53 protein-coding genes (2 of these 53 cut by a window edge) are annotated in these 57,450 nt (G+C 57.1%); 19 read left to right on the top strand and 34 right to left on the bottom strand.

Annotated elements, in window-relative coordinates; genetic code table 11:
• Positions 1-871 carry the 3' portion of a toll/interleukin-1 receptor domain-containing protein gene (locus AABO57_17000; protein ID MEK6287442.1) on the top strand. It extends 704 nt beyond the left edge of the window, so the window shows 871 of its 1,575 coding nt (coding positions 705-1,575); the start codon falls outside the window, past its left edge; the stop codon is at positions 869-871.
• A gap of 167 nt (positions 872-1,038) precedes the next feature.
• Here AABO57_17000 and AABO57_16995 read toward each other — a convergent pair whose 3' ends face one another.
• The 4 genes from AABO57_16995 to AABO57_16980 are packed head-to-tail and all read right to left on the bottom strand — an operon-like array spanning position 1,039 to position 5,721.
• A complete protein-coding gene (locus AABO57_16995; protein ID MEK6287441.1) occupies positions 1,039-2,004 on the bottom strand; it encodes a RelA/SpoT domain-containing protein in 966 nt (321 codons plus the stop codon).
• A gap of 14 nt (positions 2,005-2,018) precedes the next feature.
• Positions 2,019-3,104, bottom strand: a complete 1,086-nt coding sequence (locus AABO57_16990) for an asparaginase (GenBank protein ID MEK6287440.1) — start codon at positions 3,102-3,104, stop codon at positions 2,019-2,021.
• A 13-nt stretch (positions 3,105-3,117) separates the two neighbouring features.
• Positions 3,118-4,596, bottom strand: a complete 1,479-nt coding sequence (locus AABO57_16985) for an asparaginase (GenBank protein MEK6287439.1) — start codon at positions 4,594-4,596, stop codon at positions 3,118-3,120.
• Between the two features lie 45 nt (positions 4,597-4,641).
• Positions 4,642-5,721, bottom strand: a complete 1,080-nt coding sequence (locus tag AABO57_16980) for a hypothetical protein (protein MEK6287438.1) — start codon at positions 5,719-5,721, stop codon at positions 4,642-4,644.
• Between the two features lie 645 nt (positions 5,722-6,366).
• Between AABO57_16980 and tmk the strand changes: the two genes are divergently transcribed.
• The 3 genes from tmk to AABO57_16965 all read left to right on the top strand — a co-directional run bounded on the left by tmk (position 6,367) and on the right by AABO57_16965 (position 8,264).
• Entirely contained in the window at positions 6,367-7,077 is a 711-nt protein-coding gene (tmk, locus tag AABO57_16975) for a dTMP kinase (protein MEK6287437.1), read from the top strand.
• A gap of 7 nt (positions 7,078-7,084) precedes the next feature.
• Positions 7,085-7,795: a thymidylate kinase gene (locus tag AABO57_16970; GenBank protein ID MEK6287436.1), complete on the top strand. Its 711-nt coding sequence runs from the start codon at positions 7,085-7,087 to the stop codon at positions 7,793-7,795.
• 319 nt (positions 7,796-8,114) lie between these two features.
• Complete coding sequence (locus tag AABO57_16965; GenBank protein ID MEK6287435.1) at positions 8,115-8,264, top strand: lmo0937 family membrane protein; 150 nt, start codon at positions 8,115-8,117, stop codon at positions 8,262-8,264.
• 129 nt (positions 8,265-8,393) lie between these two features.
• Here the strand turns inward: AABO57_16965 and AABO57_16960 are convergent, their stop codons facing one another.
• The 10 genes from AABO57_16960 to AABO57_16915 all read right to left on the bottom strand — a co-directional run bounded on the left by AABO57_16960 (position 8,394) and on the right by AABO57_16915 (position 20,491).
• A complete protein-coding gene (locus AABO57_16960; protein ID MEK6287434.1) occupies positions 8,394-9,350 on the bottom strand; it encodes an Hsp33 family molecular chaperone HslO in 957 nt (318 codons plus the stop codon).
• Positions 9,351-9,485: 135 nt separating this feature from the next.
• Positions 9,486-9,986 (bottom strand): MogA/MoaB family molybdenum cofactor biosynthesis protein, encoded by a 501-nt coding sequence (locus tag AABO57_16955; protein MEK6287433.1) that lies wholly within the window; start codon positions 9,984-9,986, stop codon positions 9,486-9,488.
• Between the two features lie 137 nt (positions 9,987-10,123).
• Positions 10,124-10,702, bottom strand: a complete 579-nt coding sequence (gene thpR, locus AABO57_16950; GenBank protein MEK6287432.1) for an RNA 2',3'-cyclic phosphodiesterase — start codon at positions 10,700-10,702, stop codon at positions 10,124-10,126.
• 60 nt (positions 10,703-10,762) lie between these two features.
• The gene (locus AABO57_16945) at positions 10,763-12,571 is read right to left on the bottom strand and encodes a serine hydrolase (protein MEK6287431.1); all 1,809 of its coding nucleotides are present in this window, start codon (positions 12,569-12,571) and stop codon (positions 10,763-10,765) included.
• Positions 12,572-12,974: 403 nt separating this feature from the next.
• Positions 12,975-14,135 (bottom strand): membrane dipeptidase, encoded by a 1,161-nt coding sequence (locus AABO57_16940; GenBank protein MEK6287430.1) that lies wholly within the window; start codon positions 14,133-14,135, stop codon positions 12,975-12,977.
• Positions 14,136-14,156: 21 nt separating this feature from the next.
• Positions 14,157-14,651: a hypothetical protein gene (locus tag AABO57_16935; protein MEK6287429.1), complete on the bottom strand. Its 495-nt coding sequence runs from the start codon at positions 14,649-14,651 to the stop codon at positions 14,157-14,159.
• 52 nt (positions 14,652-14,703) lie between these two features.
• On the bottom strand, positions 14,704-16,842 hold the full coding sequence (ppk1, locus tag AABO57_16930; protein ID MEK6287428.1) for a polyphosphate kinase 1: 2,139 nt from the start codon (positions 16,840-16,842) through the stop codon (positions 14,704-14,706).
• Entirely contained in the window at positions 16,839-18,167 is a 1,329-nt protein-coding gene (locus AABO57_16925; protein MEK6287427.1) for a trypsin-like peptidase domain-containing protein, read from the bottom strand. The genes ppk1 and AABO57_16925 overlap by 4 nt, the downstream gene beginning before the upstream one ends.
• A 270-nt stretch (positions 18,168-18,437) precedes the next feature.
• On the bottom strand, positions 18,438-19,235 hold the full coding sequence (locus tag AABO57_16920; GenBank protein ID MEK6287426.1) for a TlyA family RNA methyltransferase: 798 nt from the start codon (positions 19,233-19,235) through the stop codon (positions 18,438-18,440).
• A 14-nt stretch (positions 19,236-19,249) separates the two neighbouring features.
• Positions 19,250-20,491, bottom strand: a complete 1,242-nt coding sequence (locus tag AABO57_16915) for a DUF5715 family protein (protein MEK6287425.1) — start codon at positions 20,489-20,491, stop codon at positions 19,250-19,252.
• 176 nt (positions 20,492-20,667) lie between these two features.
• Here AABO57_16915 and AABO57_16910 point away from each other — a divergent pair, with 176 nt between their 5' ends.
• Positions 20,668-21,441, top strand: a complete 774-nt coding sequence (locus AABO57_16910; protein ID MEK6287424.1) for a zinc ribbon domain-containing protein — start codon at positions 20,668-20,670, stop codon at positions 21,439-21,441.
• A 22-nt stretch (positions 21,442-21,463) separates the two neighbouring features.
• Here AABO57_16910 and AABO57_16905 read toward each other — a convergent pair whose 3' ends face one another.
• The 7 genes from AABO57_16905 to AABO57_16875 form a co-directional block, all read right to left on the bottom strand.
• Entirely contained in the window at positions 21,464-21,820 is a 357-nt protein-coding gene (locus tag AABO57_16905) for a hypothetical protein (protein ID MEK6287423.1), read from the bottom strand.
• 88 nt (positions 21,821-21,908) lie between these two features.
• Positions 21,909-23,813: a 1-deoxy-D-xylulose-5-phosphate synthase gene (gene dxs / locus AABO57_16900; protein ID MEK6287422.1), complete on the bottom strand. Its 1,905-nt coding sequence runs from the start codon at positions 23,811-23,813 to the stop codon at positions 21,909-21,911.
• A gap of 63 nt (positions 23,814-23,876) precedes the next feature.
• Complete coding sequence (locus AABO57_16895) at positions 23,877-24,776, bottom strand: polyprenyl synthetase family protein (GenBank protein MEK6287421.1); 900 nt, start codon at positions 24,774-24,776, stop codon at positions 23,877-23,879.
• 169 nt (positions 24,777-24,945) lie between these two features.
• Positions 24,946-25,182 (bottom strand): exodeoxyribonuclease VII small subunit, encoded by a 237-nt coding sequence (xseB, locus tag AABO57_16890; protein MEK6287420.1) that lies wholly within the window; start codon positions 25,180-25,182, stop codon positions 24,946-24,948.
• Between the two features lie 3 nt (positions 25,183-25,185).
• Positions 25,186-25,851 (bottom strand): DUF1287 domain-containing protein, encoded by a 666-nt coding sequence (locus tag AABO57_16885; protein MEK6287419.1) that lies wholly within the window; start codon positions 25,849-25,851, stop codon positions 25,186-25,188.
• A gap of 143 nt (positions 25,852-25,994) precedes the next feature.
• Positions 25,995-27,347 (bottom strand): exodeoxyribonuclease VII large subunit, encoded by a 1,353-nt coding sequence (gene xseA / locus AABO57_16880; protein ID MEK6287418.1) that lies wholly within the window; start codon positions 27,345-27,347, stop codon positions 25,995-25,997.
• 35 nt (positions 27,348-27,382) lie between these two features.
• On the bottom strand, positions 27,383-27,643 hold the full coding sequence (locus tag AABO57_16875) for a glutaredoxin family protein (protein MEK6287417.1): 261 nt from the start codon (positions 27,641-27,643) through the stop codon (positions 27,383-27,385).
• A gap of 146 nt (positions 27,644-27,789) precedes the next feature.
• Here AABO57_16875 and AABO57_16870 point away from each other — a divergent pair, with 146 nt between their 5' ends.
• The 3 genes from AABO57_16870 (at position 27,790) to AABO57_16860 (ending at position 30,937) form a co-directional block, all read left to right on the top strand.
• On the top strand, positions 27,790-29,121 hold the full coding sequence (locus tag AABO57_16870) for a tetratricopeptide repeat protein (protein MEK6287416.1): 1,332 nt from the start codon (positions 27,790-27,792) through the stop codon (positions 29,119-29,121).
• Between the two features lie 158 nt (positions 29,122-29,279).
• Positions 29,280-30,419: a DUF262 domain-containing protein gene (locus tag AABO57_16865; GenBank protein ID MEK6287415.1), complete on the top strand. Its 1,140-nt coding sequence runs from the start codon at positions 29,280-29,282 to the stop codon at positions 30,417-30,419.
• Between the two features lie 5 nt (positions 30,420-30,424).
• Positions 30,425-30,937, top strand: coding sequence for a HEPN domain-containing protein (locus AABO57_16860; GenBank protein MEK6287414.1), 513 nt, complete (start codon positions 30,425-30,427; stop codon positions 30,935-30,937).
• Between the two features lie 227 nt (positions 30,938-31,164).
• Here AABO57_16860 and AABO57_16855 read toward each other — a convergent pair whose 3' ends face one another.
• Positions 31,165-31,389, bottom strand: a complete 225-nt coding sequence (locus AABO57_16855) for an addiction module protein (GenBank protein MEK6287413.1) — start codon at positions 31,387-31,389, stop codon at positions 31,165-31,167.
• Between the two features lie 84 nt (positions 31,390-31,473).
• Positions 31,474-31,713, bottom strand: a complete 240-nt coding sequence (locus AABO57_16850; protein MEK6287412.1) for a type II toxin-antitoxin system MqsA family antitoxin — start codon at positions 31,711-31,713, stop codon at positions 31,474-31,476.
• Between the two features lie 134 nt (positions 31,714-31,847).
• Here AABO57_16850 and AABO57_16845 point away from each other — a divergent pair, with 134 nt between their 5' ends.
• A complete protein-coding gene (locus AABO57_16845; protein MEK6287411.1) occupies positions 31,848-32,072 on the top strand; it encodes a hypothetical protein in 225 nt (74 codons plus the stop codon).
• A gap of 29 nt (positions 32,073-32,101) precedes the next feature.
• On the opposite strand, the gene AABO57_16840 is transcribed toward AABO57_16845, so the two are convergent.
• The 4 genes from AABO57_16840 to AABO57_16825 are packed head-to-tail and all read right to left on the bottom strand — an operon-like array spanning position 32,102 to position 34,934.
• Positions 32,102-32,344 carry a hypothetical protein gene (locus tag AABO57_16840; protein MEK6287410.1) on the bottom strand — a complete coding sequence of 81 codons (243 nt, stop codon included), beginning with the start codon at positions 32,342-32,344 and terminating at the stop codon, positions 32,102-32,104.
• Positions 32,341-32,634, bottom strand: coding sequence for a type II toxin-antitoxin system RelE/ParE family toxin (locus AABO57_16835; protein ID MEK6287409.1), 294 nt, complete (start codon positions 32,632-32,634; stop codon positions 32,341-32,343). The genes AABO57_16840 and AABO57_16835 overlap by 4 nt, the downstream gene beginning before the upstream one ends.
• 45 nt (positions 32,635-32,679) lie before the next feature.
• The gene (locus AABO57_16830; protein MEK6287408.1) at positions 32,680-33,672 is read right to left on the bottom strand and encodes an alpha/beta fold hydrolase; all 993 of its coding nucleotides are present in this window, start codon (positions 33,670-33,672) and stop codon (positions 32,680-32,682) included.
• A gap of 17 nt (positions 33,673-33,689) precedes the next feature.
• Positions 33,690-34,934, bottom strand: a complete 1,245-nt coding sequence (locus AABO57_16825; GenBank protein MEK6287407.1) for an MFS transporter — start codon at positions 34,932-34,934, stop codon at positions 33,690-33,692.
• A 426-nt stretch (positions 34,935-35,360) separates the two neighbouring features.
• Between AABO57_16825 and AABO57_16820 the strand changes: the two genes are divergently transcribed.
• The 5 genes from AABO57_16820 to AABO57_16800 all read left to right on the top strand — a co-directional run bounded on the left by AABO57_16820 (position 35,361) and on the right by AABO57_16800 (position 42,580).
• Positions 35,361-36,128: a ribonuclease Z gene (locus AABO57_16820; GenBank protein MEK6287406.1), complete on the top strand. Its 768-nt coding sequence runs from the start codon at positions 35,361-35,363 to the stop codon at positions 36,126-36,128.
• Between the two features lie 197 nt (positions 36,129-36,325).
• The gene (locus AABO57_16815; GenBank protein ID MEK6287405.1) at positions 36,326-37,777 is read left to right on the top strand and encodes an alkaline phosphatase family protein; all 1,452 of its coding nucleotides are present in this window, start codon (positions 36,326-36,328) and stop codon (positions 37,775-37,777) included.
• A gap of 98 nt (positions 37,778-37,875) precedes the next feature.
• Positions 37,876-39,714, top strand: a complete 1,839-nt coding sequence (locus AABO57_16810) for an FAD-binding protein (protein MEK6287404.1) — start codon at positions 37,876-37,878, stop codon at positions 39,712-39,714.
• Positions 39,715-39,938: 224 nt separating this feature from the next.
• Positions 39,939-41,366, top strand: a complete 1,428-nt coding sequence (locus AABO57_16805; GenBank protein MEK6287403.1) for a tetratricopeptide repeat protein — start codon at positions 39,939-39,941, stop codon at positions 41,364-41,366.
• On the top strand, positions 41,333-42,580 hold the full coding sequence (locus AABO57_16800) for a hypothetical protein (GenBank protein MEK6287402.1): 1,248 nt from the start codon (positions 41,333-41,335) through the stop codon (positions 42,578-42,580). Before AABO57_16805 ends, AABO57_16800 begins: the two co-directional genes overlap by 34 nt.
• Positions 42,581-42,688: 108 nt before the next feature.
• On the opposite strand, the gene AABO57_16795 is transcribed toward AABO57_16800, so the two are convergent.
• Both AABO57_16795 and AABO57_16790 read right to left on the bottom strand, forming a co-directional pair.
• Positions 42,689-43,102, bottom strand: coding sequence for a GIY-YIG nuclease family protein (locus tag AABO57_16795; GenBank protein MEK6287401.1), 414 nt, complete (start codon positions 43,100-43,102; stop codon positions 42,689-42,691).
• A gap of 11 nt (positions 43,103-43,113) precedes the next feature.
• Complete coding sequence (locus AABO57_16790) at positions 43,114-45,810, bottom strand: amino acid adenylation domain-containing protein (GenBank protein ID MEK6287400.1); 2,697 nt, start codon at positions 45,808-45,810, stop codon at positions 43,114-43,116.
• Between the two features lie 582 nt (positions 45,811-46,392).
• On the opposite strand from AABO57_16790, the gene AABO57_16785 reads away from it, so the two are divergent.
• Both AABO57_16785 and AABO57_16780 read left to right on the top strand, forming a co-directional pair.
• The gene (locus AABO57_16785; protein ID MEK6287399.1) at positions 46,393-47,250 is read left to right on the top strand and encodes a hypothetical protein; all 858 of its coding nucleotides are present in this window, start codon (positions 46,393-46,395) and stop codon (positions 47,248-47,250) included.
• 254 nt (positions 47,251-47,504) lie between these two features.
• Positions 47,505-48,680 (top strand): M23 family metallopeptidase, encoded by a 1,176-nt coding sequence (locus tag AABO57_16780; protein ID MEK6287398.1) that lies wholly within the window; start codon positions 47,505-47,507, stop codon positions 48,678-48,680.
• Positions 48,681-48,780: 100 nt separating this feature from the next.
• Here AABO57_16780 and AABO57_16775 read toward each other — a convergent pair whose 3' ends face one another.
• From AABO57_16775 to AABO57_16755, 5 genes are all read right to left on the bottom strand, one after another.
• Positions 48,781-49,026, bottom strand: coding sequence for an AbrB/MazE/SpoVT family DNA-binding domain-containing protein (locus AABO57_16775; GenBank protein ID MEK6287397.1), 246 nt, complete (start codon positions 49,024-49,026; stop codon positions 48,781-48,783).
• 213 nt (positions 49,027-49,239) lie between these two features.
• Positions 49,240-50,811, bottom strand: coding sequence for a R3H domain-containing nucleic acid-binding protein (locus tag AABO57_16770; protein MEK6287396.1), 1,572 nt, complete (start codon positions 50,809-50,811; stop codon positions 49,240-49,242).
• Between the two features lie 204 nt (positions 50,812-51,015).
• Positions 51,016-52,347 (bottom strand): amidohydrolase family protein, encoded by a 1,332-nt coding sequence (locus AABO57_16765; GenBank protein MEK6287395.1) that lies wholly within the window; start codon positions 52,345-52,347, stop codon positions 51,016-51,018.
• Positions 52,348-52,448: 101 nt separating this feature from the next.
• Positions 52,449-54,017: an amidohydrolase gene (locus tag AABO57_16760; protein ID MEK6287394.1), complete on the bottom strand. Its 1,569-nt coding sequence runs from the start codon at positions 54,015-54,017 to the stop codon at positions 52,449-52,451.
• On the bottom strand, positions 54,014-55,774 hold the full coding sequence (locus AABO57_16755; protein ID MEK6287393.1) for an amidohydrolase family protein: 1,761 nt from the start codon (positions 55,772-55,774) through the stop codon (positions 54,014-54,016). The genes AABO57_16760 and AABO57_16755 overlap by 4 nt, the downstream gene beginning before the upstream one ends.
• A 214-nt stretch (positions 55,775-55,988) precedes the next feature.
• Here AABO57_16755 and AABO57_16750 point away from each other — a divergent pair, with 214 nt between their 5' ends.
• From AABO57_16750 to AABO57_16740, 3 genes are all read left to right on the top strand, one after another.
• Entirely contained in the window at positions 55,989-56,942 is a 954-nt protein-coding gene (locus AABO57_16750; protein MEK6287392.1) for a DUF1259 domain-containing protein, read from the top strand.
• 99 nt (positions 56,943-57,041) lie between these two features.
• On the top strand, positions 57,042-57,428 hold the full coding sequence (locus AABO57_16745; protein ID MEK6287391.1) for a DUF6364 family protein: 387 nt from the start codon (positions 57,042-57,044) through the stop codon (positions 57,426-57,428).
• On the top strand, positions 57,425-57,450 hold the 5' portion of the coding sequence (locus AABO57_16740) for an HNH endonuclease signature motif containing protein (GenBank protein MEK6287390.1). It continues 403 nt past the right edge of the window; only the first 26 of its 429 coding nucleotides appear in the window; it begins with the start codon at positions 57,425-57,427; the stop codon falls past the right edge of the window. The genes AABO57_16745 and AABO57_16740 overlap by 4 nt, the downstream gene beginning before the upstream one ends.

Raw genomic sequence — 57,450 nt, 5'->3', positions numbered from 1 at the left:
AGCTGCAGGATATCGTGCCGGTGTATCGTTCGGTCTTGGTGTCGTGAAGTGGCTCATGGAGAAAAGTAAGAGCGTTAGGGGTGTCTTAGGGCTGCCTAAGTCGGGACGAGATTTAATCGTTGCGGCAACCAAGATTGATGAGGCGTCTGGGTGGGGGCGAATTACCGTAAGCAAGACGGCGAAGGGACGCGGATCAGAACTTTGGTCTGTCGATATCAGGATTGAACGCGACTTCCTTTCTGCTTGCCACGTGCGTTCCGAGTACGACGACCTACCATTGCTCGCCAAACATGAAGCATTCTGGTCGGCTTACTTGGAAGGAACCTTCTCAGCAGCACTTGCCGCCTCTCACGGCCTGCGAACCAAGGTCAACGACAGTCACGAGGCACAGCCAGTGCTAACTCGCGTGACGCAGAGTTCTGACGGCTCGAAGACTCCGGCTCTTTTGTTTAGAGTGTCGTGTGTGCTCGTGCGCTATCCAGTTACAGTGGAAAGTTTGTGCCGAGAGGTACTCTGCCCCTACGTTTTGGCCGACTACACCAGAGTTGTCTCCCGGGCGAGAACCGTTTTGGAGGGCTTCGTACGAGAGATTGCCGGTGCGGAGGAATCAGAGAGTGAGGACATAAAGGGGGCTTTGCAATGGATCGCGCAGAATGGGCCCGTTGGCGCGCGGGATGCGGCATCCCGTCTGCAAAAGGCTCGCAATGAACTGAACAAAGGTGTGCATGTCGGTGGCGCGGATGCTAGCGAAGCCCAAGCCTACGCGGCGATGCAGGCGGCAGCTCCGGCGCTTTTGAAGGGAGTGCACGATATTGAATTGACTGACAGCCAGACAACCGAACTGCATCACGTACTCATCGGGAGAGGGTGAAAGACCGCTAGTGCTTTCGGCAGTCTAGGACTCGCTTGACTCAGTCAGAGCCGCAAGACACGGTTCCGCCCTGTCGGATTCCGATCTCCATGTCTCGAGTTCCTCCGCTCCCTGTCAACGACACACGCAGATTGCAAGGGTTCATCCACAGACATCTGGTTGCGTGGCTAGTCCTTGCTGTCATCAACCCTGCCAAAGAAAACCTCTTTGATCATCTGACTGTGGCGGGAGGGCGGGTTTGCTTGACTAAATTTTCCCGCCGATTCTTTAGGGAGAGATTCCTCACGCGCAGATTTATCGAGATCCTCAAGGCCCTGCTTGATATAACTCTTCTCTTTCTTCTCTATGTTCATTCTATCAACCCTCTCGTTCCTCTGTTTTGCTAGCATCTGTGTTGCTCGACCCGAGCGGGGCACCTGCCGATCTCCAAGGTATTCTTCTTGGATATCCCTAATAAATGAACCCAGGTCATCTGCACTTCCTGCATGCTTGTTGAGAATGCCTAACAATCCTTCATTCCGTTCGGTGGTAAGATTGTCTGGGTAGCGAATTAGGTGATCGATTTCGCTCCATCCTTCTTCAAAAATCGTCCGAACTTGGATTTCCGCTACCTGCGTCTCTTTGTCCAGTTGCGTCCGGATCAAGTAGTGAACCGAGCGGTATCCAGCCTTATGCTCCCTTATTTTACAACCAGCCTTCTTGAAATCCTCTATTAGCTCCTCGCGATCCCCCTTGCGTACGCTGGCAGTGGGGTTTTCCGCCAGCCTCCATTTAGCCCTGATATACTCATCAATGTAAACCCAATCCTCCTTAAATAGGTGCAACGCGCGGAGTCCAATTAGATCCTTGATTCTGACTCTGTAATTGCTCCTGTCAATAGGAACACGATCTTCTTTTCTGATGATCTTCACGATCAGATGCTCTGGATCCTTCAATCGAAATCTAATTGAGTGGACTTTGTCGCCTCCTTGTCTCAAGACGTCGGCAAGATAGCTGGCGAGTGGATGAAGTTTCTCCCGAAAACCTTCGTAGTCTTCGCAGATCGCATTCAGCTCGTTGAGATGGTGCGTAGCCCAGTCGAAGCGCTCCCGGTCTAGGTTGTGTTTCTCAAATAGCGTCTCTAGATCGATCATTCCAAGCCTGCCAGCTAGCGATCTTGGACCGAAGGAGGTCCGTCGATAGAATCAACTCCAACACTCATTTCACCGATGAACACATGCGACATCATTTTACGTACGTATTTGATTTTCTCGTGTCCGTCCAACTTCAGCCTATTTGCCAACGCTAGCACCCACCTGAACTTGGTGGCCGCCGCCGCACTTGTCATGTTTCCTGTCGGTATTGCGCCTGCGTCTTTGGCCTTCACTCCAGGTTCATATGCAGTGTTCATCGTTGAGTTTGCTGGAAACTGGCTCGTAATTATCACCGGTATACCTTTTTCATGCACAGCTTCCTCTATTAATGGAATGAACGAATAGAGAGGTTCATCGGGGACGTTGCCCGCACCGAAGGACTTCAGAATGATCCCTTTGCACAGGGTTGCCTCTAACATTGGCGACACAAGCTCGGGTTCGAGACCGGGAATAAGTTCAATCTGTAGTATTCCAGACTCGTAGAAGGGCTGGAAGTCTGATGGCTGAATTCCTTTTGAAGACTTCTTGGATTTCGTGAAGGCTATGGGCTGCACGTCGATGGTCTCTGTAATATACGCAATCGGAAAGTATGCCGGGGATTCGAAAGCATCAAACCTCTTCTCGTCTTTCTTCTGGGCGCGGCATGCGCGAAAGACGTAATCCCCAAAGCTAATCACTACTTCCGCGAGATCGGTCAATGCCACTCGACACGCGTTAACGAGATTCCGGCGCGCATCTCCTCCAGGCACGGATGGGATTGTCTGAGATCCAGTAAACACAACTGGAAAATCCAGGCCGAGACCGAGTGCGAACGCCACCGCAGACGACGAGAAGTGCATAGTATCTGTGCCGTGGGCCACTACTATCCCGTTGAAGGCATTCCGCCGCTCGTAAATGGCATTAGCCATTGCGACCCAATCACCAGGCGTTATGTTTGTGCTGTCCTTATGAAGGAGTTGGACAAGCTCGACTTCAACGAATGACTGCAGTTCCGGTGCCATCTCGAGGAATTCATCAGCCGAATCTGGAGGCCGTAGGACACCATTTACCTCTTTCATCCCTATGGTGCCGCCTGTATAAATCACGCATACTCGATCCATGGCGACCAGCCTATCAAGCCTTCACGTATAATGCCAGATTGAGTTTTTCCCACTCCGCCCCCGACGAGCCATTCGTTACTAGGCCGATCCTGCCCGGCTTGCCCTTTGTGAAGAACTTTCTAACGGAACTCGTCACGTCAAGAAAAAGGCTGGCCTTTTGTCCTGTTGTCTCGATTGTCTTTTCGCATGTACCTGCATATTGAATTATCTCCGTGCCGCTGCTCTCTTGAAGATTCTGGTAGTTGACATACACCCTCAGGCTGAGTCTCCGATCTCCCTTGTCCTCGGTCAGTAAGCTCGTTCCCTGCAGACGTAATATCGCGACTTCAAGCTTCTCAAACTCGACCTCTCCAGGGATAACCTGTTGGCTAGAAAACACAGGGCTGGCACTTCCCGGGCCGTAGTCTATTTCAAAGATATTTAGGCTTTGCTCCCCACGCTGATCCAACTGCATCTGCTTTCGAACCTGGTCGAGGTCCCAGCCCATTCCAAGAAGCCACATGAGCTTGCACAGAGCAGACTCCGGAGTCATGTCCAGACCGCTAATGACGCCCCTTTCCAAGAGCGGAACGCTAGCTTCGTATTGTCCGATTTCAACCATTCCTTGAGGGCATTGAGTGACGTCAACAACGAGAAGACCCGCGTTCACTATCTGTTCGATCGCACGGAGAAAGTCTTCGTTGCTTGGCGCATTTCCGGTCCCGTAGGTCTTCAGAATGAGGGCCCTAATTTTCTTGCCGCTCGCCGATTCAGTGGCAACTCTTACGACGATTTCCGGATCCAGACTCGGGAAAATGTCGAGCGCCATTACCTGAGTGACGAATTCAGTATTGGCAAATAACTGCTCTGGCCCAGGTGTCCGGATCAGCCTCGTATCAAGTTCGATGTGCTCGCCAACGGTTCCAAGAGGGGGATAGTTCGGAGACTCAAAACCGCTATAGGCACTTGAGCTAAGCTTCCGTGCGCGGTTGCCGCGCAATAGCTTTCCGCGGAAGTATATGCATACCTCGGGAACGAGTGGGATTGTTGAGCCATCGTTTACATCGACTCCAGCAGCGATGCTGAGAGCGGTGACAAAGTTCTCCAAAGCGTCGCTTCTGGGGACGGCGAGCGGGAGCTGCGAGCCAGTCAGAATAACTGGCTTACTTAAGTGCTCTAGCATGAACGAAAGTGCTGAGGCTGTGTAGCACATCGTGTCGGTGCCGTGCAGTATCACGAACCCAGTGAATTGATCGTAGTTGCTGCTGATCACTTCCGCCATCTGCTTCCAGTTCTCGTGTGATATGTTCGAGGAGTCCAACAGAGGGTCGAATGTATGAATGTCTGTCTCAATGTTTTTTTCTTTCAACTGTTTCAGCACTGGATAGTTCTTGGTGATTTCGTCCCACTTACCCGGCTTAAGCGGGTTCAAGGGGTTATTGTCCTCATGCACCATCGCTATCGTCCCGCCCGTGTTTATGATCAGTACTCGGTTTTCCTTGCTTGCGCTCATAGCCTTGTCTCCTCCGGCGTCGTACAGATTTCTCGTCACGCATTGTCAGAGAGCGACGAAATCGCATGACTGCTTCTCAGGGTTGAACTGGGCGCAATCGCTACGATACTTGTCGTGTCTAATCTCTATCGCGAACCCAGCTAACTGCTTCAGCACTCCCGCAACATATCCCTTCATCAAGCCGCAGATGTTGAAATCGTTGTAGTCCTTTTCAGCAATAAGAAAATTCGATTTCAGCACTATTTTCCCCGTTGCCTTTTGCGCAATCTCGTTGATCGTTAGATGGTTCTCGAACTTCCCCCAACCAACGCTGGTGTCGAAGGAACACCACTTGTCTATTCTCTCACTGAGCGGCATTTCAGGCGTCTTGTTTGAGAGTGCCTCTGACAACTCCGTTCCGAAGTTCGCACCTGCATTGAATCCAGACCTGAAGAGAATCGCATCCATCTCTTGTTTCATCCTTTCCCTTATCTGGTGAATATCCTCCGTTGGATTGGGAGTGATAAGATCGGGACGAAAGTTGTTCGCCACTTGAGAGCAGATGTGGCCCAGCATCGCTCCAAAGGTTGCTGCTTTGAACGAGACGTTCCTGGATAGATCGGCGGGGTTCTTCATTATGCCGGTGCTTAGGTCTATAGTAAATCTCTTCTGATCTAAGCTTGTGTCATCTAGACTAGTGTTATAGGGCATCCCGGGTTCAAAATCGAGAAGTGCCGACAAAAACTCGCTGAGCGTGCCGATGTCTTTTCGGCGGAGTACATCTTCAGTGTCTGAAGCCAGTGTACCCGCAGCTAGGACCGACAATCGGGAGAGTTCATAAACCCTTAGACGTTTCCGCACGGATTCATGGCCAGCCGCAATGTCGAACACCTGTAACTCGTTGAACAATATTGCGAGCCTTGCTAGATCTATCAGAGATACAGGCGTGCCTCCCAGAATTCGCGACGCTCGGTCGTCAAAACCCTGTCGACTGGGATCCTGCAGTTGATCTCTTGTTCTTTCAAAAAGGGAAACCATTGTATGAACGATCAAGTCGTTGACTATACGGGCGGCTCGATCAAGGTCGTTGCCGATGAAGGCCCACCAGAATTCCTCAATTTGTTGATTCAAGTTGTCGTCTGTCACTTTGGTTTCTCCGAATGTCCTTAGTTAGGAGGTTCCGCATCTTGGTAGGACACTAACCGTGGGATGCCTGCCCGCGACCGCCTCCTTAGCGACCAGACTGGCGACTAAGTCCTTTTAACTCATTACCTCGATCAGCCATTCGTTAGCCGAACTCCAGCGCCGCTCCAACTAAGCAACCGAGCGCCTGGTAACTCGTTCTTTTGATCGAGACGACGACTCGCCTGAAGGTCTTAGCCTCAAGGGTCGGAACGGGAAGCACCTGAGCCCACCCAGCAATGTCATCTTGCACTCAGTGGTTGAGCCGCGCAAATGTAGTCCCAACCGCCGTTCTTTGTCAATCAAAATCCGAGGTGCTTGAGATTCCAGGCCAAGTAGCCTTAGCCTTGTAGCGAGCGGCCTCATACCACCGAGAGAAAGAATGAGTTGAGGGGACTTCTAGATTAGGCCCCCTTAACCCTCGGTTGTGAGATCCGAAGTTGTGAACAAGGAGGTTTTATGGCCGTGACACAATCAATATGAGAGAACTAACTCCTCAGCAGACTTATCCCCGTTCAATGCCATAGGAGACTTCCCCTTCGGAGCAACACCCTTCGGAGCAGCAGTGGCGTCGCTGCAGCCATTTGTTTATACTCTTACCCGATGCAAATGTACGGCGACCACCAGTTTCCCGGCAAGCTATTCATCGTCGAGGGAATTGACGGTTCAGGAAAATCCACCCAGTTAAGCTTGCTCCAACAATGGCTCAAGCGCGAAGGATACATGGTGTTCTTCAGCGAGTGGAACTCCTCTCCGCTGGTCAAGGAGACGACCCGCCGCGGCAAGAAAAAGCAGATGCTGACGCCTTCAACCTTCTCGCTTCTTCACGCGACCGACCTTGCGGATCGCATTGAGCGCCACATCATTCCGCCCCTCAAGGCCGGAGCCATAGTACTGGCGGACCGCTACATCTATACCGCATTCGCGCGCGACACCGCCCGCGGCGTCAGTCCGCGTTGGGTGCTCGAGCTTTATAAGTTCGCCGTCAAGCCTACGATCGCTTTCTATTTCCGCGTGCCGCTCGACGTTTCGCTCAAACGAATACTGAGCGCGCGTGCCGGGCTCAAGTACTACGAAGCCGGAATGGACCTGGGGTTGAGCGACGACCTGGAGGAGAGCTTCGAGCTGTTCCAGGGGCTGATCAGCCGCAAGTATGAAGGGATGGTGGACGAATTCGGGCTGCGGGTCATAGACGCTACCCGGTCGATCGAAGAACAGCAAAACGAGGTGCGCGCTATCGTCGAGCGCGAGCTTATCGACGTGCCCAAGCGCCCAATGCACGCGCTCTCGGCGTCAAATCTTGATTCCTGGGAGAACTAAACCGAGCTTGGAGAATCGATCTAACAACCACGCGTTCGAATTCTACGGTGAGGGCCTGCCGGGCGTCGAGCTGGAGGAACTTCGCGGCAGGTTGATCGTGATCGAAGGCCCGGACGGAGTTGGGCGTTCGACTCAGGTGTCCATGCTCAAGCCATGGTTAGAATCCAACGGCCATGCGGTGCTTGACACCGGTATGACCCGATCGGCTCTCGCGGGCAAAGGAATCAAACAGGCCAAGGCTGGGATCACGCTCGGTCCAATATCGCTGACGCTTTTCTATGCAACCGATTTTGCCGATCGGCTCGAGAACGAGATGATTCCGGCGCTGCGGGCCGGCTTCATAGTCCTGACGGATCGCTACATCTATTCATTGATCGCGCGCTCAATCGTCCGGGGTCTGGAGGCGAGCTGGATCAAAGCGTGTTACGGGCTGGCGCTAAAGCCTGACGCAGTTTTCTATCTGCGCTCGAACGTCGGCGGCTTGATCCCGCGGGTATTGAGCAGTCCGGGCGGGTTCGACTATTGGGAATCCGGAATGGACATCCATCTTGGGGATGATTTGTTCGATAGCTTTGCCGAGTATCAGACCAGGATGCTTTCGGTGTTCGACTCGATGATCGATGAGTACGGTTTCGAGGTCATCGACGCGACTGAACCGATAGACCTGATCTATCGAAACCTTCAACGCCGAATCGGCCGCCTACTAAGAGAATTCTGAGACTACCCCCTCAGCGCGTCAAGCGCCCTCCGTCTCATTCATCGCAAGCTCGATCCAGATAACTGTTCGACGTTCTTCAGTCTGACTGCGGGGGAGCGCCTTCTCTTTAGCTGTAGTATTGCGGTACGGGGCTGTACTAAACCCTTAGCTGTTCGATCGCTCCAACGCCCGTTTCGGTTCAAATTAAGGCTCCCAAGCGTGGAATGACAGTTGCCAACCCTGTATATCGAGTTCGGATTTGGGCGCCCGTGGAAGCGCGAAAGCATAAAACGCGGGCAATCGGAACGATGCTTTTGACATAACACGGGAGGAAATGATCATGCTTTGGACAATCTTAGTAGTGCTGATGATTCTGTGGCTGCTGGGTCTGCTCGGTGGCATAGGCGGAGGGCTTATTCACTTGCTGTTAGTCGTCGCCGTCATTGTGCTGCTTTTCCAACTGCTGAGCGGCCGTCGAAGTGTAGTTTGACGCCTCGGCTTAACGGGAGTCTCGAAGGACGAATAAACGGTTCTCTAACGGCAGGGTAAATCGCAAGGCGGATGCTTGACCGGTCGCATCCGCCTTGCATTTTGTTTCAGGTGACTGATCGGTCGCTGCTCAGGCCAACAACCTCGTTAGCTCGTCGGCGCTCAATTGATAAGCCTCGTTGCAGAAGTGGCATATTAATTCGGCGCCGTTGTCTTTCTCGAGCATGTCCTCGACCTCTTCGCGGCCGAGCGCCGAGATGATTAGAAGCGCGCGCTCGCGTGAGCATTGGCAATAGAAGTGCGGCTCATGCTCTTCGAGCACCATCAGGTCGAGGTCTCCAAGCACTGCTTCAAGCATTTCGACGGGCGACAAACCGGCTCGTACCAGTTCGGTCGCATAAGGTGCTCGCGCAATGTTCCGCTCTAAATGAGCAGCAAGTCCCTCGTGTCCGCTGGGCATCATCTGAATAATGAACCCGCCCGCCGCTGCAACTCGCAAGCTGTGGAGTGAAAACTCAGTCGTCGCGGATATGGTTGATCCGTGGCCGGGTTGTTTGAATTCGGCGCCATCGATTGTCATCAACACGCCCAGGCTGACAGCGGAATTTACCTGTTCAGATTTCGCCAGATAGTAGGCGATGTCCTCGCCGATCTCGCCCGATACGATCGGCACCATCCCTCGATAGGGTTCCTTCATCAATCCGATCTCAAATCCGGCGTCGCGGGTGATGTAGAGCTTTCCGCCGCCAACCACTGCCCGAACGTCAAGCTTGCCGTGTTCGTTCATCGCGGTCGCGTCAGCTTCGGGATTCGAGACGTAGCCGCGCACATTGCCGAGGGGGTCTGCCTGGGCGACTATGCTGCTTATTGGACCGTCGCAATCGAAATGCACCGTGAGCTTTTCTAGATCTTTTACGCCGCTTCCCAACAACAACGCGCCGGTCAGCGTGCGGCCGAGCGCAGCAGATGCAGTGGGGGAAGTGCGATGCCGGCGGCAGGCTTCGGCTACCAGGTGGGTGGTCACCGCCGCCACACATCTGAGCTGATTGTCGGCTGCCGTCGCGTGAATGAGTTTGTCGGTGGTCATTGGTTTGGTGGTTTCTGGTTTCTGGTTTGTGGTTTCTAGCTGTTAAGAGTTTGTCCTCGCTTGCATTCGGCCGCGGGCTAAGGTCACGGACCGATCCGCAACCACAACCAGAAACCAGAAACCGATAACGGATGACTAAGAAGCACATTTCTTGGATTGCTCCGTCATTAAGCCAATCGCATGCGGAAGCGAGCTGCGGATCGCGTTGAAGTTCTGAACTGCGCCGCGCGTGCTTCCCGGCAAGTTGACTATCAGCGTTCGGCCTCGAATGCCGCACACTGCCCGGGAGAGCGGCGCAAGCGGGGTCTCATCGAGGCTTCGGAGCCGCATCAGCTCAGCAAGCCCCGGGGCTTCGCGCTCGATCACACTTCGAGTAGCCTCCGGAGTGTTGTCTCGCGGAGCAAATCCAGTCCCGCCGGTTGTCAGGATCAAATTGACGTCGCCGCGGTCGGCGTATTCTCGCAGCCTGGCTGAAATCTGATCACGATCGTCGGATATGATTTCAGTAGCGGCAACGCGGCAGCCGAGCTTCTCCAGCTCGGCTACAACTGCAGGTCCTGACTTATCCACGCGTTCGCCCCTTGAAGCCGAGTCGCTGATAGTCAGCACTGCCGCCGCGATTTCTACTCTTGCCATTGACGCTCCGTCGCTTTGAGGGTGTTTACCGAACCCGACCGGTTTAATTGATAGTATTGCAGCGGCTCGAGCCGATTGTAAACCGGCTGAGATTTCAAAGCCGCAAACTCCTCGCCGGCGTTCGTGCAGCTCCAACCTCACGCCAGCTTGATGACCGCCTGCGGAGTGTAGATCGAGCCCGTCGGTCTTAGGTCGCTACGCATAGCGATCACTTCGGTAGCCTTGAACGTCTCAGACTTGAAGCCCACAGCAATCAGCTCTTCTGCAACGCGAGCGGCGTTGTGAGGTGTGCGTATGCGGCCGATCGTCAGGTGAGGCGAGAACTTTCGCTTCTCGCCAGGAAAGCCTTCTCGCGCGAGTTCGTCTTCGATGTTTGCATAAAGTTGCTTGAGGGGTTCGGGTACAACAGAAAAGCCAACCCATAAGACCCGAGGGCTTCGAGGCGAAGGGAAGCAGCCTGTGCCGCCGGCCTCGACTTCAAACGGACTGATCCCGCCGGCAGCTCTCTGGACAGCTTTGCAAACTGCGTCGATTCGGGTTGCCTCGACATCTCCGAGGAACTTCAAGGTCAGATGAATGTTTGACGGCTTGGTCCAACTAACCTGGCCTTCGATTTCACGCAGTGTTTTTTGAAGCTGGCCGATTCGCTCTTTGATCGATTCAGAGATCTCGATGCAGATGAAGGTGCGAACTACTGTGACGCGCTGGTTGCTCACCTATTCTTTCTTCCTGTCGGGTCGCCCGCCAACAGACGCAGCTGCAAGGCTCACCAACGGTCATTGCTTCGGTAGAAGCGTGAAGCTGACAGCGGGACCTTGTTCGATCGTCAGGCTCTTCACCTTGCCGCCAGCCATCTCGAACTGGACGAAGAACCCTGCTGGCGCGCCCTCGATCCTGAATCGCGTCGGGGACACCGGTGTCAAAGTGTACACTGGCTGTCCGGGCACGACCGCTTTCAACAAACCTCCGACCATTTCAAGGCTGATCTCGATCGGCGGAACCTTCGCTTCGTACTTGCCGGCGAACTTGTTCAAATCGGCTTCGCTCAACTTCACGCCTGGAGCTGTGTCCGCGGCATCGGGCCCGCGCTTGAAGCTGATTTGCAAGTCGGGCAGTTTCATCTCGTCGACCTTGCCCCGCGCATTCAGCGTGAAGCTCACCAGCGCCTTTCCAAGAGAACGCGCGCGCCAGGTGACTCGAAACGTGTCGTAATTCCAGTGCTCGAGGTCGCCGTCGAACCCGGGGGTCGTCAGCACAAGCTTGCCGTTTTCAAACGTGACCTTCGCGTCACCGTACATCTCATCCTTGTACGGGCCGGTGTACTTGTCCAACGAGAGAGTCGGAGATGTTCCCTTAACGCGCGACTCTTCGTTCTTCTTCTGGGCTTGTCTGCCTTGCTCGAGAAAAGCGCCGTAGATCTTCAACAAGTCGGCGCTGTAATCTCGCGGTTGAACTCCCAGATACAAGTCGTAGACGCGGCTGGCGATCGCACCGGGAAGAGGAGTGCCGTTCATGTTTGTCAGGATCACAAGACCGAGCTTTTCTTCGGGAATCATCGCGACCATCGCGCTCATGCCGTCGATGTTCCCGCCGTGCTCGACCACCTTGCGCCCCCGATGGTCGTGCAGGAACCAGCCAAGCCCGTAGTTCAGGAAATGCGCGTCGCTGTAGAAGAGCGTCCACGGAGGCTCCATTCGAATGACAGTCTGCGCAGTGTGCATCTCTTTTGCTCCGCCGGAGCTGATCAGACGCTGGCCTTTGTAGGAACCTTCGCCGAGTTGGAGCCGCACCCACTGCGCCATATCGACCACGTTAGAGTTGATCGAGCCGGCCGGCGCGATGTTGTCGATTTTGCGCCACGGGATGATCTCGACCTTTCCATCAATCTTCGCGTGCGGCGTCGCGACGTCGCCGGAGTTCTTCAGATCGTTGATGCTGGTGCTGCTGGAAGTCATCCCCAGCGGTTTGAAGATGCGCTCACGAATGAAATCGTCCCAGCTCTTTCCCGACACGCCTGCAACGATCTGACCGGCGGCGAGGTACATGATGTTCTGATAGCCGAACGTCGAGCGAAGGCTCCAGGTTGGCTTCAGGTAGCGAACGCGGCGAAGTATCTCGTCGCGGCTGTACGACGTGCCGTACCAGAGGAAGTCGCCGCGCTCGAGTCCGCTGCGATGACACAGCAGGTCTCGCACGGTGATCTCGCGTGAGACGTACGGGTCGAAGAGCTGAAAGCCGGGAAGGTATTTTGTCGCCGGGTCGTCCCACTTCAGCTTGCCTTCGTCCATCAGCATTGCGATCGACGCCGAGGTGAACGCCTTCGACGAGGACCCGATCGCAAACAGAGTCTTCGCGTCGACTGCAGCCGGATCGCCGAGCTTGCGCACGCCGTAGCCTTTGGCGAAGACGACTTGATCGTTCTTGACGACCGCGATTGCGAGACCCGGAACGTCCCAGTCCTTGAGAGCTTTGTTGATGTACTCATCAAAGTCTTTCGATGGCGCTTCCTGTGAATACGCGGTCTGGCAAGCCGCCACGACCAGCAGCGATAGAGCGATTAAACGGATTGCTTTCGTCAGTTTCATAGTTGTCTCTCCAACTGATGTTTGGCGCGGTGTCTTAACCTAAAGTTCAAGATTGAGACATCGCATGGAACAGGCACGTGTCGCACCGACCTACCGGCGATTCATGCCGCCTCACTTTGCCTCGGGCATACCCACACGCGCCAGCGGTGGGTCCGTGATGTTAACGCCTACAGAATCACTCGTGCGCCCAGATGCCCACGTGCGCCAGAGACTATGGGAAAACCTCAACCGGGAGGTTGGGGATCATTCACTCCAGCCTGCAAGCAGGCAGCCGGCGCTCGCGAGGCAATCCCCCAACCGGAAGAGCCTTCAAAGATCGCGAAAGGCGCGGACGTGAAAGATCCCCAACCTTCCCGGTTGGGGGAATTGCCGGGGCCGCTGCCCCGCTTCCAATATCCTGGAACTATCCATTCCATATCTGAGACAGGACCCGTTTGAAGTTGCCGCCGAGGATGCCCTCGATGTCCTTGTCGCTATACTTTCGCCGAATCAGTCCTTCGGTCAGGTCAAACATTCGCCTCGGATGATCGATGCCTTCAATATCGATCTTCTCGCGGAACCCGTAGCTGCCCTTGTAGCCGGCTCGCAACTGTCGATTCAACTCCGGTGGCATCGCGTCGTAACCATACAGATCGATATCGCTGCCGACGCCGAGATGCTCGGGGCCGGCCAGCTTCGCCACGTGGTCGAAGTGATCCAGAGCGTGCTCGATGGTAGTCGGCTCGTCAGCCTTCACGAACATGCGAACCCCGGTTATGCCCATGACGCTGCCGGCGGCTCCCATTTTCTTTATGGCTTCATCGGTCTTGCAGCGCGGGTGACCGGGCACAAGAGCGCGGCAGTTTGAGTGGGTGATCAGCACGGGCTTTTTGGAAACCTCAAAGGCATCGAGCGTCGTGCGGTCACCGCAATGAGAGACGTCGACAGCCATACCCACCGAGTTCATTCGCTCGATGATCGCGATGCCGAAATCGCTGATGCCTTCGTCGCGGCGTTCGGTCGAGCCGTTGCCGATCATGTTCCGCGAGTTGTAAGTCAGTTGCGAAACGCGCTGGCCGATTCCGTGAAAGAAGTTGACGTCGGCGGGCGTGCGAAACTGCTCGGAGTTTTGCAATCCCAGCAGCACGCCGATCTTGCCTGACTTCTTGACTCGTTCGAGATCCGCCGCGCTGGCCACGCGCATCAGATGATCTGTGTGACCGGCGATGAATCCGTTCCATGATGCGAAGAACCTGAGCACTTCGAGATAGGCTTCCGGCCCGCCCACTCCAACGCCGATATGCAAGACGTTGATGCCCGAGTCTTTGAAAGGTTGAAGGTCCGCGACCGTGAAAGTCTCCGGGTTTGCGAACCACCGGGCTTGCTTGGTGAAGTTGAGCGTGAACGGGCTGAGCATGTCGATGACGGTTGATCGGGTCATCAGCTCAACCGCTCGCGCCGAGTACTCCTTCGGTGAAGCGGCGAACAATCGGTAACGCCCGCGATTGGTCATCGGCGCGGCAAGCGTTGCGAGACCGGCTCCGCCGGCCGACTTCAGCATATCTCGACGAGTCAGCTTTTTCATGAATGGTCTTTGATTCGCGCGTTACTCGCGGTCACACACGATGACCTGCTCGAACCATGCTCCGCCTGCATCGGTTCCCTTCACATTTGCAGTCAGCGTTTTCCCGTCGCTCGAGACTTCAAAAGTGCTTTGACCGATCGCTTTTCCGTCTTGCCGGGCCACGGTTTCTAGAATGTGCGCACCCACCCATCTCGAAACCTCTACAGCGCCGGCCATTCCTGCAAGCGGGTGTTCCTTGCCGTCCGGATGGAACGTGGTTGTACCTTTTTCTTCCACCCCGGACATGTTTACGCCGGTATAGCTGAGCGTCACAACATCATCGGAAATCGTGAAGCGAAACGTGGCGCTTTTGAAGAGATGATTCGGATGGCGCTTCGATTTCGAGAGGTTGGCGTTCCACGTACCTACTAGTGGGTTTTTCTCTTGCAGGATCGCAGCCGGCGCGGCCGCAGCTACAACCAGCATAACCACCACTGACAGGAAAGGTGACGTTCTTCTCGGGATAGTTGTTTTCACGATATCGACTCCTTTGCTTCGCATGGCCGCGGCGGGAAGATTAGCCGCGCGGCTAAACAGAGCCGTAGTAACTGATGAAGTGATTCTGCGAGTCGACCGTCTCTTCACCTTCAGCCGCCCGTACTCGCTCATAGCTTCCATCCGGCTGAAGGCGCCGCGCCTTGACGTTGTCCCGCAAGCACACGTCGAGCACTTCTTCCTTCAGATGCTTCCTCAATCGCGGATCTTCGATTGGCGCGAGCAGCTCGACGCGCCGATCGAGATTCCGCTGCATCCAATCCGCGCTGCCAATGTAGATGTCGTCTTCGCCACCGTTCAGAAAGTAGAAGACTCGGCTGTGCTCCAGAAACCGGCCGACGACGCTCGTGACAGTGATCGTATCCGAGAGCCCTGGAACGCCCGGCCTCAGCGCGCAAACCCCGCGGACCAACAGATCGATGGGCACGCCGGCCTGCGATGCTTCGTAGAGAGTGCGAACCAGCTTGGTATCCGTCAGACTGTTGATCTTGGCGATGATGCGCGCGGGTCGTCCATTCTTGTGATGCTCGATCTCTCGTTCGATCAGGGCGGTCACCCGCTCGCGCAAGTTCACCGGCGCAACAAGCAAGCGGCGATACTCAGTCTGCTTCGAGAAGCCAGTCAGATAGTTGAACAGTTCACTTGCGTCCGCGCCGATCTTTTCGTCAGCGGTGAACAGGCCGAGGTCGGTGTAGATTCGAGCGGTCGCCGGATTGTAGTTGCCCGTTCCTACGTGCACGTATCGCCGAAGCGAGTCAGCTTCGCGGCGCACAACCAGCGCCAGCTTGCAGTGGGTCTTCAATCCGATCAGCCCGTATACAACGTGAACGCCTGCGCGCTCGAGCCTCCTCGCCCACTCGATGTTGCTCTCTTCATCGAAACGAGCCTTCAGCTCCACGAGCACCGCCACTTGCTTGCCCTTTTCGCTCGCTTCCATCAAGGCTCGAACGACCGGCGAGTCGCTTCCGGTGCGGTACAACGTCATCTTGATGGCTTGGACCGCTGGATCGTTCGCGGCGCTGTTGATGAAATCGACGACCGACGAAAAAGAGTTGTATGGATGATGCACGAGCACGTCCTGGCGCCTGATCACGTCAAAGATGGACTCGTCCGTTCTGAAGGCAGCGGACAACGGAGCGCTGAACGCCTTATCCTTTAGTCCCGGCTGATCGAGTTTGTAGAGCGCCATCAAGTCGGGCATGTTGAGCGGCCCGTCGATCGTGTAAACATCATCGGCATTCAACCGCAGCGAGCTTGCCAGATATCGGACCATCTCGCCGGGCATCGTGGCGGCGACCTCGAGCCTTACCGCCGTACCGAATCGCCGTTTGCGTAACTCGCGCTCGATGGCTTGCAGAAGGTCATTCGCTTCGTCTTCACGGATTTCAAGATCGGCATCGCGCGTCACCCTGAAGGCGTGCAGCTCGCTTGCACGCATTCCCGGGAACAGCATCTCGACGTTGGCCGCAATGAGTTCCTCGAGCAGGATGAACTCATTGCTCGATTCATCACCAACCTGCACAACCCGCGGGACGAGAGGCGGCACCTTAACCCGCGCGAAGCGTGGCGCCGAAGTGCTCGCGGTCGAGTCCGCGTCGCCGTTCGGTTCGATCATAACCCCGAGGTTGAGACTGAGGTTCGAGATATAAGGGAAGGGGTGACTCGGATCGACTGCTTGCGGGGTGAGCACGGGGAATACGTTCTCCATGAAATATGTGCCGAGCATGCGTCGCTCGCGATCCGACAGTGCGCGGTAGGAGGTAAGCACGATGCCGTTTGAAGAAAACTCGGGAAGCAGTTCCTCCTTGAAGCAGCGAACCTGCTCGGCCAGCATCGGGCGCAATCGCTCGTTGATCAGTTTGAGCTGAGCCGCCGGCGTCATGCCGTCGAGCGACAGATCGGTGACACCTTCATCGACCTGCTCCTTCAGTCCGGACACGCGGATCATGAAGAACTCGTCGAGGTTTGCGGAGAAGATCGACATGAACTTTACGCGTTCGAGCAGCGGCTGCGACTTGTCGATCGCCTCTTCAAGCACGCGGCGATTGAACTCAAGCCAGCTCGCCTCGCGGTTGAACAGCAGCTTGCGCGAGAGAAAAAGCGTCGGCGGAAGCGTAACCGGATGTCGTCCGCCCCTCTCGTCCGTCTTATCCGGGTTCATTGCGTCTGTCATTTCATTGCTCCGGAGCGCTGCGCAATCTCGATTCTGACCTGGGAGCGCAGGCATCCCTGCCTGCTTGCCGTTGCGTGAGAAAGAAAATAGCCAAGTCTGCTAAGAGAGGCAGGCAGGGATGCCTGCGCTCCCAGGTTTCTCACAAGCGTGAGCGCGGAGCTTATTGGGAGGCACAGCGCGATGTCCTGCGCGCTGCCGATGTTCCCGGTCAGAATACCGATCACTTCTCCCCTCCGATTGAGCACCGGCCCTCCACTGTTGCCGTGATAAGCGCGCAGACTGAGTTGAATGAAATCGTGCCCCACGCGGCTCACGATACCTGTTGAAATCGACGGATCAACCGTGCTGTCCTTAGTCCATTGCAACAAGTCCAGCCCAAGAGGATACCCGATAACGACAACTTCGTCGCCTGGATTTGTGTGGCTGATATCGGGTTCAATGCCGCGCACAACCGAAGGGTTGGGGAACCTGATCTTTAGAATCGCCACGTCCACGCTGCTGTCCGGTCCAAGCTTGTAGACCTCTGCCGGCATCGCGTCTTCGACCTTCTGATGCGGGAGGATCGCCTCGATCCTGGTGATCCGGCCGGTCGTTCCCGGCGGCAGCGCGTTATATTCCCAGTCGCGAACCAGATGGCGATTTGTGACAATTAATCCGCTCTCCGAGACGATGAACCCTGACCCGGTCCGCGCTTCAGTCGTCGTTACCCGGCCACTCGAATCAAGCAGCTCGAACTCCGCTCTAATGAAAACAACCGCAGGGCTATTGAGTTCGGCGACTTCCGCGAAGCTCATCGGCTCCGGGTCGGAAGCGCGAAGCCGGGAGGATGCGACTATTCCGCCTACGCCGCCCGCCAGCATAGCGGCTACCAGAGCTACGATGAGCGCGGCGTTGCTCTTCAAGATGCCGACCGCGCGAGTATTTGGCGCGCTGTCGGGAGTAACCGATAAATCACGATCGTGGGCCGGTAGTGGCGCGCTAATCGTCTCAACCTGATCTTGCCCCGTATCGCGATCAATCTCGCGGTCAATCTCGAATCGCAACAGCGGGCCGCCGGCGCCGAATTCGAGTAAGTCGTCATGCTCCAACTCGCTGACTACCACGCGGCGGCCGTTGATCGACGTTCCATTGGTCGAGCCGAGGTCGCGCAGCACAAACTGACCTCCGCGCTGGATAACTTCGGCGTGATGTGACGAAACGCGCCGCTCGCCGTCGCCTAAGCAGAGCATGTTATCCGCGGCGCGCCCGACCGAGATTCTGCCGGCGGTGAAGTCTGCACATTTTCCCTTTTGGGGACCTATGAGGTAGGTGAAGGTGGTACGCATCTGTTACTTGCAGATTCTAAGACAGCCCCTGGTGGTCAGCAAGACGCGTAGTGTCCTAATCTTGAGTTGGTCGACTAGGACACTCTCAAGCGAGGGCGTATTTGGACTGCGGTGGCGTCTTTGCGTTGCCACCGCTTTCTGTCGTTTCATGGGCGGTAACAAAAAGCGGCGGCAACGCAAAAACGCCACCGCAGTCCAAATACGCGGTCGCCCGATCGTGTCCTAGTCGATCGACCAACACAAGATTAGAACACTACCCAAGATTGCTTCTCACACAAGCGGGGTTAGATCGAGGATTCGCTGTTCAACCTCTAACGTCACCTGCGCATCGACCGTCGAACACTTTAGATGAATCAGGAACTCGCGGTTGCCTTCCGCGCCGAGTATCGGAGATTGAATCAAGCTTATAGGACGAAAGCCGGCCTCGAGCGCGGCTTCGTTAATCTCGCGCAGCACCCGTCTGTGCTTCGCGGGATCGGTGACTATTCCGCCGCGTCCGACCTCACCTTTGCCGACTTCAAACTGGGGTTTGATCAGCGCGACGCAGTCTGCCTTTTCGTCGAGACACGGTCGCATTGCCGGAAGTATTTTCGTGAGCGAGATAAACGACACATCGACCGTCGCGAGATCGAAACTAACAGGGAACTGCCCGGGATTCAGGTTGCGCGCGTTCACGCCTTCCAGCACGACCACCCGCGGGTCCTGACGCAAGCGCCACACAAGCTGATTGTGCCCTACGTCCACGGCCCACACGCGCGCAGCTTCGTGTTGAAGCAAGCAGTCGGTGAATCCGCCGGTCGAGGCTCCCACGTCGATACAATTCTTTCCGGCAGCGTCGATGTTGAACTCGCGAAGCGCTGCTTCGAGTTTCAATCCTCCCCGCCCGGCATATCGAAGAGTCTCGCCTTTGATTCGAATCTCCGCATCCGTATCGATCAACTGGCCGGGCTTATCGACGCGCTGTTCTCGAACAAGCACCTGGCCCGCGAGGATCAACGCTTGCGCGCGCGTTCGGCTCTCGACGAGTCCCCGCTCGACTAAGACCTTGTCTGCACGCTCCTTTGCCATTCTAATTTGTGTCCTCACCGCCCACGCTTTCGACTCGTTCCTTCTCGCAGCGAGGCGGCTCGTGATTTCTTGCCAGGATTGCGCGATCCTTTTTCCGCGATCAAACGAGCGATGAGCTTCTCATCCGGCCGCCGTCCACTCCCAAAGACATACACGTGAATGTTATCTCGCGCCTCGCGGAGCGCTTCGACGCGTCCCTCGTCTTCCAGATGTGCGATGAACGACATCAAGAACTCCTGCTCGGCTGCACTCATATACTTGTAATACAGATCGAATGCCAAACCGGTCGAGTGGGGAGGCGTAGCACCCCGCGCGGCGTTCGCGTTAGTCCCCGCGAGTTCGTGCTGGTACTGAACCGGACGCAGCAGCGAAGAGACGGGCAGCGGGCGGTCGAACTTCTCTTTGTAGGCGTGAGCGATCTTAGAGAGCAGATCACGCGCTTCCGGTCGAATGAAGCTGAGAAGACGGGTCTTCAAACGGCGCCGCGCATCCGCATCGTTCAAATCGTATGCCTCACCCTCGAAGTCACGGGCAACGTCCGAGAGCGTTTGATATTCCGCCAGGATAGCCTTGCGCCGCCCGGCATCGGCGTAGAAGGCTGCCAACATTTTGCTCCTCGCTCTTGTCGAGTTGAATGCTTTGCGAGTCAGCGCAAGCTCGGTCGACAGCGTGGCTCGGCGAGCGCGATCACGCCTGGGCACGCGCCGCCACGCGGCTTCGAGATAGGAAAGCCTGGCGGCTTTTTCTTTGACGTCACTCAGCGCTTGCTGGACTTCCGCCCTAAAGCCTTCTTCGGTTGCCTGGAGCGGGATGTCTTGCCTCGTCCCGCTATCGTAGTGCGCGAACGGTTCGCCGCTGACACGATAGCCTACGCCGTACAGAATGTAGTCCGAACCCAGAGGCTTTATCTCGACGATCTCGCCGCGCTGGATCAACGGCACGAGGTCCGCGAAGTCACGACAGATGGCATCGACGCGCGCCCGGAAGTCTGCAGCTTGCACAGCCAGAAAGCGACGACGATCGACGTAATGCTCGAGTTGTTCCGGGACTTCGACTGTAGCATTTCTGCCAACCGGTTCCCCACGATCTTGTTCGATCTTACCGGCTGCTGCTTTCCACGGATCGACAGTTTCGGCAACCGCCGGGGGCGGGGTCACCGCGGCGCGGTTGCAGCCCACGCAGGGGATCGCTGACAGCACAATGAATGCTGAAAGCGCACGGATGGTCTGGCGTTGCGTTGCGTTAAGGTTAATCAACCTGACCCCTCAGTGAATAGCTTATCCGAGTTCAAAACTATCGCGCTATGGTTGGCGTATGAGAGAAGGCGCAACGGCAGCGTGCACACTTCGAATTCAGCAGTTAAGGTAGTGACAAGCTTTTTGGTTGTGGGTAAGCTTTCGGCTTGGGAACCAGCCGTCGATGGGAGGCGAAGATGTTTTGTCCGAAATGCGGTAGTGAATCAGTCGAAGCCCAGCGTTTCTGCAAGGCCTGTGGGACTAACCTTCAATTGATCAATGACGCGCTCAGCGGCGGCGATGGTCCTCAGGGTCCATTCGGGATCAACGTCGACGAGCTCGCCAAGAATGCAAGGGACTTCGCCAAGAGCTGGAAGACCAACGTTGCCGTCGCCGTCGGCGGGCGGACAGGCAGCGGAGACGCAAGGGAGCGGCATCGAGTCACTCGCGAAATAAGAAAGCAAGCCCGTGAAGAAGCGCGCCGCCAAAACCTACCAAAGCCGAAGGAGTATATGTCCTACTCGTGGCAGCATAACCTCAGAAATGGCCTGGTGAGCCTGTTCTGGGGCGCAGGCCTCGGAGTGCTTCTCTACTATCTTGGCCAGACTGCGATTGATGAAGGGCTTATCAGGCGCTTAGAGGAAAGCTCGCAGGGCCATGTTCAAGGGCTCGAGCCGATAGTGAGGATGATCTGGATGATTGCGCTGCTGCCGGTGCTGAAGGGACTGGCGCACATCATCTACGCGGCGTTCTTTGCGGAGTCGATGGCGACGCTTGCGGCTCGTTTCACTCCGCCGCCGTTGTTGGAAGAACCGCAACCCTTTATCAGGCAGGACACCGCGCCCGTGGTCGAGCGACAATCTGTTCCGATCGGCTACGAGCCTCCAATCGAGCCGCCTCCGAGCGTCACCGAGCACACGACACATATTTTCGAGGATGCTCAGCCGCAAGGGAAACGCGAGACTCAGTGAAGAAGAAGTCCGTAGTCCGTGGTTAGTAGCTCGTCGAGATCCCATCCGGTTTAAGCCGTACTTCGCACCGAGTAAGAGTCTGTTGTTCGCGCTCGGTCAGTTCACCGCTCTGACCATGTTCCAACAGTCGCTCCAACCTGCGTTGACGTTCCACTGGCACTCGACTCTCGGCAATCTTCCACAACTTCTCATCCCCGAGGGTTTCCATGCTCTCAAGGTCTGAGCGGTATTGAGCCGGCACTTTCTCGAGCGATGGCGTGGCGCCTTTAACAATGCTCGCCAGCACGCGTTCGAGGGGACGCTTCATCCCCTGGGCGGCGCGCTTCATATGCCTGTAGACCTCTTCGGGAAGCTCAACCGTGATTGCTTGTCGGCTCATCGCTATCCTCTTTCCGAGAAAAGGTCACTGACCACGCTGCCTGCGACTTCGAACCTGGAACCCGGAACTCTGAACCCGGAACCCGGAACTACCGTGTATACACCGGCTCGAAGCTGAACTTGCTCGCGACGAAGTCTCTCACCTGTGCGTAGATTCCATCCGCGTCGAGTCCATACTTCGCAAGCAGCAAGCTCTGGCTGGCATGCTCGATGATCTTGTCCGGGAAGCCGAGACGCAGCATGCGAACTTCATTCAGGCGGTTTTCTTCAAGCAGCTCCATCACCGCGCTGCCGAAGCCGCCCATCAGATAGTGATCTTCGGCAGTCACGATCGAACCGTGTGAGCGCGCGAGCGCCAGTATCAACTCCGAGTCCAGCGGCTTCACGAACCGCGCATTAACCACTGTTACGTTGATGCCTTCCAACGCGAGTCTCTCGGCGGCCTTCTGGCAGTAGCTCACTTCTGATCCTATCCCGAGGATCGCCACATCCGAGCCTTCGCGCAGAATCTCGCCCTTCCCGATCTCGAGCGCTTCGATCTTTTCATCCATCGGCACGCCGACGCCGCTGCCGCGCGGATAGCGCACAGACGCCGGCCCGTCGTACAAGACTCCTGTCTTGAGCATGTGCCGAAGCTCGTTCTCGTCCTTCGGCGCCATGATCACGAATCCGGGCATCGGCCGCAGATAAGCGAAGTCCATCAGCCCGTGATGAGTCGGTCCGTCGGCTCCAGCCACACCCGCCCGATCGAGCGCGAACGTCACGTCGAGTCCCATCAACACGACGTCGTGAAATATCTGATCGAACGCGCGCTGCAAGAACGTCGAGTAGATCGCCGCGATTGGTTTCAAGCCTTCCGTAGCCATGCCGGCGGCGAAGGTCACCGCGTGTTGTTCGGCTATCGCGGTATCAAACGTCCGATCAGGAAACTCCTTCATCACCTTGCTGAGCCCGGTGCCGTCGGGCATCGCGGCCGTGAGGGCCACAATGCGTTTGTCTTCTTTCATCAAGTCGATAGTGGCCTGGGCGAACACTGCAGTGTAAGCCGGCGCCGTGGCCGGCTCCTTGATGAACTTGCCGGTTGAGATCTCGAAGGCCGACGTGCCGTGCCACGCAGCTTTGTCGCGCTCGGCCGGCTCGTAGCCTTTGCCCTTCACCGTCAGCGCGTGAATCAGCACCGGGCCGGCTTCGCTCTTCGCTTCTTCCAGGGTTTGAAGTATTGAGTTGATATCGTGACCGTTGATCGGACCCAGATACTTCAGTCCCAGTTCTTCCCAAAGCGCGCCGGGTATGAACGCTCGAGCGAGAGTGTCCTTGACCGCTTTGGCGCTCGACAGCATGAGCTCGCCGAACGCAGGAATAACCTTCAGCCACTCTTCGACTTCGTGCTTGAACTCGTTGTAGGGCCGCGCGCCGCGAATCCGGTTCAGGTACCCTGAAAGCGCGCCGACGTTGGGCGAGATCGACATCTCGTTGTCGTTTAGCAGGATGATCATCCGCTTCTTGAGATGCCCGACTTGATTTATGCCTTCAAGCGCCATCCCGGCAGTCAGCCCCGCGTCACCGATGAAGGCAACTACGTTGAAGTCTTCGTTCTTCAGATCGCGCGCGGCGGCGATGCCCAGCGCCGCAGAGATGGACGTGCCCGCGTGAGCCGCGTTGAACACGTCATACTCGGATTCCTCTCGCCGCAGAAAGCCGCTCAGCCCCTCGTATTGTCGAATAGTGGGAAACTGATCGCGACGGCCGGTCAGGATCTTGTGCGCGTAGGCCTGATGACCTATGTCGATGACCAGCTTGTCGCGAGGAGTATCGAGCGCGTAGTGCAGCGCAATAAGCAACTCGACCGGGCCCAGGCTCGCGCCGGTGTGACCGCCGATCTTTGAAAGTGTTTCGATCATGTACTCGCGGATCTCGTCGGCGAGCGGTTGCAGCTTCGATTGCGGAAGGCGTCTGAGGTCCGCCGGATCGTTGATTTGCGAGAGCAACTTCATAATAAGCCTTGGTCTCCTGAAGGTTTTGCTAGCCCTGAACTGGCGTTAACAAAGATAGCGACCTCACGAGCTTCTTGCAATGATGAATCCGGCTATGTCTTCCAGGACATGGGTCTTTAGATCGAGACTGGAAACGATCTCGACTGCCTCAGCAACCAGCTCGCCTGCCCGTGCTTCTGACGACGCTATTCCGTGGATCGCCGGGTAGGTAGCTTTGTTAGCGGCCCGGTCTTTACCGGGTGTCTTGCCGAGCTGCTCGCTCGTTGAAGTCACATCGAGGATATCATCCGCGATCTGAAAAGCGAGACCGATCCGCTGACCGTAACCTCGAAGCTTCTCTATCTGGTCGTCGCCGGCACCCGCGATAATGCCGCCGACGACAACCGAGGCGCAGATCATCGCGCCGGTCTTCGAGCGATGAATGTATTCGAGCATCGCCGCGTCAATCTGCTTGCCCTCGCTTTCGATATCCGCTATCTGCCCGCCGATCAGCGCGTCGACAGTCCCCGCGGCAGACGCGATCTCACGGATGACTCGCACTTGCCGCTCGGCGTCGCGTTTCGGCGAGTCCGAAGCCAACACGCGAAACGCCTGAGTCAACAGCGCGTCGCCCGCGAGAATCGCAACAGCTTCACCGAAGGCCTTGTGACAGGCCGGACGGCCGCGCCGCAGGTCGTCGTTGTCCATCGCCGGAAGATCGTCGTGGATCAACGAGTAAGTGTGGATCATTTCAATCGCGCAAGCCGCGGGCATGAGATCGTCGGTATCGGCGCCGAAGGCTTCACCGGCGGCGAGCACCAGAGCAGGTCTAAGCCGTTTCCCGCCCGCAAGCAAGCTATAGCGCATCGCACGATGAAGCTGCTCGGGCGGCGCTGACTGGGAGGGCAGAAAGCGGTCGAGCCATTCGTTGACTTCTGTAGCTCGCCGCGCCAGATAACTCGTGATCGTTTCGGGTGAGGTCATTCTTCCTCATAGCAGGCGAATCAATCTATTGCCACTAAGCCACAAGGGCACAAAGGAACACAAAGCATGCATTCACTGACTTGGGGCACCTTCGTGGCTTTGTGTCTTACTGGCGAACCTCTTTTTCAGCAGCTCGCTAGACCTCCGGGGAGCACGTGATTCCCGCGCGCTATTCTTCCTCAGGCTCTTCGAACGGCGCCGGCTTGTAAGCGCCGTCGTTGCCGCGAAGCAGGATCTCAACCTTACGCTCGGCCTCGTCGAGACGCTTCTGGCACTCGCGCGAAAGGCGCACCCCCTGCTCAAACAGTTCGAGAGAACGGTCTAGCGGAAGATCGCCCGCTTCGAGCTGGCGGACGATCTGCTCAAGCTCTTCGAGCGATGACTCGAAACTTTTTTCTGGCATCATCTTTCACTTCCACATTCTGTAGTGACCTATTATCTTCCAAGCCATCAGCACGTCCTCAATCTTCGCGCCGGCGCCAATGTTGTGAACGATCAGATAATTCTGTGTTCCCGCGGCGGCGGCGTCGGTGACAAGCCCAATATGAAGCAGGTGGTTATCGAGTTCCCACGCGACCACATCACCGGGCAGGTAATCAGATGGTTTGTTCGCGGCAATAGACTTGCCAGCCCTTTTGAAGAAGGTCATCAGGTTTGGCACACGTCGATGGTCGATGTTTGAGTCGGGCCTGCGTGCGCCCCATTTGTCGGGATACGCCCCGAAATGCCGCGCCATGTCTTCGTGAACTTCTTTCTGCAGATCGACCCCCGCATTCCGGAAAGCCCTCACGACGACATCGGCACAAACCCCGCGATCGAGCGGGACATCGCCGTTCGGGTAGTCGAGCTTCGCATACGATGGGTCGTAGGCAAAGGTATATTGGGTCTGCTCGATTGCGGCATCCACTGCTTTCTTTATCTGCGGAATGTCTGAAATCGGGCGGCGAGTTAGGTTCTCAACTGTAGCCCGTTGCGCCGCCTTCGCCGAAGCCGCAGCCTCACCGGGTCGGGACACGCAGGCTGAGGTTGACGTCACGGCGATGAGCGTTCCGGCGAGAAGTGCTACGGTCCGCATCAGACTAGTTCTGGAGTTTCTGGTTTGTAGTTTCTGGTTTCTGGTTTTTGGTTTCAAGTTGCTAAGAGTATACCCGTTTGAGTCCGGCCCCAGTCAAAGGCAAGGCTGATCTGCAACCACAAACCACAAACCAGAAACCAGAACTAATTCTTGGTGCAATCCATCTCGCCTTCCGACACCCGGACGCGAACTTTCTCGCCGGAACTCACCTCGCCGGCGCGTTTGATGACTCGCCCCTGTGAGTCAAACGCGATCGCGTATCCGCGCGCAAGCACGCCAAGCGGCGAGAGCGAATCAAGCTTGCCTGCTGCCAAGCACACTCGTTCGCTTGCGCTCTCGACGACAACCCGAGTGCCTGCCTGAAGCCGCCCGCTCAGCTCGGCGAGTCTGCCGCGCCGCTCGATCACCCGTCGGCGCAAATCGCTTTCGCTCAAGCGCAGCTCCAATGCCGCGTGGCGAGCGCGCCGTGTTTTCAACGCGGTTCGCAGAGACGATTCCATCGAGTAACCTGCATCGTCAACTCTTTGGGCGAACCCGCGTATGCGCGATTGGACTTCAGGAAATGCGCGGCTCGATTCAAGCTCAGATAAGGTGCTGCGCAAGGCGAGCAGGCGGTACCGAACCGCCTTCCTTATGTCTTCGGCGAGACCGTTAGCTCGAGAGCACATTTCATCGCGCGCGCTGGCTACCATCTCGGCAGCCGCCGACGGAGTAGAAGCGCGCAGGTCGGCTACCATGTCCGCGATGGTGAAGTCAGTTTCGTGACCAACAGCCGAGATAACCGGCACTCGCGAGTTGTAGATCGCTCGCGCAACCGCCTCGTCGTTGAAGCACGACAGGTCTTCCGTCGACCCGCCGCCTCTTCCCACGATGATCGCGTCCACTTCTTTGCGCGAGTTCAATAACCGGACGGCTCGCGCGATGTCTGACGCTGCCGCGTCGCCTTGAACGCGCACCGGCGCGATCAATACGCTCACCGCTTCATTGCGCCGCTTCAGGACTCGAAGGATGTCGCGGATCGCCGCGCCCGTTGGCGAAGTCACCACACCGATGCAGCGTGGCAAGATCGGCAGCGGCCGCTTACGTTCCATCGCGAACAGACCGTCGGCCGCCAGACGCGTCTTCAACTGCTCGAGCGCAAGCTGTAAGGCGCCGGCCCCCACCGGCTCCATGTACTCGACTATGAGTTGATACTCGCCGCGGGCGTCGTAGATGGAAAGCCTGCCTCGGGCGATGACGTGCAGCCCATCTTCAGGTATGAAGCGAATCATTCGATTCTGCATTCTGAAGCTGGCGCACCGCAGCGAAGCGGCTTCATCCTTGAGCGAGAAATACCAGTGCCCCGACGAGTGCCGGCGGAGGTTTGATATCTCACCTTCGACATAAACGTCGATGAATTCGCGTTCGATAAATGCCTTGAGCCGCGACGTCAGCTCGGACACCGAGACCGCGCGGCGTTGTTGCATGAGTTGTTCGAGGAAGGTCAGTTGAGACATTCAGATTCCCGCGAGGCAGCGGTTAGAAAAAGAGCTCACTCCTCTTCGACGCCCAGGCGCTCGAGCTCGGCTTGAAGCTTTTTCCAATTAAACGGCTTGAGGCTGAAGATGGTCCCGTCAATGTCGAACGTGGGCACGATCCGCTTTCCTTTGTTGGCTTGCTCGACCACGCGCGCACCCTCGGCGGATTCTTCGATATCAACTTCCTCGTAGAATACTCCTTCGTCGTCGAGGAATTGTTTCGCCTGATTGCAGTCTGCGCTCCAACTGGTCGTGTACAACTTGACTTCGGGCATATCAGCCCTCCCAAGCTGAGCTGCTCAAGAACAGAACGGATTCTACTACGAACGGCAATCTAGTGTGAAAGTTTTTGATACGCCGTGCATTTGCCCTGTTGGTAGCTTGCGGGACCTGCGCTATAATTGCGCTCCGAGGTGGCGATATGTTGGACAAGAAATCTTTCCTCACTACATTTGCTTGCATAGGGTCTCTCGCTGTTCTCATGGTGCTGGCCTCGCCGGCCTTGAGCTTTGGACAAGACCCATCCGGCCGGCCCACGGACACCAAGGGCAAGAAGACTACCCCAAAGGGAAAAACGACGACGAAGACGGAGCCGCCACCGATCACCGTGACGCTCACGGTGTTGAGTGAGCCGCCTGAGTGCGCTGTGTTCGTCAACGGCGAACAGCGCGGCGTAACCAACGGCGAGGGTAAAGTCCAGTTTGAAAAACTTGCGCTGGGCCACTACAGCATCGAGGTGCGCAAGGACGGTTATAACACGTTGACTCGCGGATTCGACGCCGGCACCGAGGCTCCGACGCTGGTCTTCAAACTCGAACCGAAGCTTGATGACTACATCAAAGAGTTCAACGCGTTGCTGGGTGCGGGAAAACTTGCCGGCCCTGAGAGCCCTAACGCGTTCGAGCTTGTCAGCAAGCTGGCGACGTCCTACCCCGGCCGTCCCGAAGTGACAACGCTTAAGAGCGTGCTCGCTGCAAAGCTCGTCGAAGCCCTGCCGGTGCTGATCACTCAAACGGCTACGAACTGGCGAGCCGTGACCCGCGAGCAGATGGTGCGTGCGCTCGATTCAACGACCAACTCGCTTGCCTTTAGGAAAGACGACGTCAAAACGCAGGCGGAGGCGGCATACTTCAGAGGCGCGATAGCGCTGCGCGACTGGCAGACTGCCGGCGCAGGGGGCAAGGGTGAATTGGGACAGGGCGACGCCGGCGCCGCGAGCGGGCCGGCCGCTGCCCGTTCCGAGTTTGAGAACTCGCTGAAGCTTGACGAATCGCTCGCTGCCACGCGTTATCAGTTAGGAGTCGTGATGCTGTCGTCGGGGGACGTACCCGGCGCTGAAGCGACTCTGGTTAAGGTCACGCAGGCCGAGCCTCGATGGGCTTCGGCTTACAACGCGCTGGGATCGGCTTACTATGGCGGGGGCAAGTTTGCAGAAGCGATCGTTGCTTACCGCAAAGCCGCCGAGATCGAACCGAACAACGTCGCGGCAATTGCGAGTCTCGGGCTTGCGCGCGTTATGAAGGGCGAGAAGGACGGGGTCAAAGATATCGAGCGCGCGATGAAGCTCGATGCGAACAGCGCACTGCCTCATCTGAACCTGGCGATAGTTTACTCACAGTCGAAGAGCAAGAAGGACTGGTCCAAGGCGGTGGACGAGTTCAAGAAAGCGATTCAGATGAACTCGCAGAATCTCGAGTTCCAAAACAGCGTCGCTGAGAAAATGCTTGCAGATGTGCAGAAGAAGAAGAAGTAACCGCTGGTTGTCTCTCGCAGTTAGCCGAAGCGAAGCCCTAACAACCCGTCGCACAGCGGAACGACTCGTAGTATTGTATGCGGGATCTTGATCGCTCCGCTGCCTGGATTTTAGGACCCGCTAATTCTTTCGCGGGATTTGTCGAGATAGGGAGGAGCATGTCAGTTAGAGCAACCCGGGCTCGGAAGGAGCCAGCAAGCGACGCACTCATTATCGATGGCGTGTTGGACGTTGATGAGGTCGCCGAGGTGATCCCCTACACTTATGCGATTACGGCATACGGCGCTGACTACCCGGTCGACTTGCTGGTTAGACGGTTGAAGGAAGGCGACATTTTCATACCTCTATTCAGCCTATCAACCGCAACAGCGGACTCTCCTGTACGATTCCAGCGCGAGTACGTTTGGAAGAAACTTCAGGCGGACCGCTTCATCGAGTCGCTCTTGCTCGGCCTTCCTGTGCCCGGCATCTTCCTTGTTAAGGAAGAGAGTGGCAAGCATCTGGTTTTAGATGGTCATCAGCGTCTACAAACTCTGTACTGGTTCTACGCGAATAACTGGGAAGGCGGGGCCTTTTCCTTGGAAGCCGTACAGGATCGCTTCAAGGATCGGACCTATCAGCAGCTTGAGGCTGCCGATCGGCGACGTCTAAATGATTCTGTCGTACATGCGACGATAATTCGGCAGGATGAGCCAAGCGAGGACCTGAGCAGCATCTATCTGATCTTCGAGCGCCTGAACTCTGGGGGCACGTCACTTCATCCGCAAGAGATAAGAGTCGCACTCTATCACGGACGGTTTGTTCAGCTTCTAAGCTCATTGAATGTCCACGCCAGTTGGCGGGCTTTGTTTGGGCGTAAGTCGAAACGGCTTAAAGATATCGAACTCATCCTTCGGTTTTTTGCTCTTCTCGAGAGCAGTAAGAAGTACGCACCGCCCATGAAGGGGTTCTTGAGTAGTTACATGGCTCACCGCCGCAACCTTGACCCATCCCTCGAAGCTGAATTCCGAAGTTTCTTTGAGCAGACATCCGATGCGATTCTTCGAGCAATCGGACCCAAAGCGTTTAAGCCAAAAGGCACGCTGAACGCAGCGGTAGTCGATGCAGTCATGGTCGGCGTGGCCCGTCGCATTACGGCAAAAGGCGGCGCTCCTGACCCTACTTCACTCAAGGCAGCATACAACCTACTTCTTCGTGATGAGAGTTTTCAGGCGGCAATTTCTCGTGCTACCGCGAACGAGGAAAACGTCAAGCAGAGGCTCAAATTGGCAACCTCTTTGATCTCAGGGGCGGAGTAATCCTAATGGGCACGGTTCGTGAGGTCGAACTGCGAAAGCGAAGACTGACGGCGGCTTTTGAGCGAGCGAAACAACTAGCAGAATTATCGGATCCGAGTGAACTTCAGGCAGACTTTGCAAGACATCTATGCGTCCTTGTGTCAGGCTTCGTGGAACGGTCAGTTGCTGAAATTATTCTGGCTTACGCACAAGGTAAGACGGCTACTCCGCTCCGATCGTTTCTCGATGTGTCGTTGAAGCGCCTTTCAAATGTGGATGATGAGCGTCTTCTCCGTATCGTGGGCAGCTTCGACGCGGGGTGGGCCTCTCAGCTTGAGAAGTATTTGGTCGACGAGCGAAAAGCCGCGCTCAACAGCATCATTGGCCTTCGGAACGACATCGCTCATGGCGGGGGTGCCTCAGTATCGTTAGCTCGCGTGGAAAAGTATTGGGCTGCTGTTCAGGAAGTCGTCGATAAGGTCGAAGAGATTCTGTTGCCAGAACCAAGGACCATATCTCCGGCCACGAGGAGAAGGTAGTACGCGGGCCTTCATTCACAAAGTACTAAACGAGGTCCACTCATGAATCCCTTAGCTCGCTTGGATATTGGCGACATTGCGGCGCGGGCTCTTTTTACATAACAGCGAGCGAACGCGCTAACGACGTGCAACGGTCTTGCGCCCCAACCCGTTCAATTGTTGCTCGTACCATCGAGCTGCCTGACGCAGGTCAGCCTTGGCTTGTCGTCTGGTTAAGAGGCGATAGCTCACAGTTCACTGAGAATGTCGTCTCGTGTTTTCGCCCACGGTTCTACGTCGCCCGGATTCTCGTCGTGCTGTTGAACGCGCTCATCGAGGAGACGTCGTTGCGACTCCTGCAGAGGCTCGCTGACAACTTCGTCGGCGACCTCGTCCCACAGCTTCTGGAGGAGGCGGATCTTCTCACTTGGCGACAGCTTCCTAAAGCCCTCGGTAATATCCTGAGCCGACATGCGACAGATCCCTCGCGCAGGTGCGACTAGACTACTGCTAGAATCTTCCTTCGGCAACGCAAAGGTGTAGGTGTGCACGAACTCCTAGCGATTCGCTTGAACGAAAGCCGCGACCGCTACTTTGCGCTGTGCCGCGAATCTTTTGCGATGAAGCTTGATGCGCTCTATCTCGTGCAGCGTCTCAGCGGTTAGATAACTCTCGCCGCAGTGAGGACAGCTAACAATCGGAACATTTTCGATAACTAGCAGGTTATCGCCTTTCCCATAGCTTCTGCTCACGTGACGAACGCGCGCGCCCTCTTTCCCGCAATTATCACAAATCACCAGATCACTCACTCCTGTTCTGAGTACACTGCAATGATAACCAATCTCCCTAGTTCAGCTAGGACTTGATGCATAGATACTAATACTAAGCTAGACTACTCTCCTGCTGGGAAATACAAGCGGAGGGAGTTCAAATGAGTGCATTGGAAGCATTGCAATCTGTTCAGTTCGTCACCGTAAAGGACAAACGTTTTGCTCTCGTAAATGCCGACGACTGGGAAGCTCTCATCGAATGGTTGGAGACGCTGGAAGACGTGGACATCGCAAAGCAAGCAATGGCCGAATTGAAAGCTGCCGGTGGCGACCGTGAAAAGGCGGGTTGGTTAGAATGGCATGCTGTTGAGGCTGAGCTGAATTAGCCAGCTCCTACTTGTTTGGTATTGAACGTCTAACTTAGCTGAGCCTTGGCTTCTTCCAGAGAGATTGTCTTGGTTTGCTTGCCTCGCGTGTCCAGGAGTTTCATCAGCTTCTTGTTTCGCCGCGTTAATTCAATCTCTCGATCAAAGTCATCTATCTCCGCGAGAATGAACTCTCGACCGTCGTGAGAACGCACAATCAGGTTTTCTCTTTGGGCTTGTTCGAGAAGAGTGTTAACGCCTTTGGCTCGCTTGGATACTTTGACTGTCTTCACAGCTCGTATTCCTCCCCGTGAATAAAGAGGGCGCTACCTCTCTTGTAACCGACTGCCTCGACTTTTACAATCCGCGATTGTTCATCGATGTCATAAAACACGCGGAACCTGTCGATTCTCAGTTCCCACTCCGAAACTTGGTTAGGCCGAAGCTTCTTCCTGTTTCGTGTCTCCAGGTCGGGCTCATGCGGAAGCTGCCGTTCGATTCCCTCGATGATTCGATTCCTTTCGTGCTTTCTGAGCGCCCTAAGGTCCTCTATCGCCTCTGGTGTGAACTCAATTTCAAACATTAATCACGTACAGTTCAGCGTGGTCAGATCCCGGAGATGAAATAATTATTTCGCTCCTATCATATCGACGGCGGTTCCGTCGCGGAAGGCCGAATCAAGAAACTGCGCCACTTTGCTGATGTACAGAGATTCATTTGCCTGATAAGCGTGCGCGTGAATCTGCGATCCTGGTCCGTCAACTACTAACAGATCCCGCTTCGAACTCGTTGAAGCGTCGTAGAGCCTTTGCGCTATCTCGGGAGGCATCCTGCGGTCGTGTGCGGCCGCGATGAACAGAATGGGCCGGTCGCCGCTTCGCTTAACTGCTTCGAGCGCGTCACACTGCGAACCGTCGAAACCCGCGCGGCGCTCGATGAAAAACCTCAACTCGTTTGCGATCGGAAACGGCGGAAGGTGCAGGAACATCTTGATGTGATGATCAACGGTGTCCTTGAACGATAGAAACGAGCTGTCTGAAACGACGGCTGCGATCTCGGGAGTCTCGGCCGCCGCAAGCAGAGCGGCCGTCGCTCCCATGGAAATCCCGAACGAAATTATTCGGTCCGTCGAGTGGACCTCTTCGCGCAGATAACGCACCGCCGCTTCAACGTCCAGCCTCTCGTTGTAGCCCAGGCTGACGCGAGCCTTTCCGCTGCCACCGTGATTGCGAGAGTCGTAGAGCAATGCGCCGTAGCCCAGCCGCCATAGTTCCATCGCGCGTTTTAGTAGCTCGCGGCGCGACCTGAAAAGCCCGTGCGAATAGATGATTGTTGTGCGCTTGTCGCGGCCGGGAATCAGCCAGCCGCTTATCTTCACGCCATCCGAAGTCTGGAACTCTACATCCTGGAACGGTGCGCCGAAGGTGGCCGGGGTCTCAGTAAGGTTGCGGTCCATGGGGCGCGTTCCTGCGCCGGTCACCAGCGCGGCAAAACCCCACGGCAACACGCCGAACACAAGGACCACCACGACGACGATCAAAGTTATGACAACGCGCTTGAGGATGCGCCGCCATCTGGAAGGCTTTGCTTTCGGACTTTCAGATTTGTTTGATTGGCTCATGAGTTCACGCTGCCGGTTCAACCAGAATCGGCTCTTTCATTCGGCTCTTTCATGATAAAGATGCAAACGGCCGCGGCTAAGGTCACGATTCCGCTGAACAGCCCGACGGCCCGATAGCCCACGTGATCGTAGAGCTGGCCGCAAGCCACCGTCGCGATGGCGATGCCGATCTGCGAAGCGGTGTTGCGAGCCGCGACCAATGTGCCGCGCGATCGTCGAGGCACCAGTTCCGTCGCCAGCGCTTGCAGTGGGCCCTGTCGAAATGAGAAGGCGAGCGCGGCCGCCATCAAGCACGCGTGCAGCAGGACGCCCCGGCCCAGCGCCGGAATGATCAGCAGCATCGCGGCCAGCAGAATCGTGCTGAGTATTGAGACGCCCCGCTTGCCGACTCTGTCTGATACCGGCCCCGCAACGACCACGCCTATCAGCAGGGCCACGCCGATCAACGCGAACACAAGATCAAAATCGCGAGTCGTAAACTGAAGGCTTTGCTTCAGCCAGGATCCGAGATAGAAAAAGAAGCCGACGAATCCACCGGACACAAAGAACGCCGCTGCGATGGCGGCAACGCGTTCGCGATTGTCGAAGAGCATTCTGATATTGTGAAATCTGCCCGCGACGATCGCCGAAGGCCCCTGATCCGTCATCAGGTGCTTGTCCTCGGGCAGCAGGGCGAGCACTGACAGGAAGGCAACCATCGACAACAAGCCGAACGCAACGAAGCTTATGCGCCAGCCCTGCCACTGCGCGATGTTGTTCGCGATCTGGACTCCCACGACCAGCGCTCCGAAGTAGCCGGCTTGCACTATGCTCATCGCCACGGCCCGGCGCTTATACGGAAAGTAGTCCGCCACGTAAGCAATCGAACAAGTTGAAAAGGTCCCGGCCGCAAGCCCCGTCAACAGCCTCACGCCTGTGAGCACTCGAACATCGGCGACTAGCCAGACCGAAACCAGCGACACCCCGAACAGAATCGAAGCGTATAGCAGGAACCTGCGCCGCCCGAAGCGGTCAGAGAGTGGGCCAACCAGCAATGCCGCGGTCGCCGCCGCCAGCGCATAGGCCGGACCGATCAGCCGTCCGACTTCGCCTTCCTTTAGTCCAAACTCGCGCGCGATGAGAGGAAGCAAAGGCGAGATCATCTGGTGATCGCTGCTGCCCAAAAAGAAAACCAGAAAGAGGATGGCTATTACGACGCCGGCGCGGGAAGGTGAATCTGTTTGCTCGGCCGCTTCGGCTTGCTTAGTCTTCGGTGCCGTCATTCGTCCTTGCGCGCCGCTCGATCCGTTGCTGAGCAGCGTCCATGGATTGACCGACGCCGCTGACCGACTCGTGCGATGCTAGAGTAACGGATAGTCGTGTGTCAACAAACGGGTCAGTTGGGTAGTGTTCTAATCTTGTGTTGGTCAAGTAGGACACTATTAGCGACCGCGTATTTGGACTGCGGTGGCGTCTTTGCGTTGCCACCGCTTTCTGTCGTTTCGTCGACGATAACCAAAAAGCGGCGGCAACGCACAAAGGCCGCCGCAGTCCAAATATTCCGTCGCTCGTCATCGGCCGTGCGCCAGGGCACCTGCAAATATCAACACAAGATTAGGACACTACCGTCAGTTGGTGTTCGTGTGCTGCCCACAACCCGCGTGATAGAATGCGGAGCACTCTTAGCGCACAAGTTCGAGGTAAGCACAGTGAAATTGACGATCCTCGGTTCAGGCACTGTTGTCCCAAGCGGTTCGCGAAACTCTGCCGGCTACTTCGTCGAACTGCCCGATGCGCGAGTCATGATGGACTGCGGAGCCGGAACCGTGCACGCGCTCGCCCGATACGGTTTGCCATGGGATCAGATGACTCACCTGTTCGTCAGCCACTTTCACGTAGACCACATTGGCGAACTGGCTTCTTTGTTCTTCGCGTTTCAGTACGGAATGAAAACCGATCGCAAGGAGCCTTTCACAATCATCGGTCCGCGCGGGCTCGACCGCGTAATGGACGGACTCAAGATGGCGTTCGGCTCGAAACTCTTCGAAGCGAAGTTTCCGGTCAGCGTGAGAATGCTAACGCCGGGCGAGAGGCTTGAACTGGGAAGCGACTCGACGCTTTCGGTCGAGAAGACGCCACACACGGAAGAAAGCCTGGCGGTCAGGATCGAAAGCCGCGGCCGCGCGCTCTGTTACACCGGGGACACGGACTACAGCGAGGAGCTGGCGCGCTTTTTCAACAAGGCGGACTTGCTGATTTCGGAGTGTTCTTTTCGCGAGCCTCGCGAGGGTGTGCCACATCTATCGGTGAGGCAAGCGGCTCGCTTAGCGGCTCAGGCAGGAGCCGCGAAACTCATAGTCACCCACTTTTACTTCGAGGTGAATGAAGGCGAGCTGAAGGCCGAGTTGGAACGCGAGTACTCGGGCGAGGTGATCGTTGGGCGAGACGGATCGGAAATAACCGCTGATCCACGCTGAGTGACCTAACGCGGATTCTCGCTGAGTCTGCGAAAACCAGCGTTACGTCAGTGAGCGTAGGTCAGCGGTTGATTCTCATGTCAGAAACCGAATCCTCGGCAATGAACGTACGCTGCCTCAAACTTGACGCCGGACTATCAAAGCATTAGCTTGGCGACTGTCAGTCGAATCCTCGTAAGGAAGGTAGGCCTTCAGCAATGAATAAACTGTTTCGCTCGAACAGGCTACTCGCAATCATCTGCCTGTTGTTCGCATCGCTGCTCCTGCCGGCGTCACCGCAAGCAAGTCAGAACCAGCCTGCCGCAACGCCGCCGCCCCGGCGCGATGCTCACGTAATAATGATTTCGATTGATGGATTGGTGCCCGATTACTATCTGGAGCCTGCGCGGCTTGGGCTGCGAGTCCCCAGTCTTGTGCAGATGAAACTCGGAGGCGCTTATGCCGAAGGAGTCGAGGGCATATTTCCGTCGGTGACTTATCCGGCTCACACAACCATGATTACCGGAGTGCGCCCGGCCGTGCACGGCATAGTTCAGAACCGGATATTTGAGGCCCCGACTGAGCCTCAGACTCGCGAGTGGTATTGGTTCGCCGAGGCTCTGAAAACCGAAACGCTATGGAGCATCGCGAAGAAAGCGGGACTGATAACCGCGAATGTCGGTTGGCCGGTGACTGTTGGAGCGGACATCGACTACAGCGTTCCCGAGATTGCCGACCCGAAGGAAAATCCACCGACCGGAAAGCGCACTGCTCAGTACTCGACGCCAGGGCTGCTCGAGAAAGCGCTCGCCGGCGGGTCGGGAGGCGACAACACTACCGACGGACGGCGCGCGGCGATCAGCGAGTACATCATCAACACCTACAAGCCCAACTTGATGCTGATTCACGTTATCGCGCTCGACGATGTGCATCACAAGATCGGTCCGCGCACGCCGGCCGCGGCCGCAACAACCGAGCGAATGGATGGCTACGTTGGCCGCATCATCGAAGCTACGCGCAAGGCGGGCATCTTTGATCGGACGACTTTCTTTCTTGTTTCGGATCACGGCTTCGCCGAAGTGACCCGGAAGTTCGAGCCGAACGTCACACTGGTCAAGGAGAAACTCATAACGCTGGGGGCGGACGGAAAGCCTACGGATTGGAAAGCCGCGGCGTGGCCCGCAGGCGGCTCGTGCGCCATCGTGCTGCGCGACCCGGCTGACAAAGAGACCGCCGCGAAGGTGACATCGATCTTCAACCGGTTGGCTGCGAGCAAAGGTCCGATCAACCGGGTGTTGAACCAGGCAGAGATGAAACGGATGCAAGCAGTCCCGACTGCTGTGCTGATGCTGGACGCGGCGCCCGGCATTTCATTCGGCGAAGAACTGACCGGGCCGGAGACTCACGACGCCAAAGACTATCGCGGAACGCATGGTCAGTTGCCTACCCGAGCTGACATGCGCTCGTCGCTGATCGTGTATGGCGCGGGCGCGAGGGTCGGCGCGAAGATGGCGCTCGCGCGAATGATCGATATAGGACCAACCGCCGCCGCGGTTTTGGGATTGAGTTTCTCGAATGCGGAAGGAACACCAATCGCGGAACTGCTCAAGCCGGGAATCATCCCACCGCCCGACCCAAAGCAGAGAAAGAAAAAGACAACGAAGAAATAGACCACGGATTAGACGGATGCGACGGATTTGCACGGATCAGATCAGTGGGAATCCGTCGCATCCGTCTAATCCGCGGTCTATTCGCCTAAGGTTACTCAATGAGGCTGATCGTCTGCATAAAGCAAGTTCCCGAAGTCGCCGAGATTAAGTTCAACCCCGAAACAAACACCATCGTCAGAGAAGGCGTGCCCAACTCGGTAAACCCCTTCGACCGGCGGGCGCTCGCCGAAGCAATTCGCCTGCGCGACGTATGCGGCGGCGAGGTTGTGGTCTTCACCATGGGTCCGCCACAAGCTCGCGACGCGTTGGTCGAATGTCTCGGGGCCGGCGCTGATAGGGCGATACATCTGGTCGATAAAGCCTTCGCCGGATCCGATACGCTTGCGACCGCGCGAGCGCTCGCGCTTGCACTTCGGCGCGAACACTACGACATCATCTTCTGCGGCAAGTACAGTGTTGACGCCGAGACCGGGCAAGTCGGTCCCGAGCTTGCCGAGATGCTCGATCTGCCGCAAGTGACCGGCGCGACCAGGCTCGAGTTGAGCGAAGATCACAAGCACCTCACGATCGAGCGCGAGACCGACGATGGTTTCGAAACGATCGAGTGCGACTTGCCGGTGTTACTGACAGCCGCTGAGCGGCTCATCCGTCCGATCAAAGTCAAAGAGCCTCAACTCGAGGCCGGGCGCGCGAAGCCCATCGTCGAAGTCACTGCCGCCGAACTATCTGCCGATACCAGCATATTCGGATTCTCAGGCTCGCCGACCTGGGTGCAAGAGATCAGGTCGATTGCGCGAACCCGGCAGGTCGAGATGATCGAAGGCGCAAACGCGGAAGAGAAGGCGGCGAAGTTGATAGAGTGGCTCGAAGCGCGCGGCGCTTTGAGCGACAGAACAGATGGACGTGAGATTGAACCGGCGCCGAATGCCACCCTCGAATCCTCGAGCGGAGGTGAAGTGTGGGCGGTAGCAGAGTTGCTCGACGGCAAGCTCCGTCGCGTGAGCTTCGAGTTGCTGGGGAAGGGGATTGAGCTGGCGAGAATGCTCAACGCGCGGCTCGCGGCGTTCGTGGCCGGAGCTGACGTGACCACTCACGCTAAAACTCTGGCGGCTCACGGCGCGGATAGAATCTATCTCGCCGAAGACGAACTACTGACCAGATATACGACTGCCGCGTACACGTCGCTGCTGGCCGGCGCGATCAACAGCTACAGCCCGGCCGTCGTCCTGCTTCCTTCGACGGCAAACGGGCGAGACCTGGCGCCGAGGGTTGCAGCGCGCCTTGGCGTGGGGCTGACCGCTGACTGCATAGACCTCGACGTCAACGAACACGGAGCGCTGGTCCAGCACAAGCCCGCGTTCGGCGGCAACATCATCGCGCTGATCTACTCTCGAACTCTGCCGCAGATCGCGACTGTGAAACCGGGAATGCTTCGAGCCGCTGCCCCTAACCGGTCGCGGACTGCCGAAGTGATCGATGTTGCGATGCCGAAGCTTCTTGATCGGCGGGCGCGCCTGATCGAGGTTCGCAAAGAGGTCCCGCTGGAAGTCGCCGAGCTTGATGAATCGGAGAGAATCGTCTGTGTAGGCACGGGAATCGGCGGACCGGAGAACCTTGTCGCGATCGAAGCCCTGGCGCGAGCGCTGGGCGCGCAAATAGGCGCGACGCGGCGGGTCGTCGATCAGGGCTGGCTTCCACGGCATCAACAGATCGGGCTGACAGGCAGGGTTGTGTCGCCGGCGCTCTACGTCGGCATCGGTGTGCGGGGCGCGCTCAACCACACGATCGGCATCCAGCAAGCGGGCACAATCGTGGCAATCAATATCGACGCGAACGCAGAGATATTTCATACAGCCGACTTCGGCATCGTTGGGGACTGGGCGGAAATTGTTCCCGCGTTAATCGCGCAGCTCAGGCTGCACGAACACAAGCCGTAGACATAACTTGGAGCGCGCCGCCTTCGAGCCGCGAATTGCTTCGACAAAGCATCGGCTGCGCTTTTGGATACTGCCGTCAACGTTGCTACCAAACCAATGCGCAGCCGATTGCTCGATAGATGATACAGCCTGGTCGAGGGCGGCGCAGTCCAAGTAACGCGGACGGCGCCGCCGTTGAAGGCCGATAATGCAGGTGCTATGATCGATCCGAGGTTGTAAGAGCAATGCGTCTCCTGGCCGTAGCAGCTTCGGTTATTTTGGTTGTCTTTCCCTCGCGCGTCGCATTCGCGCAATCGCCCCGCGCCACCTCGGCCGACAGCAAACACAGCGCGGCTGCGGCTTTTGATGAAGGACAAAACGCTCAGCAGCGTGGCGACCTCAACTCAGCGGTGAGGTTCTATACAACGGCCATCGTGGCTGACCCCTCTTTGTTTCAAGCCTACTATCAGCGAGCCACCGCGTTGCTCAAGCTCGGCCGCGAGCCCGAAGCCGAAACCGACCTGAAAAAAGTCATTCAGCTCGAGCCCAGTTTTGCGCGGGCTCATCGCAGCCTGGGACAGATTTGGCTTGATCGAGGACAGACCGAAGATGCCACGCGCGCGCTTGCGCGCGCCGTCGAACTGGACCCGAAACTGCCGGGCGTTCGCGTCTATTTGGCGAGTGCGCTTCTCAAGTCGGGCGAGCCCGCGCGCGCGATCGAGCACCTGCGTGTTGCCATCGAACAACGCGAAGAGGCGCCGCTTGCATACGCGCTGGCCGGAGTTGCCGAGGAGCGGCTCGGAAAATCGGCAGAGGCGTTTGCGGATTACTCGCGCGCAATCGAGCTGGACGCAAACAACGCCACGGCTCACGAAGGCCGCGCGCGTTTGCTGGAAACCCGCGGTGATTTTGCAAAGGCGATCGAAGAATATAGCGCGGCGTATCGCGCTCAGCCTTCACGCGGGCTTGCCGTCAAGCTCGCCGAGCTACACGCGCGCGCGGGCCAGTTGCAGGCGGCGATTCAGCTCTATCGTAGATTGCTCCTGGAGAAACCTGACGACTTCGCGATCCGCGCGGAGATGGCTTGCTTGATGGCTGATAACGGGCAGGGCCAGGAAGCCGAGATGGAGATGACTCGCGTGCTTGCCGCCAAGCCGGCAGACGCGAAACTGTTGGCCAAAGCCGGCGACTTCTTTTTCAAAGAGAAGCCTGCGCAGGCGGCGGATTACTATAAGCGATCGATCGAAGCAGATCCCGGCAACAATCGAGTGCGGGCTCAGTTGGGAGCCTCGCTTGTGCGCTCGCTGCAGGTCGAAGCCGCGTTGCCGGTACTGGGAGAAGCGATAGCTCGCGAGGCTGACAACTATCCCGCGCACGCCAGCCTGGCGACGGCGCATTTTAAGCTGAAGCAATACCCGGAAGCGGCGCGTGAATTCATCTGGATCATCCACGCTCGGCCTGATGTATCGGCCAGCTATTATTTTCTGGCAATCTCGCTGGACCATCTCGGCGACTGCCAGCAAGCTCTCAGGGCTTATCAGGAATACGTGCGCAGGGCCGACCCGGCCGCGAACAAAAACGAAGTCGAAGAGGCAAACACGAGATCCGCCCAGTTGCAGAGGTTGATCAAAGAAGGCAAATGCAAATCAGCGGGCAAGCCAAAAGGAAAATAAACCACCAGACGGGAGGATCCAGCCGGACGAGCAGCGTTGCCGCCGTCAGGTTATTTCGTCTGGTGATGGCCGTTTGTGTGTTCTCGGTAACGGCAGCAAGCTCCCGCGCGCAACTCCCCGAACCTCCGCTGCCAGTGGATCCCAGACCGCTTAGCCAACTGCTCTCGCCGGTTGATAAGGCGTTCCTGGCACAGGCCAACAATCCGAAAAAGCTTGTGGACGCATATCTCAAGATTTCAGACGCGCATCTCCAGGTGGCGGGTAACGCGATCAAGGCCAACAACCACAGCGCGGCTGAGTTGGAGCTGGACATCTACACCAAAGCTGCGGCCGCGGCGTTGAAGGAAGCGTTCGCGATTCGAGAAGGCAAACGGGACCTTGCGAAAAAGGTCGAGCAGACTCTGTACAGGCAAATAAAAATCCTCGAGACGATCTACCGATTGTTCCCGGGCGAGCGCGAAGTATTCGCGGAGGCCGCGCTGAAGCGCGCGAAGCAGCTCCGAGTGCAAGCGCTGAACGAGGCGTTTGCTTCCGGGGATGTGTTGAAAGATCCCGACGAGGAGAAGAAACCTAAGAGCGAACCGCCGCCCAAGGAAGCTCCGGCTAAGAACCCGCCGGCTCCACCACTGGTATTCGGCGTGATGACCTTTCGAAGAAACATGAATTTCCAACGGGCGGCGCTTGCTGATCGTAAGAGTCCGGTCATGAAGCTCGCGGCGGTTGACTTCAAAGCGGGTAGCGCGCACGGGCAAACGCCCGTCGATTACCTGACTGATGAAGAAGACAACCACGTGCGGGAGGCTCAGGCGGCGGACGCGCGCGTTAAGGTTTTCATGAAGATTGCGGACCGCAGGCTCAACGCGATTGTTGGACCGGCGCCGGCGCGCACCGACAAAAAGGATGAAAAGAAAGTTGAAGAAGAAGAGCGCGAATGGGGCGCAGTGCCGAAGGTGAGCCGCGCGGAACTGCTTCGTCACTATGCGCGGGCCATCTCGGAATGCATCGCGAAGCTCGAAGACGCATACGAGCGCAACCCGAAGAGCTCCGCGTTGCCAAAGGCGTTAGCGTTTCTGCGCGACTCGACGGATAAACACTTGCAAACGCTGCGGACACTCAAGCCCGAGTTGAAATCTGAGAGCGAGATAGCCGCGATGAGCGGAGCCATAGAAGAGGCCGAGACCGCCAACAAAGGCGCTCGCGATGGGTTGAAGTGACCGCCCCGACTTTTTCAAAGTATGCGCGCCGTATGGCGCCAAGCCGGCCGGCCTTGGCAAGCTCCGAGTGTCGCACACGATGACTGCTTGCGGCCAGCAAGTCTGGCCTCATTTTGATTGTTTCGATAGCCTGTTCTGGGCAATGAGTCTCAGCATCTCTTCTTTGTCTTTTTTCTTCTCGTTGTATCCACGCTCGCCGTAGGGTTGCACCGTCTCAAGCCAAAACTCTTCCAAGAACGCCAGGTCTGCTCGATAGTCATGAGAGGGCCCTTCCGTAGCCGAGAGCTCATCGAGAATTTCAAAGGTGAAGCTTTCGCTACCGAACTCATTCCAATCGGCCTGAAGTCTCTTGTTCAGATGAGACCCCGCGCTTAGTTGAAATTTCTGCCCGTTGAGTACGCCCGGAAGATTAAGGGCCGTGCCGATGAAGACTTTGTCATTGGCGGTGTTGCGGATCTGGTAGATACCCATCGGGGTATGATTCTGTTGGTACTCTCGTTTCAATTCTTTCTTTTTGTTCACTACGAGTACTCTCATTGAAGGGTCAGGGTGACCTCATCGTGCCGGGCTTTGCTCAGACACTCCCGTAGGCTCCGAGCGAGTATCGATACGTTTGGTTCTCCAATGATTGAAGTGTGATCGCCGGGTATGTCGTGCACTTGAATGCCGCCGCGCGCTAACCCGCCCCACCCTAAAACAGGGTCAGGGCGCCAGATTGGCTTCTGATTAGCGGCCCTAAACAAATCAAGCCTGCCATCATAGGGCTTTGGCAAATAGTCCCAGAGAGCGCGCTGCCGGGCTGCCTTAAGATCTCCGGTCATACCTGCGCCCGGTCTGCGCCGAGCCCTCACGCCTTGCTGATATGAGAGTCTCCTGACGCTCTTCTTGATCCTGATTGCGTTGATCGCAAATCGCTCGCGCAAGTAGCTCAACTTCTCAGACGGTTCGGCGCGTAGAAGTGCCTTCAAATGAATTGACGCCCTCTCCCTTACGGGCAAGAGCTTCGGATAGCCCGGGCCGTAGGTGTCAAACAAAGCGAGTAGCCCGACCGTCTTACCCTGCCCGACTAACTGTCGGGCCATCTCAAAAGCGATAGTCCCGCCGAATGAGTACCCGCCGAAGAAGTAGGCGCCCTCGGGCTGGAGACGCTGCATCTCCGTAATATAGTGCGCGGCCATCGCTTCAACGCTTAGGGTGCTCACGTCGCCAGCCCTCGCTCGCAACCCATGAAACGGCTGATCGTCGCCGAGATGTTGGGCCAGGTGCCGGAATGAAATCACATCTCCGCCGATGCCATGCACGCAGAAAAACGGCGCCTCGGAGCCGGCCGGTTGAATAGGGACGAGCGATGAGTCTTCGCCTTGCCCTGCGTCGATAAGCCTTGCTACCTGCTCGATGGTCGACGCCTGCAACAGAGTCGAGGGTGGAAGCTCTCTGCCGTAGATCGCCGCTATCGCGGCAAATAACTCGGCTGCCGCAAGAGAATCACCCCCCAGGTCAAAGAAGTCGTCTGCTACACCAACAGGTCGGACATCCAGGACCTGTTCCCATAACTGCTTAAGCCGCGCCTCAACGGAATTGGCCGGGGCTATGAAATCGCTTTGAGCCTTTGGACGGGCCGGCGATAGATTCTGTAACTGGCCGCGGTCTATTTTCCCGCCCGGCGTGCGCGGGAGCTCATCAAGCGTCATGAAGTCCGTGGGAATCATGAAGTCCGGCATTGACGTTCGCAGGGCGGTGCGCAAATCGGCGGGATTGATCTTCGAACCCTTTTCGGGAACTAAGAAGGCGGCCAATCGCTTTTGCCCGGCGGGAAAGTCGCGCGCCACGACGACAGCTTCTTTTACCCCCTTCAAGTTCAAAAGGGCTGCTTCGATCTCTGAGGCTTCAATGCGGAATCCTCGGACCTTCAGTTGAGAATCTTTACGGCCGGCGTGTATCAGGCATCCGTCGCGCCGCATGCGTCCCAGGTCGCCGGTGAGATAGATCTGTGACTTCGCGTCGGCTGTATCCGGGAGGAAGAACTGTTTTGTAAGCTCCGGCCTGCGCCAGTAGCCGGGGGAGATGTAGCGACTCCGCACGGCTATCTCGCCTACGCGATCGAAGCCAACCGTTTCGCCACTCTCATCGAGCAGGAGCACTTCAACATCTTCGACCGGATAACCGATCGGCGCGACATCAGTCCGGCACTCAGTATGCCTGTCGAAGAAAAACTCGCGCGCGAGGTTGGTCTCCGTAGTCCCGAAGCCTACGTGCAAGAGGCAACCGTCGTGAAAGTGCTTCTTGTATAACTCCACATCACTCTTATAGACGGTCTCTCCGCCTAATCTGATGATTCGCAGCTTGGGAAATACTTCGTCGCCCTTGAGGCCCTCCGCGAAATGACGAAAGACGGTCGGGACCGAATAGTAGATCGATACGTCTTCGTTAATAAGAAAGCGCGCGAGCCAGTCGTGGCCTTCCTCCTTAATATCAAAAACAGACACAGCCGCTCCATTCAACAGGCCGGCGAAGATGTTTCCCACCGATGCGCCGTAGCTGTAGGAGGATAAGAGCAGCAGCCGGTCATCTGCGGATATGTGCTGGCCGTTCGTATAGCGCAGGACGATGTGCTGCACGTTTCGGTGAGTGTAGATCACACCTTTGGGTTGTCCGGTTGTGCCGGACGTGTAGTGTATAAACGCAATGTCATCCGTCCCTATGTAGAGGTCGGGATCCTCATCGATAACATCGGGACCTATTTCATCAAGATTGACTAGTTCGTTCCCGGCTTTGACCAGGGGAGCAGCCTGGGGCAGGTATTTGGTGTTGGTGACAATGAGGTCCGCGCCCGCATCATCCGCGATGTATCTATTCCGCTCAATGGGGTAGGAGGGGTCGAGCGGGACGTAAAACTTGCCGGCCTTCAGCGCGCCCAGAATGGCCTCGAACATCTGAGCGTCGTTCCCCAGAACCAGGGCGATTGCCTGTTGGGACTCAACGCGCTTCGCGAGGATCGCCTGCGCGACACGGTTGGAAGCCTTGTCGAGGGCTTCATAAGTCGCTTGGTATTCGCCGATCTTTACAGCCGGGCGGTGTGGAAGCGCGCGCGCTTGCCGGCGGAAATGATAAGGGATCGAATGCTCCGTCGATTCCTTCTTCCACTCGATGAATTGGTTAGTCGGGCGAATTTGGTGAGCCGGTGCTGACGAGGAGCCATAAAGACCGATAGCGTAGTCCTTGTCGTCCATGATTTTTGCGATCAACCTTCGACACTATGCACACTAAAATCTCGAAGCTGAATGTGCAAGTTCACTTCGTTCATTCCAGGGTAAGCTCTTTGGTGAATCATAACCGGAGGGCGAGTTCAGCATTTCAAATCAACTTGAAACATTAACTTCTTTTTCTCCGGATGTGTTAACTCAACTTCTAATAAAAGCTTCTTCGGTTGATCAAGTTCATCAGCGGACAGGTCGAATAACAAAGATGTTGTTGCTGATCCTCCTAGTTTGAAAGCTCCTAGAGTAACCCTTCTGGGCAGTATCGCCAACTTTATATGGTGAATATTGCAACCTCTTGTCTGTAAGCCTGGATTAGAATCTTAGAGTAATGAACAGTATCAAAAACAATCCCTGCATGTCTCAGGGTCTAACGTGAATTGGCCGTTGAATTCTCTTTTCCAAGCTTGGCTCAAACGGGCGGTGTCCGATGTAGGTGTATTATGTAAGTGAATGCCGGAAAGCAAAATTGACAAACCCAATTCACCGCCATACAATCGGGGCACGAGTTCAGAAGCGTCGGCGCCGGATCATCGCGCACTCGGAGATAGATAAATGACTCGCAGTTTCGGTAGATTGCTGGTTGTCTCAATAGCAATCTCGGCTCTTGCGGCAAGCGCGCCGGGGCAGCAGCGGCCGCTGATCACCGAAGATGTCGACATCATCAAGCCCGGCGTCATACGCATCGAAACAGGTTTCGAGTTCCTTCAGAACCAGCGTTTTACTCTCTCAGGGCTGCGCGGCGACGTGACCAGGCTCGCCGACACAAGGCTGAGCTTCGGCCTCGCCCCCAACGTCGAGTTTCAGATCGAGTGGACCTTTCAGAATTTTCTTTCCATCAAGAGCCGCAGTCCTTCGGCGATTGCGCTCAAGCTTGGGGCCAACGAAGCGGACACTAATGACGTCGGCGACGCGAGGCTCTGGATGAAAATCAAGCTCCGTAACGAGTCGCGCCGGACGCCCGCGGTCGGATTTCGTTTCGGCGTCGAGCTGCCAAACTCAAATCAAGCTCGAGGGATCGGCACAAACACGACAAGCTTCTACGGCATGTTCACCGCGGGAAAACGAGTTGGGGACAAGTTGAATGTGTTTGGGAATCTTGGCTTGGGAATACTGACCGTACCGCTGGAATCGACTTCGCAAAACGACGTGCTGTTGTATGGACTGGCGGGAATCTACACGGCTTCGGACCGAGTGAACATCGTTGGCGAAGTGAACGGCTTCCACTCGACGCGCAAGACTGCGCCGCTGGGCACCGAAGATTTTTCAGAAGCGCGATTGGGCGCGCAGATTCGCGCGCTCGGCGTGCGCTGGTATGCGGCGGGAATCTTCGGCACGTCAAAGCGCGCGCCCAAGACCGGACTTACGTTCGGCATCACCTACGACTGGGACGCATTCAGCCCGATCAAGTAACGGCAACTAACCTGGTGAGCCTCTTAGCAATGGTGTTCGTCGTTGCTTCGGGGGCCTCGGCGTTGCAAATCCCTCAGTAAGCCGTATAATCCGGCAAGGCCTCAAGGATCACCAGCACCAGCATATTGAGTTTAGCGCGAGAGTCGTTTGTGTCATGCGGCCGAAACTCCGCATTAGGAACGACTCCGGGACCAACTTTTCAGAGTTCGGCTGCTTTTCAGCCGCACACTCGGAGACGTTTAGGGAGAGCTTCGATGAAAAGGACTACGACGCGGGTTAAGTTATTAATTAGCGCAGTGCTGCTGCTTCACTTCTCGATCGCCTTGGGCAGGGCGCAAACACATTCTGCCGTCCCGGTTGATCTCTACATTCCGGTCGCCCCGATGCCTGTTAAGGCTGACGGTAGAGTCCATCTCGTTTACGAGCTGCACATCACTAACTTTGACAAACCAGCCCGCGACTTAACACTGACTCGCGTCGAAGTTCTCGGCGATGACCAGGACGCCGTTCCGCTCGCGCGTTTGGTGGGTGAGGACCTCGCCAAACAAATGTCCCGTCCCGGCGCCGGCGAGAAACTGCCCGACAAACGCCGTATTGCCGGCGGTATGCGGGCCGTCGTCTTCATGTGGATCACCGTGGACTCGACCGCCGCCGTTCCTCGAACCTTGCGCCATCGCCTGGGCTTCGCGATAGAGAAAGTGAACGGCGAAAGGACGGTCGAGGGAGCATCCGTCGAAGTTCGCCGCGACGCCCCGCTCGTCATCGGCCCGCCACTGCGCGGCGAAGGATGGATGGCAGCCAACGGCCCGTCCACTCGGGCTGAGAATGAACACCGGCGCGCCATTAACACGGTAGATGGGAAGGCTCGGATTGCACAGCGGTTCGCGATCGATTGGATCAAGTTCGGAGCAAACGGCCAGCTATGGTCTGGCGATGTGGGGAAGAATGCGAATTGGTTCGGCTACGGAGCCGAAATTGTTGCCGTGGCTGATGCCGTTGTGGCGTCGGTTAATGACTCGGTCCCCGAGAACAAACCCGATACCGATTCCAGGGCTGTGCCAATCACGCTCGAGACGATAGGCGGCAATTACGTCACACTCGATCTCGGCAATGGCCGGTATGCTATGTACTTTCATATGCAGCCAGGTAAGATTCGCGTCAAAGTGGGCGACAAAGTGCGCCGAGGCGAGGTTCTTGGGCTGGTTGGAAACTCCGGCAACTCAGACGGGCCACATCTTCACTTTCAAATCTGCGAGGCCGATTCGCCGCTCGGGTCAGAGGGTCTGCCCTTTGTTTTTGAATTGTTCGAAAAGCAAGGCGACGGCGGGCTGACGGACAGTGGAGCAAGTTGGAAACCGCTCCCAAACGGTAAGGTTGAAGAGCGCCGGATGGAGATTCCGCTTGAAAACGTCGTGGTCCGGTTTCCGTGAGCTTGCAGCCGAAGAACCCATTGCAGCCGGCCCCTCGCCAGTGGTTCTCTAGTGCAGAGCTAACAAGAGCCAGCGCGGTTCACCCCGTGTAGCGCGCCACTTACCACTCCTCTTTGCCGACTGGCGGCCCGAAGTTGACCTCTTTGACTCTGTAGCCTTTTGGGATTCGAGAAACGAGCTCGGCAAGGTCGTATTTGGCGCGCGGCACTTTCTTAACGAGGATCTGGTGGTCGTCAACTATGATCTCGACCTCGTCGCCGACGGCGATGTGAGCGAGATCGAGCACGTTCTTGGGTAAGCGCACCCCCTGGCTGTTGCCCCATTGCTGAACCCTCGAGACCATCATAGTGTTCCTCCTTCCGGGATAGCCCATGTATACACGTGGCAACACCGAATGGTCAAACCGGCTTTATGTCTGGGTTCTTTTTCCGAATCTTCGAGCGCGATAGAACATCACGAGACCGGTTGAATTCTTTGAAGTCAGTTGAGCCCGAAGAATCGAATGGCCAGATAGCCCAACAATGTGTTTCGACCCCCGCAACAGCCCGCGCTGTGAGCTTCACTGCGGATAGATAATTATTCGGCGCGTGGGGTCCTGGCCTTTGCTTTCAGATTGCAGTCCGCTTCGCTCAATGTAGAGGTGTTGCATTCGGCGAATGTGTCTTGGCTGGGGCGCTAATTCCGTCGGCCGACGGCGCTCTACCGCCTCAATGACTGCGTCTTCCACCTCTTGCATAGCCGCGTCTTCGTTACCGGCGCGCGCGGCCGTGCCGAGAGTTTCGCGCAGGAAGTTCTCCATCTGCGTGAGCGTATTGCTGCGGAGCGTGAAGACTTCGACCGCGTGGCCGCGCGCTTCCCGAAGCTTTTGAGATTGGCGTTTTGCGTGCGACTTCAACGTGAGTAACACGTCGGCCTCCGCCAGATCGTTCGTCACTGCTACCGGCAAGCCGAGTACTTCGATAGCCCGCTCCAATCGCTCGCGGCTTATCGCGTAAGGGTAGATGCGCAGGAGCTTGCCCTTCCTCGCGCGAGACTCGCGGGCCGGCTGGCCCAGCATCTCTTGTCTAGCTTCTCTCCGCTCCGACCCCAACCCCGCGCTCTCAGCCGAAAGCGGTTGAGTAATGGCGACCTGGCCGCCCGCGCGGCGTTCGCGGACTTCCGTGCTTGGCAGGAAGCCTCTGAGCATCTGATCGACAGCCTCGGCGACGTCGCGATGAATTGCCAGGCGGTCTTTGTCTTGAATCTCGATGAGCACGTCGAACGTAGGAGGAGCTTTGCGTTCGAGCACCGTCTTCTGCGTGCCGCGCCGGCGCGCTTCTTCATCCGACAATGTCACCGGGTGAATCCCGCCGACCAGATCCGACAGGGTCGGATTGATCATCAGATTCTCGAGCGTGTTGCCGTGCACCGTGGCAATCAATTGCACGCCGCGCTCGGCGATCGTGCGTGCGGCGAGCGCTTCTTGAGCGGTTCCGATCTCGTCGATGACGATGACTTCCGGCATGTGATTCTCGACTGCTTCGATCATGACTCCGTGCTGGTGTTCCGGCTCGGGCACCTGCATTCGTCGAGCGCGCCCGATTCCCGGATGCGGAACGTCGCCGTCGCCGGCGATCTCGTTTGAGGTGTCGACGACGATCACTCGCTTGTCGAGGTCGTCGGCGAGCACGCGCGCGGCTTCCCGCAGCAGGGTCGTCTTGCCAACGCCCGGCTTGCCCATCAGGAGAATGCTTTTGCCCGATTCGACTATGTCTCTGATGATGTCAACGGTGCCATAGATCGCGCGGCCCACCCGGCAGGTGAGTCCGACGATCTCGCCGAGCCGGTTGCGCATCGCGGATATGCGATGAAGCGTGCGTTCGATGCCCGCCCGGTTGTCGCGGGTGAACTGGCCGACTCGGCTGGCGACGTACTGAAGGTCCTCGCGGGTCACGAGCGAATCGTCAAGATATTGAGCGTGCGCGGTGTACCGAGCTTCCGGCTGACGTCCAAGATCGAGCACCACTTCGATGAGTGAGGCCATGTTGGCGGCGCGGCCGAGACCTTCGCGGATTCGCCCCGGCAGCACGGCCAGCATCAAGTCCAGGTTGTCAGTTGATACGTTTTCTTTCTCGTTTATCGTCGTGACCATTGCTGGCTCGCTCCCGGGATGATCGAACGTCCCAGACAAGTCTACAAGAAACTTCGTGTGGCGCACTAGCGGTCGCCCGAAAGAAATCCGCGTTGCTTGTACGGCGGTCTGGGTAGGGATTGCCAAGCGGAAGACAGAAAGTAGAAGGCCGTCCGATCGCTCAACGGGGCTGCACTCTCGCCTTATGCCTTCTACCTTTAGTCTTTAAGGACGTGCCTTGTACTTCTCGTAGAGCTCGGTGTGTCTGCTGGTGAGCGGTATATCGCGTCCGTTGATGAACACGTGCTTGATCTGCGTCCTAATCTCGAGCGGATCGCCGTCGGTCACTATCAGGTTCGCGATCTTCCCTTGTTCGATCGAGCCGACGCGGTCGGCAATGCCGAATATCTCCGCGGGATAAATCGTCACTGCCTTGAGCGCTTCTTCCTTCGGCAGACCAAACGCCGCGGCCATTCCGGCGTGATAAGGCAGATTCCTCGAATAAGCGGAATCGTTAGTCTGGAATGCGATCTTCACGCCAGCCTTCGACAGCAATCCGGCATTCGTGAAAGCCGCGTCATACGGATCATCTTCCTTAACCGGCATACGCAGCACCGGGCCGACTATCACCGGAATGTTCTTGGCCTTGAGCTGGTCCGCGACTTTGTAGGCTTCGATGCCACCGGAGATGATTGCTCTGAGCTTCATCTCGCCGGCAAATGCGATGGCGGCTTTGATGTCGCGCTCGAGGTTCGCGTTTATCACGACGGGCATCTGGCCGCGCACCACGGCAATCAACGCTTCGAGCTTCAAGTCAACGTCCTGTTTCGGCAAGCTCGGATCCTTCGCGCGAGCGTCCTTGGCATCACCATAAGCCGCGGCATCACGCAGGATCTTTTTCAGGCTTTCAATCTGCCGCTCCTGTTCCCGCCGCAACTCTGTGACCGAGCGTTGCTGTCCGAAACCGCCGAATCCGCCGCCGCCGCCCCCTCCGCCTCCGCCTGGCCAGTTGATATGCATCGCAACAGGCGATTTCAACACCATCTCCCGCGGGGTCCAGCCGTCGAGGTTAAGGATCGCGCTCTGCCCCGCAATCAATCCGCCGCGCGGCGCGGTAAGAGCAGTCGTAACTCCGTTCACCCGAGTTACAGCGATGTGCGAGCTGTCGGGATGAATAGCGACGTCTACGTGGATGTTCGCGTTGTTATCGCCTATCTCGTTCGTGTCAACCGAGCCGGGCACAGACCCGATCTCAGTCAAGCCGATCTCGGTGTCTGCATCGATCATTCCGGGATAGACCGAGAGCCCCTTCCCGTCGATGACCTTCGCGCCCGACGGTACTGAGGCATTCGCGCCGACCGCCGCGATCTTTCCGTTAACAATCACTACCGTGCCGCTCTCAATCACTGCTCCGGTCACCGTTATGATTCGCGCATTTCGGATCGCATAGCTCTCCGAAGTCTGAGCCGACACCTCTGATGAACCGCACCTAACGAAGCCGAGCGCACCAGCGCCAATCAAAATTGTAATCGCAACAAGCATTCTCTTCGTCTTCATCATTCTCTCCCTGAACGTAGCGCGCGCTGCCAGCCTAAATCTGCCCGGATACTGAGCCTTAAGAGTCCGCGCAATCTACACTCGTTTTCGTCGCGTCTCCTTCAACTCTGCGGCTCGGTCCCGTTTGGCCGAGGCGATTCATTCGGTCTTGGCTGAGGCTCATCCGGCCTCTCGGGGCGAGGCGGCCGGGGCCCGCCACGCTGGTCACGTTCGCGTTTTATCAAGTCGGCCTTCTCGCGCTTGAGCACCTCGCGCTGCTTGAGATCCTCACTTCGGTCAAAGTAGACCTCACCTTCGATGAACGTCATCTCCGGCACCGTGTAGACCGAAAAGGGATGCTGACTGAAGATCACCAGGTCCGCGTCCTTTCCAACATCAATCGAGCCTACTCGCTTCTGTATGCCAAGCTGAATCGCTGGATTGAGCGTCACCATTCGCAGTGCCTCTTCTTCGGCGACGCCGCCGTACTTCATCGCCTTCGCCGCTTCCAGATAGAGCCGCCGCGCAAGCTCATCCGAGTCGGAGTTCAAGGAGACGATGACTCCGCGCGATGCCATCAGAGCAGCGTTGTAGGGAATCGCGTCGTATGCTTCGAGCTTGTACGCCCACCAGTCAGAGAAGGTCGAGCCGCCAGTCTTGTGCGCGGCCATTTCTTTTGCAACCTTGTAGCCCTCGAGCACGTGCTGAAGCGTCTGCACGTGGAAGCCCATCTCATCGCTGAGGTTGAGCAGCATCAAAATCTCGTCGTCGCGATAGCAGTGTGAATGCACCATCCGCTTGCCCTGGAGAATCTCAACCAGCGCATCCAGCATCAGGTCACGCCGCGGCGCGATCGCAGTTCTGTCTGTCGCTTTCCTCGCCTCGTACTCCTGCCACTCGCGGGTGTAGTCCTTAGCCTTGATGAACGCCTCGCGGATGGTTTGTTCAACACCCATCCGGGTCGCGGGATAGCGGCGCGCGGTTGTGGTTGGCAATCCCTGACTGTTTGATCGCTTAGGGTTCTCGCCGAGAGCGAACTTGATGCCCGGCGGCGCTTCGGGGATTGGCCATTCGTCGACGGGCTTGCCGACCTTAAACTTAATCACGGCGTTCTGGCCGCCTATCGAGTTCGCCGACCCGTGCAAAACGTTGGCCGTCGTGGTGCCCCCGGCGAGCTCGCGATAGATGCTCGGGCTATAAGGGTCAATCACGTCGCGAACCCGAACCATCGAGGTCACCGAAAGCGAGCCTTCATTAACGCTGCCGTCCACCCCAGTGTGCGAGTGGCAGTCGATGATCCCCGGCGTGACATACTTGCCGGTGGCATCGATGACGCGGGCGTTGGGATCGCGCGCTTTCACGTTGGGACCGACCTCGGCGATTTTACCGTCGCGAATCAGGATAGAGCCTTTGTTAATCGTCCCATGAGACGCGGTCATTATGGTCGCGTTCCAGATGAGCGTTTCGCCGGGCGCACTAGCGGTCGCCGCGGAACTGGCGCCAGCAGCCAGTTTCGCTTTGCTCCCGGTCTGCGCGAACACTGAAGCGACCATCGTCAGCGTCAGCAGTGATGATAGAATCGCATTTATCTTTCTCATCATTCCCCCCAATTCGATTTCCGATTTCCGATTGCCCATTTCCGATTGTGCATTGGAAAACAAGAGAATCGGCAATCGGAAATCGGAAATCATCTCGGTCTCGTGCCGGTGAAGTCGAACGAGCCCATCGCGCCCATCACCATTGCCCCGCGCATGGAATCGCCTTCGATCGTGCCGGTGATGATCGCGTCGATCGACTGGCCTCCCATGTCGACGGTTGCTGTCAGCCGGATCTGATTCCCATTCACTCGCCCGCTCCTAAGAGCAACGTTCCCCATCGGCGTGCCCAGTGTGCCGGTGATTTGATCTCCGTCCTTCGCCAGGGTCAACTGAGCGCTGATCTCGCCTTGAGGCGACTGAACGACCAGAGACCACGTGCCGGACGGATCGATTGCGGTCGCGCCGGTTGGGCCCGGCCGGCCGCCCCCCATTCCGCCGCGCGCCGGCGCGGCGTCAGGCTTCTTCAACTCGATCTGTTCGCCATCGATGAAAACGTGCCTGACCTTGGTGTCCTTCGCCAGAAGATCGCCGCTCGCCACGACCAGATTTGCTATCTTGCCGGCCTCGATCGTACCGATCTGATCTCCGGCGCCAAAGATTTCGGCTGCGTTGATGGTAAGAGCGCGCAGCGCTTCGTCTTTCGACAAGCCGTTCTCGACAGCCTTCTGCACATTGGCAATGAAGTCCTGCGGTCGAAGCGAGCCGGATGTGAAAGCGAACTTCACACCTGCCTGCGCCAGCTTCGCCGCGCCCTTTGGCGTTTCAGCACGCTGGCGCAGCGCCCTAAGTGTTTCCTCTTCGTCGTCGGGTAGATCAGCCGCGCGCTTCGGAAAATCCACCGAAAGAATCACCGGCACGCTCTTGGCCTTGAGCATGTCAGCGATCCGATAGCCGTACAACGCGCCGGCGATGATCGGCTTCAGTTTGAACTCGTCGGCGATCATCAGCGCCCGGCGAATGTCCCCGTCCGAGTTCGCGACGAAGAGCACCGGTAACTCGCCCTTGATCGCAGGCTGAAGCGCCGCAAGGCGCTTGTCGTGTTCGGGTCTGTTCACTCCGCGCTTGATGCGGTTGTATCGGTCGACTTCATCGCGATAGTGCAGAGCGTCGTAGAACGACTGTCGAATGTAAGCTACGGTGCCCATCAGTGAGCCTGGGTATCCGCCGCCGAAGCCTCCTCCGGCGCTGAACTGGATCGTCAGTGCAACAGGCGAGCGAAGCACAAGCTTAGAAGCCTCGTCGCCCGCCAGGTTGATCAGCGCGCTCTGTCCCGCAAAGATTCCCTGACGAGGACTGCTAAGCGCGGAGGTCACCCCAACCGATCTTGGATCTTCGAACGATGCACCGGGTTTGACTTGATCTGCCGCCGCAAGCGATGGGTCGCCCAGTCGCGCTTCAGGCGAAGGCTGCGCGCCGGCCGCTGCAGCGGCAACTGCGGCCTGCCTGCCACCGGCGCCTCCCGCCGGGGGTTGAGCCTGCGCAGGCGCTGCGAGTCCGAGGCTGGTGTAGCCGTCGATGAGACCCGGATAGACAGTCATACCGGCGCCGTCTATCACTCGGGCATCCCCCGGTATCTTGACGCTTTCGCCTACATCGGTGATCAAGCCTTTGCGAAAAACAACCGTGCCCTTCGCGATTGTCTTGCCCGTACCGGTGACGATCTGAGCGTCTTTGATCGCGAATGCGTCGGGCGCATCAAGCCGGGCAACGGGCGCGTGGGTCAACGACGCGAGCACTGCGCCCGCGAGCAACCCAAGCGTCACGCAAACGCGCTTGAGCGTCGTGGCCCGCGCGGTCGTGGCTCGCGCGAAGGATGAGCGCTCGCGTCGCGCACGGAATGTTTCTGCCATTTCGATGGCCTCCTGCAAGATGTTTGGCATTAGACAAAGAAGACTGATTGAGCCGCCTGCCGTGTGACTGATTGCGCCTGCGCGGCGTCCACTGTGGCGCGCATAATTTATATCAAAGCCCTCCGGTCTGCAAGGCGAGCACTTCTTCCCGCGATGTTGATGACAGGCATCCAGTCTCAAGCATAGAATAGGAAAAACACAGGGGGGTTTTCCTATGCTCATAAGATCGAAGACAGTCCCGCGACTAATAGCGATCGCGGCTCTATTGCTCATCTTCATTGGGACGGCTGCGACTCGACACAACACAACCGCGGCGGAGGATAAAGCCGGCGGAGCCTCGTCGATCACATCCGATCTCCTCGACACCAAGAAGATCGACGCGATCATCGGGCGATCCGGCGAGATGAAGGATGGCGTCTACAAGATCGGCCTTCCACGCACGGACTTGAAGGTCAAGGCCGATGGCGTCGACATCAAGCCTGGTCTTGCGCTCGGTTCGTGGATAGCATTCACACGCACATCAAGCCACGTGATGGTGATGGGTGATCTGGTCCTGCTCGAAAACGAGCTCAACCCGGTTCTTTCAAAACTCGAAGAGAACGGGATCGAGATTTCGGCTGTTCACAACCACATCCTAAACGAGCAGCCCCGAATTCTGTATATGCACTACATGGGGCACGGGGACGAAGAGAAGCTGGCCCGCGCGGTGAAGGACGCGTTGTCATTGAGCGCGACTCCGATGGGTCCGCTTCCCACGGCTGCCGCACAACCGCCTCCCGCAGGGGATTGGAAGAAGGTTCAAGAGATAATTGGCGTGCAAGGCCGCGAACGCGGCGGCGTGTTACAGATCGGAGTTGCGCGAAAAGAAAAGATCACCATGGCCGACGGCACAGAGGTTCCCGCGTTCATGGGCACGGCTACGGCGATCAATCTTCAGATGAGTCCAAAAGGCGCGGCCACCACGGGCGATTTCGTGATGACCGCCAACGAAGTAAATCCGGTGATACGCGAGCTTCGCAAGGCAGGCATTCAAATCACGGCGCTGCACTCGCACATGCTCGATGAGAACCCGAGACTTTTCTTCATGCACTTCTGGGGCAACGATGATCCGGTGAAGCTCGCTCGAGGATTGAGGGCAGCGCTGGAAAAGACAAACAGCGCGTTGTGAAACCTCGAAGACTGGTAACACTTGGCGACTTGTATTGCAGATGCGGTTTGCGCTTTGGCCATTGAAGTGTCTGTCGTATCTAACTTATAATTCGGAGCGATGAGCACACAGTTAACTCTAGACCTACCGGACGACACCTTTGAGCGCGCCGCAAAGTACGCTGCTTACGCTCATCGCGATGTCTCCGAGATCATCGCGGCTGCGCTGGCCTCCTCTCTTCCCTCCCTGGACGCGATCGATCAGCTTCGTGCTATTTCCAAACTGCCCGACGAACAGATAGTGGCGCTGACCGAGCTGCGGATGGAACGCGAAGCCGACCTGCGGCTTAGCGCATTGCTCGATCGCCAGCAGGCCGGAGAGTTGACCGACCTTGAACGTGCCGAGCTTGCTGCGCTGATGAGAGCCTATGAGATGGGCCTGCTGCGCCAATCTCAGGCTCTGGCCGAAGCGGTGAGACGCGGGCTCAGACCGCCGCTCGTGCCATGACCAGCAGAAGAATCTCTGAGGC

The sequence above is a fragment of the Acidobacteriota bacterium genome, assembly GCA_038040445.1.
GTDB classification, from domain to species: domain Bacteria; phylum Acidobacteriota; class Blastocatellia; order UBA7656; family UBA7656; genus Onstottus_A; species Onstottus_A frigus.
The sequence above is the reverse complement of the archived record's forward strand: the minus strand, read 5'-3'. Positions and strand labels throughout refer to the sequence as shown.

What these genes read in the sequence shown, in the direction of transcription:
- dxs (MEK6287422.1), bottom strand. Translation starts at nt 23,813, where the DNA reads ATGAAGTTGCTCTCGCAAATCAACGATCCGGCGGACCTCAGACGCCTT.
- AABO57_16885 (MEK6287419.1), bottom strand. Translation starts at nt 25,851, where the DNA reads ATGCGGACCGTAGCACTTCTCGCCGGAACGCTCATCGCCGTGACGTCA.
- AABO57_16990 (MEK6287440.1), bottom strand. Translation starts at nt 3,104, where the DNA reads ATGGATCGAGTATGCGTGATTTATACAGGCGGCACCATAGGGATGAAA.
- xseB (MEK6287420.1), bottom strand. Translation starts at nt 25,182, where the DNA reads ATGATGCCAGAAAAAAGTTTCGAGTCATCGCTCGAAGAGCTTGAGCAG.
- AABO57_16845 (MEK6287411.1), top strand. Translation starts at nt 31,848, where the DNA reads ATGAGTGCATTGGAAGCATTGCAATCTGTTCAGTTCGTCACCGTAAAG.
- AABO57_16960 (MEK6287434.1), bottom strand. Translation starts at nt 9,350, where the DNA reads ATGACCACCGACAAACTCATTCACGCGACGGCAGCCGACAATCAGCTC.
- AABO57_16800 (MEK6287402.1), top strand. Translation starts at nt 41,333, where the DNA reads ATGCAAATCAGCGGGCAAGCCAAAAGGAAAATAAACCACCAGACGGGA.
- AABO57_16985 (MEK6287439.1), bottom strand. Translation starts at nt 4,596, where the DNA reads ATGAGCGCAAGCAAGGAAAACCGAGTACTGATCATAAACACGGGCGGG.
- AABO57_16750 (MEK6287392.1), top strand. Translation starts at nt 55,989, where the DNA reads ATGCTCATAAGATCGAAGACAGTCCCGCGACTAATAGCGATCGCGGCT.
- AABO57_16830 (MEK6287408.1), bottom strand. Translation starts at nt 33,672, where the DNA reads ATGAGCCAATCAAACAAATCTGAAAGTCCGAAAGCAAAGCCTTCCAGA.
- AABO57_16910 (MEK6287424.1), top strand. Translation starts at nt 20,668, where the DNA reads ATGTTTTGTCCGAAATGCGGTAGTGAATCAGTCGAAGCCCAGCGTTTC.
- xseA (MEK6287418.1), bottom strand. Translation starts at nt 27,347, where the DNA reads ATGTCTCAACTGACCTTCCTCGAACAACTCATGCAACAACGCCGCGCG.
- AABO57_16995 (MEK6287441.1), bottom strand. Translation starts at nt 2,004, where the DNA reads ATGATCGATCTAGAGACGCTATTTGAGAAACACAACCTAGACCGGGAG.
- tmk (MEK6287437.1), top strand. Translation starts at nt 6,367, where the DNA reads ATGTACGGCGACCACCAGTTTCCCGGCAAGCTATTCATCGTCGAGGGA.
- AABO57_16925 (MEK6287427.1), bottom strand. Translation starts at nt 18,167, where the DNA reads ATGCGTACCACCTTCACCTACCTCATAGGTCCCCAAAAGGGAAAATGT.
- AABO57_16945 (MEK6287431.1), bottom strand. Translation starts at nt 12,571, where the DNA reads ATGAAACTGACGAAAGCAATCCGTTTAATCGCTCTATCGCTGCTGGTC.
- AABO57_16965 (MEK6287435.1), top strand. Translation starts at nt 8,115, where the DNA reads ATGCTTTGGACAATCTTAGTAGTGCTGATGATTCTGTGGCTGCTGGGT.
- AABO57_16895 (MEK6287421.1), bottom strand. Translation starts at nt 24,776, where the DNA reads ATGACCTCACCCGAAACGATCACGAGTTATCTGGCGCGGCGAGCTACA.
- AABO57_16955 (MEK6287433.1), bottom strand. Translation starts at nt 9,986, where the DNA reads ATGGCAAGAGTAGAAATCGCGGCGGCAGTGCTGACTATCAGCGACTCG.
- AABO57_16775 (MEK6287397.1), bottom strand. Translation starts at nt 49,026, where the DNA reads ATGATGGTCTCGAGGGTTCAGCAATGGGGCAACAGCCAGGGGGTGCGC.
- AABO57_16825 (MEK6287407.1), bottom strand. Translation starts at nt 34,934, where the DNA reads ATGACGGCACCGAAGACTAAGCAAGCCGAAGCGGCCGAGCAAACAGAT.
- AABO57_16755 (MEK6287393.1), bottom strand. Translation starts at nt 55,774, where the DNA reads ATGGCAGAAACATTCCGTGCGCGACGCGAGCGCTCATCCTTCGCGCGA.
- AABO57_16870 (MEK6287416.1), top strand. Translation starts at nt 27,790, where the DNA reads ATGTTGGACAAGAAATCTTTCCTCACTACATTTGCTTGCATAGGGTCT.
- AABO57_16860 (MEK6287414.1), top strand. Translation starts at nt 30,425, where the DNA reads ATGGGCACGGTTCGTGAGGTCGAACTGCGAAAGCGAAGACTGACGGCG.
- AABO57_16855 (MEK6287413.1), bottom strand. Translation starts at nt 31,389, where the DNA reads ATGTCGGCTCAGGATATTACCGAGGGCTTTAGGAAGCTGTCGCCAAGT.
- AABO57_16875 (MEK6287417.1), bottom strand. Translation starts at nt 27,643, where the DNA reads ATGCCCGAAGTCAAGTTGTACACGACCAGTTGGAGCGCAGACTGCAAT.
- AABO57_16810 (MEK6287404.1), top strand. Translation starts at nt 37,876, where the DNA reads ATGAGGCTGATCGTCTGCATAAAGCAAGTTCCCGAAGTCGCCGAGATT.
- AABO57_16865 (MEK6287415.1), top strand. Translation starts at nt 29,280, where the DNA reads ATGTCAGTTAGAGCAACCCGGGCTCGGAAGGAGCCAGCAAGCGACGCA.
- AABO57_16745 (MEK6287391.1), top strand. Translation starts at nt 57,042, where the DNA reads ATGAGCACACAGTTAACTCTAGACCTACCGGACGACACCTTTGAGCGC.
- AABO57_16785 (MEK6287399.1), top strand. Translation starts at nt 46,393, where the DNA reads ATGACTCGCAGTTTCGGTAGATTGCTGGTTGTCTCAATAGCAATCTCG.
- AABO57_16815 (MEK6287405.1), top strand. Translation starts at nt 36,326, where the DNA reads ATGAATAAACTGTTTCGCTCGAACAGGCTACTCGCAATCATCTGCCTG.
- AABO57_16790 (MEK6287400.1), bottom strand. Translation starts at nt 45,810, where the DNA reads ATGGACGACAAGGACTACGCTATCGGTCTTTATGGCTCCTCGTCAGCA.
- AABO57_16905 (MEK6287423.1), bottom strand. Translation starts at nt 21,820, where the DNA reads ATGAGCCGACAAGCAATCACGGTTGAGCTTCCCGAAGAGGTCTACAGG.
- AABO57_16940 (MEK6287430.1), bottom strand. Translation starts at nt 14,135, where the DNA reads ATGAAAAAGCTGACTCGTCGAGATATGCTGAAGTCGGCCGGCGGAGCC.
- AABO57_16765 (MEK6287395.1), bottom strand. Translation starts at nt 52,347, where the DNA reads ATGAAGACGAAGAGAATGCTTGTTGCGATTACAATTTTGATTGGCGCT.
- AABO57_16770 (MEK6287396.1), bottom strand. Translation starts at nt 50,811, where the DNA reads ATGGTCACGACGATAAACGAGAAAGAAAACGTATCAACTGACAACCTG.
- AABO57_16760 (MEK6287394.1), bottom strand. Translation starts at nt 54,017, where the DNA reads ATGATTTCCGATTTCCGATTGCCGATTCTCTTGTTTTCCAATGCACAA.
- AABO57_16805 (MEK6287403.1), top strand. Translation starts at nt 39,939, where the DNA reads ATGCGTCTCCTGGCCGTAGCAGCTTCGGTTATTTTGGTTGTCTTTCCC.
- AABO57_16780 (MEK6287398.1), top strand. Translation starts at nt 47,505, where the DNA reads ATGAAAAGGACTACGACGCGGGTTAAGTTATTAATTAGCGCAGTGCTG.
- AABO57_16920 (MEK6287426.1), bottom strand. Translation starts at nt 19,235, where the DNA reads ATGGCAAAGGAGCGTGCAGACAAGGTCTTAGTCGAGCGGGGACTCGTC.
- AABO57_16835 (MEK6287409.1), bottom strand. Translation starts at nt 32,634, where the DNA reads ATGTTTGAAATTGAGTTCACACCAGAGGCGATAGAGGACCTTAGGGCG.
- ppk1 (MEK6287428.1), bottom strand. Translation starts at nt 16,842, where the DNA reads ATGACAGACGCAATGAACCCGGATAAGACGGACGAGAGGGGCGGACGA.